The 57,671-nt window shown below is 69.1% G+C and carries 37 protein-coding genes and 1 pseudogene (1 of these 38 running past the window's edge); 23 read left to right on the forward strand and 15 right to left on the reverse strand.

Annotated features, from left to right (window positions below; all coding sequences use genetic code 11):
* The first annotated feature begins 251 nt into the window (after positions 1–251).
* The 7 genes from ACFHNC_RS21155 (at position 252) to ACFHNC_RS21185 (ending at position 10,521) form a co-directional block, all read left to right on the forward strand.
* Positions 252–452: a heavy-metal-associated domain-containing protein gene (locus tag ACFHNC_RS21155; protein WP_437171227.1), complete on the forward strand. Its 201-nt coding sequence runs from the start codon at positions 252–254 to the stop codon at positions 450–452.
* A 12-nt stretch (positions 453–464) separates the two neighbouring features.
* Entirely contained in the window at positions 465–2,999 is a 2,535-nt protein-coding gene (locus ACFHNC_RS21160; RefSeq protein ID WP_437171228.1) for a heavy metal translocating P-type ATPase, read from the forward strand.
* Positions 3,000–3,004: 5 nt separating this feature from the next.
* Complete coding sequence (gene cueR / locus ACFHNC_RS21165) at positions 3,005–3,481, forward strand: Cu(I)-responsive transcriptional regulator (RefSeq protein WP_437166800.1); 477 nt, start codon at positions 3,005–3,007, stop codon at positions 3,479–3,481.
* Between the two features lie 818 nt (positions 3,482–4,299).
* Positions 4,300–5,001 carry a hypothetical protein gene (locus ACFHNC_RS21170; RefSeq protein ID WP_437171229.1) on the forward strand — a complete coding sequence of 234 codons (702 nt, stop codon included), beginning with the start codon at positions 4,300–4,302 and terminating at the stop codon, positions 4,999–5,001.
* Between the two features lie 8 nt (positions 5,002–5,009).
* Positions 5,010–5,348: a hypothetical protein gene (locus ACFHNC_RS21175; RefSeq protein WP_437171230.1), complete on the forward strand. Its 339-nt coding sequence runs from the start codon at positions 5,010–5,012 to the stop codon at positions 5,346–5,348.
* Positions 5,349–5,554: 206 nt separating this feature from the next.
* Positions 5,555–9,994 carry an AAA domain-containing protein gene (locus ACFHNC_RS21180; protein ID WP_437171231.1) on the forward strand — a complete coding sequence of 1,480 codons (4,440 nt, stop codon included), beginning with the start codon at positions 5,555–5,557 and terminating at the stop codon, positions 9,992–9,994.
* Entirely contained in the window at positions 9,910–10,521 is a 612-nt protein-coding gene (locus tag ACFHNC_RS21185; protein WP_437171232.1) for a GreA/GreB family elongation factor, read from the forward strand. The genes ACFHNC_RS21180 and ACFHNC_RS21185 overlap by 85 nt, the downstream gene beginning before the upstream one ends.
* 66 nt (positions 10,522–10,587) lie before the next feature.
* Here ACFHNC_RS21185 and ACFHNC_RS21190 read toward each other — a convergent pair whose 3' ends face one another.
* The 5 genes from ACFHNC_RS21190 to ACFHNC_RS21210 all read right to left on the reverse strand — a co-directional run bounded on the left by ACFHNC_RS21190 (position 10,588) and on the right by ACFHNC_RS21210 (position 14,667).
* Entirely contained in the window at positions 10,588–11,076 is a 489-nt protein-coding gene (locus ACFHNC_RS21190) for a DUF4411 family protein (RefSeq protein ID WP_437171233.1), read from the reverse strand.
* Positions 11,073–12,287 carry an ImmA/IrrE family metallo-endopeptidase gene (locus tag ACFHNC_RS21195; RefSeq protein ID WP_437171234.1) on the reverse strand — a complete coding sequence of 405 codons (1,215 nt, stop codon included), beginning with the start codon at positions 12,285–12,287 and terminating at the stop codon, positions 11,073–11,075. The genes ACFHNC_RS21190 and ACFHNC_RS21195 overlap by 4 nt, the downstream gene beginning before the upstream one ends.
* A 120-nt stretch (positions 12,288–12,407) precedes the next feature.
* Positions 12,408–12,824, reverse strand: a complete 417-nt coding sequence (locus ACFHNC_RS21200) for a hypothetical protein (RefSeq protein ID WP_437171235.1) — start codon at positions 12,822–12,824, stop codon at positions 12,408–12,410.
* Positions 12,821–14,173, reverse strand: a complete 1,353-nt coding sequence (locus ACFHNC_RS21205) for a recombinase family protein (RefSeq protein WP_437171236.1) — start codon at positions 14,171–14,173, stop codon at positions 12,821–12,823. The genes ACFHNC_RS21200 and ACFHNC_RS21205 overlap by 4 nt, the downstream gene beginning before the upstream one ends.
* Positions 14,170–14,667 (reverse strand): DUF2924 domain-containing protein, encoded by a 498-nt coding sequence (locus tag ACFHNC_RS21210; RefSeq protein ID WP_437171237.1) that lies wholly within the window; start codon positions 14,665–14,667, stop codon positions 14,170–14,172. Before ACFHNC_RS21210 ends, ACFHNC_RS21205 begins: the two co-directional genes overlap by 4 nt.
* 1,085 nt (positions 14,668–15,752) lie before the next feature.
* Between ACFHNC_RS21210 and ACFHNC_RS21215 the strand changes: the two genes are divergently transcribed.
* Entirely contained in the window at positions 15,753–16,922 is a 1,170-nt protein-coding gene (locus ACFHNC_RS21215; RefSeq protein WP_437171238.1) for a toprim domain-containing protein, read from the forward strand.
* Between the two features lie 110 nt (positions 16,923–17,032).
* Here the strand turns inward: ACFHNC_RS21215 and ACFHNC_RS21220 are convergent, their stop codons facing one another.
* Positions 17,033–17,491, reverse strand: a complete 459-nt coding sequence (locus ACFHNC_RS21220) for a hypothetical protein (RefSeq protein ID WP_437171239.1) — start codon at positions 17,489–17,491, stop codon at positions 17,033–17,035.
* On the opposite strand from ACFHNC_RS21220, the gene ACFHNC_RS21225 reads away from it, so the two are divergent.
* From ACFHNC_RS21225 to ACFHNC_RS21280, 12 genes and pseudogenes are all read left to right on the forward strand, one after another.
* Positions 17,475–18,164: a hypothetical protein gene (locus tag ACFHNC_RS21225; RefSeq protein WP_437171240.1), complete on the forward strand. Its 690-nt coding sequence runs from the start codon at positions 17,475–17,477 to the stop codon at positions 18,162–18,164. The two genes, ACFHNC_RS21220 and ACFHNC_RS21225, sit on opposite strands and share 17 nt — an antisense overlap.
* A gap of 77 nt (positions 18,165–18,241) precedes the next feature.
* Positions 18,242–19,177 (forward strand): hypothetical protein, encoded by a 936-nt coding sequence (locus tag ACFHNC_RS21230; protein WP_437171241.1) that lies wholly within the window; start codon positions 18,242–18,244, stop codon positions 19,175–19,177.
* Between the two features lie 45 nt (positions 19,178–19,222).
* Entirely contained in the window at positions 19,223–19,741 is a 519-nt protein-coding gene (locus ACFHNC_RS21235; protein ID WP_437171242.1) for a hypothetical protein, read from the forward strand.
* Positions 19,738–20,253 (forward strand): hypothetical protein, encoded by a 516-nt coding sequence (locus tag ACFHNC_RS21240; RefSeq protein ID WP_437171243.1) that lies wholly within the window; start codon positions 19,738–19,740, stop codon positions 20,251–20,253. The genes ACFHNC_RS21235 and ACFHNC_RS21240 overlap by 4 nt, the downstream gene beginning before the upstream one ends.
* A 15-nt stretch (positions 20,254–20,268) precedes the next feature.
* The gene (locus tag ACFHNC_RS21245) at positions 20,269–20,820 is read left to right on the forward strand and encodes a DUF6456 domain-containing protein (RefSeq protein ID WP_437171244.1); all 552 of its coding nucleotides are present in this window, start codon (positions 20,269–20,271) and stop codon (positions 20,818–20,820) included.
* 307 nt (positions 20,821–21,127) lie between these two features.
* Positions 21,128–21,634 carry a hypothetical protein gene (locus ACFHNC_RS21250; RefSeq protein ID WP_437171245.1) on the forward strand — a complete coding sequence of 169 codons (507 nt, stop codon included), beginning with the start codon at positions 21,128–21,130 and terminating at the stop codon, positions 21,632–21,634.
* 216 nt (positions 21,635–21,850) lie between these two features.
* Positions 21,851–22,078: a hypothetical protein gene (locus tag ACFHNC_RS21255; protein ID WP_437171246.1), complete on the forward strand. Its 228-nt coding sequence runs from the start codon at positions 21,851–21,853 to the stop codon at positions 22,076–22,078.
* A gap of 95 nt (positions 22,079–22,173) precedes the next feature.
* Positions 22,174–22,983 (forward strand): DUF3489 domain-containing protein, encoded by an 810-nt coding sequence (locus tag ACFHNC_RS21260; RefSeq protein ID WP_437171247.1) that lies wholly within the window; start codon positions 22,174–22,176, stop codon positions 22,981–22,983.
* Positions 22,984–23,363: 380 nt separating this feature from the next.
* Entirely contained in the window at positions 23,364–30,869 is a 7,506-nt protein-coding gene (locus ACFHNC_RS21265) for a SpvB/TcaC N-terminal domain-containing protein (protein WP_437171248.1), read from the forward strand.
* Between the two features lie 16 nt (positions 30,870–30,885).
* Positions 30,886–40,788 carry a neuraminidase-like domain-containing protein gene (locus tag ACFHNC_RS21270; protein ID WP_437171249.1) on the forward strand — a complete coding sequence of 3,301 codons (9,903 nt, stop codon included), beginning with the start codon at positions 30,886–30,888 and terminating at the stop codon, positions 40,786–40,788.
* A gap of 628 nt (positions 40,789–41,416) precedes the next feature.
* Entirely contained in the window at positions 41,417–42,502 is a 1,086-nt protein-coding gene (locus ACFHNC_RS21275; RefSeq protein WP_437171250.1) for an IS5 family transposase, read from the forward strand.
* A 144-nt stretch (positions 42,503–42,646) separates the two neighbouring features.
* Positions 42,647–43,462 (forward strand): annotated as a pseudogene (locus ACFHNC_RS21280) (IS110 family transposase); the annotation flags it as partial.
* Here ACFHNC_RS21280 and ACFHNC_RS21285 read toward each other — a convergent pair.
* The gene (locus tag ACFHNC_RS21285; protein ID WP_437171251.1) at positions 43,438–44,010 is read right to left on the reverse strand and encodes a nuclear transport factor 2 family protein; all 573 of its coding nucleotides are present in this window, start codon (positions 44,008–44,010) and stop codon (positions 43,438–43,440) included. The pseudogene ACFHNC_RS21280 and the gene ACFHNC_RS21285 sit on opposite strands and share 25 nt — an antisense overlap.
* A 65-nt stretch (positions 44,011–44,075) precedes the next feature.
* Positions 44,076–45,011, reverse strand: a complete 936-nt coding sequence (locus tag ACFHNC_RS21290) for an alpha/beta hydrolase family protein (protein ID WP_437171252.1) — start codon at positions 45,009–45,011, stop codon at positions 44,076–44,078.
* Positions 45,012–45,463: 452 nt separating this feature from the next.
* On the opposite strand from ACFHNC_RS21290, the gene ACFHNC_RS21295 reads away from it, so the two are divergent.
* Both ACFHNC_RS21295 and ACFHNC_RS21300 read left to right on the forward strand, forming a co-directional pair.
* On the forward strand, positions 45,464–45,853 hold the full coding sequence (locus tag ACFHNC_RS21295) for a hypothetical protein (protein WP_437171253.1): 390 nt from the start codon (positions 45,464–45,466) through the stop codon (positions 45,851–45,853).
* Between the two features lie 14 nt (positions 45,854–45,867).
* Positions 45,868–47,709: a hypothetical protein gene (locus tag ACFHNC_RS21300; protein ID WP_437171254.1), complete on the forward strand. Its 1,842-nt coding sequence runs from the start codon at positions 45,868–45,870 to the stop codon at positions 47,707–47,709.
* Between the two features lie 55 nt (positions 47,710–47,764).
* Here ACFHNC_RS21300 and ACFHNC_RS21305 read toward each other — a convergent pair whose 3' ends face one another.
* Genes ACFHNC_RS21305 through ACFHNC_RS21325 form a run of 5 tightly spaced genes read right to left on the reverse strand, consistent with a single transcriptional unit; the run spans position 47,765 to position 55,561 of the window.
* Entirely contained in the window at positions 47,765–49,090 is a 1,326-nt protein-coding gene (locus tag ACFHNC_RS21305; RefSeq protein WP_437171255.1) for an MFS transporter, read from the reverse strand.
* Positions 49,091–49,147: 57 nt separating this feature from the next.
* Positions 49,148–50,473 carry a hemolysin family protein gene (locus ACFHNC_RS21310; protein ID WP_437171256.1) on the reverse strand — a complete coding sequence of 442 codons (1,326 nt, stop codon included), beginning with the start codon at positions 50,471–50,473 and terminating at the stop codon, positions 49,148–49,150.
* Positions 50,474–50,512: 39 nt separating this feature from the next.
* Positions 50,513–50,890: a hypothetical protein gene (locus ACFHNC_RS21315; protein WP_437171257.1), complete on the reverse strand. Its 378-nt coding sequence runs from the start codon at positions 50,888–50,890 to the stop codon at positions 50,513–50,515.
* 20 nt (positions 50,891–50,910) lie between these two features.
* Positions 50,911–54,039: an efflux RND transporter permease subunit gene (locus ACFHNC_RS21320; RefSeq protein ID WP_437171258.1), complete on the reverse strand. Its 3,129-nt coding sequence runs from the start codon at positions 54,037–54,039 to the stop codon at positions 50,911–50,913.
* Between the two features lie 10 nt (positions 54,040–54,049).
* Positions 54,050–55,561, reverse strand: coding sequence for an efflux RND transporter periplasmic adaptor subunit (locus ACFHNC_RS21325; RefSeq protein ID WP_437171259.1), 1,512 nt, complete (start codon positions 55,559–55,561; stop codon positions 54,050–54,052).
* Positions 55,562–55,817: 256 nt separating this feature from the next.
* Between ACFHNC_RS21325 and ACFHNC_RS21330 the strand changes: the two genes are divergently transcribed.
* Positions 55,818–56,174 carry a hypothetical protein gene (locus ACFHNC_RS21330; protein WP_437171260.1) on the forward strand — a complete coding sequence of 119 codons (357 nt, stop codon included), beginning with the start codon at positions 55,818–55,820 and terminating at the stop codon, positions 56,172–56,174.
* Positions 56,175–56,255: 81 nt separating this feature from the next.
* Here ACFHNC_RS21330 and ACFHNC_RS21335 read toward each other — a convergent pair whose 3' ends face one another.
* Together ACFHNC_RS21335 and chrA are read right to left on the reverse strand one after the other, a co-directional pair.
* On the reverse strand, positions 56,256–57,512 hold the full coding sequence (locus tag ACFHNC_RS21335; RefSeq protein WP_437171261.1) for an MFS transporter: 1,257 nt from the start codon (positions 57,510–57,512) through the stop codon (positions 56,256–56,258).
* On the reverse strand, positions 57,512–57,671 hold the 3' portion of the coding sequence (chrA, locus tag ACFHNC_RS21340) for a chromate efflux transporter (RefSeq protein WP_437171262.1). 1,214 nt of this gene lie beyond the right edge of the window; the window shows 160 of its 1,374 coding nt (coding positions 1,215–1,374); its start codon lies off the right edge, out of view; it ends in the stop codon at positions 57,512–57,514. The genes ACFHNC_RS21335 and chrA overlap by 1 nt, the downstream gene beginning before the upstream one ends.

Here is a 57,671-nt window from a genome sequence, read left to right on the forward strand (position 1 = left end):
AGGTGAACCGCCGTGTAGGTCCAGGTCGGCATCTCGTTAGGCACGTCGCAAAGGTCGGGCGAGAGGTTAGGTGTCGGGCCCCTCCACAGCGAGCAGCGCCGGCCGCCCCACACATGCGTTGCGCGTTTGCAGGCAGCCTTGCATTTGCGCAGTGGCAATCCGGCCCAATCCCGCTGAAAAGACCGCTTGACCCTCCCAACATGGGAGCTTTGACAAGGTGATCTCCCGCGACATTGCGACAGGAGACGACGATGCAGGACTTCGACATTCCCGACATGAGCTGCGGCCATTGCGTGCGCACCATCACGCAGGCGGTGCAGGCGCTCGATCCCACCGCTGAGGTCAAGGCCGACCTCGCAACGCGCCGCCTGCGCGTCGCGAGCACGACCGACGCGACGAGCCTCTCCGCGGCGATCACCGCGGCCGGCTACGCCAACACTACCCGCGGCTGAGGAGATCGCGCGATGCCTCCCGATAACAACGTCGCCGCCTGGATCCCAGCGGTGCCCACATCTTCTCATGCCGCGCCGGGCGGCACGGTGTCGCTGCCCATCGCGGGCATGACCTGCGCGTCCTGTGTGGGCCGCGTGGAGCGCGCGATCGCGGCCGTGCCCGGCGTCGCCTCGGCCTCGGTGAACCTGGCGACGGAGCGGGCCGAGATCCGCTTCGTGGGGACACCTGAACTCGCCAAAGTGCTCGGCGCGGTGGAGAGCGCCGGCTACGGCGTCGGCCGCGAGGTCACCGAATTCGCCATCACGGGCATGACCTGTGCCTCCTGCGTCGGCCGTGTGGAGCGTGCCCTGAAGGCGGTGCCCGGCGTGACCCAGGCTGCGGTGAACCTCGCCACGCACCGCGCGAACGTCACGCATCTGGCGACCGTCGGCGCCGACGACCTGGTCGAGGCCGTGCGGCTTGCCGGCTACGGCGCCGAGCGCCTGGGCGCGGAGCTGCCCGCGGCGCGTGACGACCGGGAGCGCGCGGCGCGTACGGCCGAGTTGCGGGGCCTGGCGCGTCGGCTCGGCCTGGCCGCCTTGCTGACGCTGCCGCTGGTCGTGCTGGAGATGGGTGCGCACCTCTCCGAGACGCTGCACCACGCCATCCGCGACAGTATCGGCTTCACGCTGAGCTGGCAGATCCAGTTTCTGCTCGCCGCGCTGGTGATGTTCGGTCCCGGCCTCGGCTTCCAGACCAAGGGCTGGCGCGCGCTTCTGCGCGGCGCGCCGGAGATGAACTCCCTCGTCGCGCTCGGCACCGGCGCGGCCTTCGCGTATTCCACCGTTGCGACCTTCGCGCCGACGCTGCTGCCGGCCGATGCACGGCATGTGTTCTTCGAGGCGGCGGCGGTGATCGTCACGCTGATCTTGCTTGGCCGCTGGCTTGAGGCGCGGAGCAGGGGCCGCACGTCGGAGGCGATCCGACGCCTGATGGGCCTGCAGCCACCCACTGCGCGCGTGCTGCGCGACGGAGAGGAGCAGGAGATCCCAGCCGCGCAACTGATCCCAGGGGACACCGTGCTGGTACGGCCGGGTGACCGCATCCCTGCCGATGGCGAAGTCACCCAGGGCGCTTCCTTCGTGGACGAGGCCATGATCACTGGCGAGCCCGTGCCGGTGGAAAAGGCGCCCGGCGCGCGGGTCACCGGTGGTACGGTGAACGGCACCGGCGCCTTTCGCTTCCGCGCCACTGCGGTGGGTGGTGAGACCGTGCTCTCGCAGATCGTACGCATGGTGGAGCAGGCGCAAGGATCGAAGCTGCCGATCCAGGCGTTGGTGGACCAAGTGACGATGTGGTTCGTCCCCGCTGTACTCGCCATCGCCGCGCTGACCTTCGGCGTGTGGCTCTTCTTCGGGCCGGAGCCGGCTCTCGCCTTTGCGCTGGTGAATGCCGTCGCCGTGCTGATCATTGCTTGCCCCTGCGCCATGGGCCTGGCGACGCCGACGTCGATCATGGTCGGCACCGGCCGGGCGGCTGAGCTCGGTGTGCTCTTCCGCAAGGGCGAGGCGCTGCAGGCACTGCGAGATGTCGAGGTTGTCGCCCTCGACAAGACCGGCACGCTGACGGAAGGCCGCCCGGTGCTGACCGACCTGGTCGTCGCGCCCGGCGAGGATGAGGCCACGATCCTAGCGCTGATCGCTGCGGTCGAGGCCCAATCGGAGCACCCGGTTGCACAGGCCATCGTCGCAGCGGCAAGGACGCGCGGCCTTGCTCTGGCCGAGGCGACGGCGTTCGAGGCCGTGCCCGGCTTCGGCGCCACGGCGCTGGTGGATGGGCGGCACGTCGCAGTCGGCGCCGATCGCTATATGGCGCGGCTCGGCCTCGACGTCGGGCGCTTCGCCACGGTGGTGGCGGCGCTCGGCGACCAGGGCCGCACGCCCCTCTATGCCGCGGTGGCCGGGCAGCTCGTGGCGGCGCTCGCGGTGGCCGACCCGGTCAAGCCGGGAACGCCCGCAGCCCTCGCCGCGCTGCGGGCGCAGGGGCTGCGCATCGCAATGGTGACCGGCGACAATAGGCGCACTGCGGAGGCGATCGCCCGCGGCCTCGGCATCAAGGAGGTGGTCGCCGAGGTCCTGCCGGACGGCAAGGTCGCGGCCGTAGAGCGCCTGCGCGAGGGCGGGCGGAAGGTCGCCTTCGTGGGCGACGGCATCAACGACGCGCCGGCGCTCGCCGCTGCCGACGTCGGCCTTGCGGTAGGCACCGGCACTGATGTCGCGATCGAGAGCGCCGATGTCGTGCTGATGTCAGGTGACCTCGGGGCGGTGGCGACCGCCTTCGCGATCAGCCGCGCGACGATGACAAATATCCGGCAGAACCTGTTCTGGGCCTTCGCCTACAACGTCGCGCTGATCCCGGTCGCGGCGGGTGTATTGTGGCCCTTCGGCGGCACCCTGCTGTCGCCTATGCTGGCGGCGGCGGCAATGGGGCTCAGTAGCGTCTTCGTGCTGGCGAATGCGCTCCGGCTGCGGCGGTTCAGACCCGCCGCGGTCGCTATCGGGGAGTGATGGCGATGAACATCGGTGAAGCCTCGAAGGCCTCCGGCGTCTCAGTGAAGATGATCCGCCACTACGAGGCGATCGGCCTTTTGCCGGCGCCACTGCGGACTGAGAGCGGATATCGCGTCTACCGGGCGGAGGATGTGCATGCGCTCCGCTTCATCGGCAATGCCCGCGACCTCGGCTTTCCGCTCACCGAGATCGCCGATCTGCTCAGCCTCTGGCGCGACCGCGGCCGCGCCAGCGCCGAGGTCAAGCGGCTCGCGCAGGCGCATGTGACGGCGATCGACGAGAAAGTGAAGGCGCTTCAGGCGATGGGGGACACGCTGCGTCACTTGGCCGCGGCGTGCCACGGCGACCATCGGCCCGAATGCCCGATCTTGGAGGGCATTTCCGGACAGGCAGTCTCGCCCGGAGCGAAGGAAAGACGGCGCAGACGTGCTGTGGAGGACCTTCGCTATGCCGGAATTCCTGCGCCTCCGCAGGGGTAGCTGCGCAGCGCCTCCTCACTGACCCAGCCCACCCACCTGGGGCACCAGAAGGTGATGCAAATAGTGAGACGCGTCTCACAGACGCCAGAGCAGGTTGGAATCCGGTTCCCACCGCTGCTCCAGTCGGTTTTCCAACCTCATATTTTCCATGCGTCGACGGCGCCGTGAACCGTGGGTTTCCTGGGGTTTTGCCGCGACGGCTTGAGGGTTGGAGAACGCAACGACCGGCGTTTGCGTCGCTCCGGAGGCCATTCTCTCTCCGAAGCTCGGGACTTGGGCGATTTAGTCTACAAGCTTCAAGTCACTGAAATCGGGGCAAATATTCGCCGAGACAGACCGGCCGGTTGCGCATCGCGACCGGCTACCGGTCGAATCTGGGACCGCAAAACAGCGCTCTCCACCCACGGTATTGCGACGAGACGCGGGCCGGGGAAGCATAGCGGTGATCCCAAGCAAAAGGCCGCACCCTGCCCCCGCCGCATGACATCTCTGGACTGATCGCCTGGGCGCGGCGCGAGGAATGGCGCGGTGCACTGGCGACGCTGATCGAGCGCCATAGCGCCAAGGCCTGCGCTGGCGCCGGCATTGCGTCGGAGGACATTGGCGACACGCTCGGCGAGTATGCCGCCTCCAACCTCTTCGGCGCGGCCTTCGAGGATCTGCTCGCGACCGACCTGCCCGATGGCCGGAACATCGCCGATGACTACCTCCGCCGCCGTGGGTGGAAGGAAAGCGTCTCAACCCGCGAGTACATCGCTGGGCTGCGCCGTTCGGTCATCAGCCTTTACGAGGTGAGCGGGCTCGTGCCCGGCGAATCCATGCTGCTGCGCGACCTAGTCCGCGGCGGCGAGCCGGTCCGCGTCTGGGAGAAGAGCGGCTCTCAGGGACTGCGGCCCTGGGACCGCATCGCCACACGCATCATCCCCCTACGCGACCGCGCCGTGATCAGCGGCACGCTCCTGGCCCTCAACCGCGACACCAGTGAGGCGCTGCTGGCCTCGCTGGGCCGCGTCCGCAACCAGGCGCCCCGTGACGTGGCCGTGGTCGCGCGCGATCTCGGCATTGAGGCGGATGCGGAGCGGCTGGCCGGCATTCTCACGCCTGACATGCTGTTGGGCCTGGGCGCCTTTCTGGTGACCAACCTCTGGCTGGACGCAGCGCTGAAGGCGGCCCAGGGCACGGACCGGCCGGAATTGCTGAACACCGACGGCGACCCGCTGGAATTCACGACGCTGCACTTCCCCCTCCTTCCCGGCATCGCCGCGCAGAAGCTGCGCGCGGCGCTGGCCACCATCCCCGCGCTGCGTCAGGAAAACGCCGGCTTCTGGAACTGGCTGGCCGAGCCGGGGGCGAAGACGCAGACCGTGCCGCGCCGGGCGACAGGGCAGACATTCATCACGACCATGGAGGATGGGTCGCTCGTGCTTGGCACCGTGGAGCTCAAGGGGCGTCGCCTGTCACTTGCCGCCAATTCGCCGGCACGCGCCGAGCGCGGCGAGCCTTACTGGAGCCGTTGCTGACGGGCCTGGTGCGGGCGCCGCTCACAGAGCGCACCGATCTGGACCAGATGCTGGCGACCGAGCGCCCGCCGCCTGCGCCCACGGGGCTGTCACCGGAACAGGAGCGCACCCTGGTTCAGCAGATGCTGGACGACCACTATCGCCGCGTGCTGGATGAACCGATCCCAGCACTCGGCGGCAAGACTCCGCGGGCTGCGACCAAGACCGCGAAGGGACGCGCGGCGGTGGTGGCCTGGCTCAAGACGCTGGAGAACCATTCGGGGCGGCAGAAGCCTGGGGACCCGATGGCCAGCTATGATTTCGGCTGTCTGTGGCGGGAGCTTGGGGTTGAGGGGCTGCGGCGTTGAATCTCGCCTTCACGCCCAGTGCGCCTGCCCCCAAAACACGCGCCCGCTGGAGCGCCGTTCAGGGCCTGATGCAAAGGGACGGCGCTTTACTTGAATGCTGGCGCGCCGATCGCTGACCGTGCAATCTCTGAACCTTCACGAAATGATGCCGAGAGTGCGCTCTTGCAATCGCGGCCATAGCAGAGAGATTTGGGTCAGAACTCGACATGCGCGACGATAGCCTTGCCGGCGATGACCAACAGGTTCGGGAAGATCTCCAAAATCTTCTCCGGTTCACCGAGCAAATGCTGGCGACGAGAGAGAAGACCGTCTTCGACATCGCCGAGTATCCGATTCGTCTGACCGAGCGCGATCTCATGGATGTCGCGGGAGACCCTTTACCAGGAGTCGGTTTTGGCCCGTCCGAGGATGTGTGGCTGTCCTTTGCCCGAATGCGGGAGCGGCCGCCGCCGAAGCCGCCAGCGGATCTCGAGCCCTGGCTTCGCTCGGAAGCGCGCCCAACGCCCGCCAAGCCGCCCGGGCTGCTGTCCGAACGGGTCCTTTTCGTCACGGCGGACGAGGCGACGGACCTGATCGAGGCGTCCTTCATCCACGAGGACGCAGTTGGGCAAATAGCGACGAACCCTGGTGAGCCGGAGCGCTGGTCGGTACCGCTGCGACCCGCGGAGCTTCCGTCGGTACTAGAGGCCCTGGAGCGCCATATTGCGGGGCCATGGCGCGCCTGGGCGGAAGAAGAGGCGCCGCGGCGCAAGGCGATCGAACTCTACAGCGCGCTCTACAAGACACATGCCCAGATCGCTGCCGCTGGTGGCGAAGGCGGTTTGGAGTTGGTGGTCGGCATCGGCCTGGCGCGCTGGCAGCATGGCGGGCGACGCATCAATCTGCCGCTGATCGAACAGCGGGCCGAGTTCGAGCTGGACGAGACCAGCGGCAACCTCTCGATCCTTGCCCGTGGCGTGCCCCCTACGCCCGCGCTTCGCGCATTTCTGGACCTCAGCATTCCAGGCGCAGCAGATTTGCAGCGCGAAATGACGGCGCGGCTGGATCGCATTTCCAAGGATCCAGACCTCGCGTTCGGCCCATTTCAGCCAGCCAGCTTCCTCGGTGTCCTCGAAACCTGCGCAGCGCGCCTCGATGCCAGCGGAACCGTTTTGCCGACCAATGAAGAACTCGGTCCGGCCGGGGAGGCTCTTCGGATCGGGCAGGGGTTTTGTATCATTGTACGGACACGCCGCGAGGACATCCTGCGCGACGACATCCGGCGGCAGATCGACGCCCTCTCGACGGAAGGCAAGGAGCTGCCGGAGACGGCTCGCCGCTTCGTTCTGCCGCCACCTGACGTGGCGCCTGAAGATGTCGGGCCGATCGATCTGAGCGGACTGGATGGGCTCGCGGGAGGTTCCGGCACCGGGACCTGGTCAGGCGGTGGCGGCGGCGACGGTGCAGCCCCGAAAGCGAAGGACTGGCTGTTCTTCCCTCTGCCCGCCAATGAGGAGCAGGAGGAGATCGCGCGGCGACTACAGGACAAGGATGTTTTCGGCGTCGTCGTGCAGGGTCCACCGGGCACCGGCAAGACCCATACCATCGCGAACATTATCGGCCACGCCATGGCGACCGGGCAGCGCGTGCTCGTGTCAGCCCATACGGCGGAGGCATTGAGCGCCATCCGGGATAAGCTACCGCCAGCCTTGCGTGACCTCACCATCGCCGTGACGCACAGCGACCGGGAGGGTGCTCGTCAACTGGAAGAAGCCGTGTCGGCCTTGGCCGAGCGGGCGCAGTCGATCAATCCTCGCGAGGCCAGGCAGCGTGCTGAGGATTTGCTGCGGGTGATCCGCCGCGAGGACGGCCGCGTCGCCGAAATTGACATGGAGCTCGAGCAGATTGCACGGGCGAACCTTGACCGAGTGCCGTGGCGTGGCACGGAGGCGCTGCCTCAGGACATCGCGGCCTGGGTGGCCCAACAGGGGGATAAGCACGCCTGGTTCCCCGATGGCCTCGATCTCGCGGCCAATCATGCGTCGAAGTTCGGCGAAGCGGAGATTTCCGAAGCCCGATCGCTACGTCGGCGTCTCGGAGCTGATATTGCCTATGGGGCCGCCCAGCTTCCATCGGGATCAGATGCCCTTCCGCCACTCGGCGCTTTGGTCGCGGCCCACCGGACGCTCCGAGAAGCGGGAGAACGCCGGCAGCGCGAACGCGACGGAAGTCTTCCGCGGCCTGATCTAACTGCCGCCCACGCGGGTGAGCCAGCGGAGTTGCTCGCATGGCTGGAACGCCTTGCCGCTTGGCACGAATCCACGGGCGGCTACGAATGGATGCGCGAGGCATGGGGCGCCCTCGCCGGCGGTCGGCATCAGCACCGATTCTCGGCAGACGCTCTCCGGCCAATGCTCGACGAGGCGGCACGCCTTGCGCAGCGGGGAGAGGCGCTGGCGCTGCATGCCCTGGAACTGCCGGAAATCCTCGAAGCGGACCGGTTGGGCGAGGCCTTGGCGAATCTGGCGGCAGGCAGGCCGCCCTTTGGCTTCTTCAAGGGATTTGGCCGCAATCCGATCAAGGACGCAGTTCAGGCCTCGCGGATTGCCGCTGAGCCGCCTCGGGATGCAGCGGCATGGGCGAAGCTTGCTGATCTGCACGGTTGGCGCCGCGAGGTCCGCGGTTTCGTCGCGCGCTGGAATGCGCTTGCAGCCCAACACAGCCTTACTCGGCTGCCTGAAGAGCACACGACATCGCGGGATGCTCTGGGACAACTTGGCAAGCGCCTGACGGAAATGCTCGCGTTGGCCGCCGATGCGCATGCGCGATCCGCGCGGCTCCAGGCGCTTTTTCCCTACGGACTCGACATTGATGCGGTCATCATTCGCATCGACATATCAGTTGCCATTCCCGCGCTGCGGGCGAATCTCGGTGACGCCGATCTTTTGGCAGCCGAGCGGCTGCGCGATCGCCTTCGTGAGGATGGGGTTCGCATCGGGGGCCAGATCGGTGAGGCGCTCCAGCAAGTCGCTGACGGGCTGGGCGCGGTTGGCTTGGCTGACGCCGAGGCTGCTGACATTTGGCGAGATGTCCAGCGCGAAGCGGACCGGCTGGGCAAGCTGCGCGATGACCTCCAGCGGCTTGCCGCCCTGGCAGGCCCCGTCCGCGCCAGCGGCGCGGCCCTTTGGGCAGACCAAATCCAGCGACAAGTTCCCGGCGACCTAGACGAGGTGTTGCCGTTTGATTGGCAGGATGCATGGGATCATGCGCGTGCAAAGGGCTTCCTCGCCCGGGTTGCCAACCGGGAGAAAGTGCAAGCACTGACGGCTGCACGCGCTGAGCTGGTAGCAAGCCGGGAGCGGCGCTTCCTGGATGCCATCGAACTGATGACCTATCTTGGGCTGCGCAACCGATTGACTGAAAATGTCCAGGCTGCGCTTCGGAATTTCTTGTCTGCATTGACCAGACTGCCGAAGACAGCAGGCGCGAAAACGGCCGGGCGCCAGCGGCGCATTCTACGCGACAGCCTTCAGCAGGCCGTCAAGGCGATCCCCTGCTGGATCATGCCGGAGTGGCGGGTCGCGGAGCAACTGCCGCCTGACCTCGGCAGCTTCGACCTTGTCATCATCGACGAGGCAAGCCAGTCGAACATCTCGGCCCTTCCTGTGGTGCTTCGCGGCAAGAAGCTGCTCATCGTCGGCGATGATCGCCAGGTGAGCCCCGTCTCGGTTGGGGTCGAAGAAGCTGTCGTGAACCGGCTGCGCACAACCTACCTCACCGGACAACCACTCGCTGAGCAGATCGATCCAGCAACTTCGCTCTACGAGCTTGGGGGGATGATGTACCCGGGGAAGGTGATCGTCCTTCGGGAGCATTTCCGGTGTGTCGAGCCGATCATCCGCTTCTCGTCCCGCTTCTATGGTGGTCATCTCGTCCCGCTCCGACTGCCAAAGCCGAGCGAGCGTCTGGATCCGCCACTCATCGATGTTCTTGTCGAGGATGGGAAGCGACGCGGCGATGTGAACGATGCTGAGGCCACATACATCGTCGAAGAGATCAAGCGCGCCATTGCCGATCCCCTCCTGAACGCCGCGGGGAAGCGGAGCATTGGCGTGATTTCGCTACACGCCGATAAGCAGGCCAAGCTCATCTACGACCGGCTCATTCATGCGGTCGGGCCGGAAACCATGAGCGACCATCACATCATGTGCGGTGATGCTGCTACTTTTCAGGGGCAGGAACGCGACATCATCTTCCTCTCGATGGTGCATGATGGCGACACGGCCTCCAAGCAATCCAGCCGTCTCTACGAGCAGCGTTACAATGTTGCACTCTCCCGCGCCCGTGACCGGATGGTGCTCGTTCGCTCGGTGACACCGTCGATGCTCAAGGAAGGCGACATTAAGCTGGAAGTTCTACGCCACTTCCAGGATCCGATGGCCGGCGGGCGGATTGGCCAGTCTGACGATGTCCTCGCAGCCTGTGAATCGAAGTTCGAGAGAGACGTTGGACAACGCCTATTGCAGGCCGATATCGCGTTCGCGCCCAGGTGCCCGCCGGTGGCTATCGCATCGACTTCGTTGTGGAAGGTGAGAATGATCGTCGCCTTGCGATCGAGCTCGACGGTGATTCGTTTCATGGGCCGGAGCGCTGGGCACAGGACGTGAAGCGGCAAAAGGCACTGGAGCGAGTCGGTTGGACATTCTGGCGCTGTTGGGCTTCGGAGTGGGAAAGCGCCAAGGACGCGGTTTTCAGCGACTTGGTCACGGCACTCCAGGAGAGGAGTATCTCGCCCATCGGAGCGGCAACCGCGGGTGACGCGCTGCCTGTCGAATTCCGGACGGTCAGGCATCGCCCGAAGCTGGACGAGCCAATCGAGCCAGCGAGCAACAACATCGCACCAGAGACGCCTGTCGAAACCGCGGACGAAGTTGTTCCCGAGGTTGCAGAAGCCGATGGTGATATTCGGGTCAGCACAGGCGATTCCGTTTCTGTGCGCTATGTCGACGGGAAAGCTCGGGCGCTCAGGGTCCACATTGTGGCGGATGGAACGGCCAATGGGCGTGATCGCATCTCACCGACTTCGCCTCTTGGTGCGGCTATCATGGGCCTACGAGCTGAAGATGAAACCGAGGTGGTCATTGAGGGGCGCACGAGGATGGTCATCGTGGAGAGCATCGACGGCGCGGCGTGATGATGAAGGTTCCTCCTCAACGGACCAATGCCAACCGATCCCGGCGCCGTGCATCGACGAACGTAGCTACCCTATTGAGAAATTCAGTTTCCGCCACAATGCAAAGTCGTTGATGCAGGGCACGCCGAAGGTCTGGCACACGTCCGGAATCTTGCGGTTCGCTCTCTGCTTGCTTGGCTTCGAAACCTCTCGAGTCACCACGATCCGATCCGGTGCGCGAAGAGCTGCGGCGATGAGGAAGGGATCGCGCCCGATTTTCTCCAGATCAACATCCGTCAGGTCAGGCGCATAGCCATGCGTCAGAACGCGTTGCACCACGGCTACGTCAGTCTGCTCATCAAGCACAATCGTTCCCTTGACGTCCGCTCGGTTGAGCCACTCCGCCAAAAGTCCTCGGGAGTCAGCGATCTCGCTGTAGTTCTGCCGGGCCATCTTGACCGAGCCAGCCACAGCTTGCTGCAGCAGCCACGCCCAGAACGGGGCCACGCGGTCGACGGGGTAGTAGTCTTCATGCGCCCGGATCAGCACATCGGCGTCCAGCAGGTGAAGCGTCATTCCACCATCGCCTGGCCGCGGAGCAGCGGTTCAACGGAGGCCGGCTTCACGCCCAGGATCTTCGCGGCGCGGGTGTGTGTCAGCACGTCGCCTTGCAGACCGCGCCGGACGACATGCATGAGCGCCTCGCCCAGCCGGCTGCGCTTCACCACATAGTAGCTGGGTCCTCCGGCATCAGATTGCGCATCCCGGCTCCGCTCACGCTCATTCCGCCAACGTTCGGCGAGCAGCCTGAATATCTCACCGGCAACAGCCGCGCTGATCCACTGCTCGCGGGTCAGGCGATAGGTCACGAGGGCCTGACTTACGTTCCAGGCCTGCGAGACGCGCTCGGTTGCGCGAAGCACGACCGGCACAGTCATGCTTCGAAGCTGTGAAAGGTCATTCAATGGAAAAAATGACGGCAGCAGGAATTCGCCGGCTACATCATTGCAAAAGCGCTCGATGGCATTTGCAGGCGTATCGCGGACCGGACCGCTCACCCCGGTTTGTCCGAGCCAGATATGCGTGAGCTCATGGACAAGGGTGAAGGAGCGCGCCGTCCGCGCATCGCGATCATTGATGACAATGAAGGGCGCGACCTCATCGGCAATCGCGAATCCGCGAAACACCTCTTCACTGATCGCCGAGTGATGGGACCCGGTATCGCTCAGCAGCAGAACGAAAACGCCGATTTTCTCCGCGGCCGATCGCAGGAGCGAGAACAGCCCATCCGGGCCCTTCGCGGCCTTCTGCTGCTCCGTGGCGATGCCCAGGGCAGTCCGGATAGAACCGGCCACCGTCGCAGGCCCCTGTTCCATGCTTGCCGACCCGACATATGCGAGCCGGGGGGCCTCATCCTCATCTTCGAGGAGGTTCCGCACCATCTGCTGACGCGCTTTCACGTCGCGAAGCAGAGCGTCGAGCAGGCCGTTCGCGCGCTTTGACACCTCGCCAGGGGCAGTCCTGAAATCTTCGCCCCGATCGCCGCGCTGCGGCGGCTCCGGCATGTAGAAGGTGATGAGGGGGCGCTTGTAGAGGGCGGCTGCCTTCTGCAGCTGAGCAGACGTCGGGGAGCGATCCCCGGACTCAAGGGCAGAGAGCTTAGACGCGGCAGTTGCGCGCTCGGAACTGCCGAGGGCGAGCTTATCCGCCGCCTCTTCGACGGTCAGCCCCGCGGTTTCCCGGGCCCACGCCAGGATGCGCGGGTTGATGTCCTCAGTCTGGCGCATGTCTCATACGGCGATACAAGTTGTCCGGCAGCGATTCTAGGGCCTAACGGCCGCCGCCGCGAGCATGTCGTGCCTCTGGACGGGCGCGAGGGCACTGGGGGGCGATATCGACGCGGGCCGTCAGGTGTCTTCTGCCTTTGGCCCCGCCTTGGGGTGTCGACGGCGCGAGTGCGCCTGACATTCCCATATCGGGTCAAACCCTACCATCAGCGATGGTAGCGTCAGGTCACCGTCCTGGGTCCCATCGAGGATCGCCGCGATGGTGTCGGGCGCCAGCAGAGTGAGTTGCAGCAGACGCCCGAGGTAGCCGCGGTCGATCTTCTCCGCAGCCGCCATTTCGGTCATCGATCCGTAGCGCCCCTGATCGAGCATGCGCTGATATCTGAACGCCCGCGCAAGAGCCTTCACCAGCGCGGGGTCGGCCCGCGTTGTGATTGGCGCCACCCCATCGGCCATCGGCGTCACAACAGTCTTCCTGCCCGGCCGATGGCGGATTGCCAGCGGCACCCGGACCGTGATGCTGGTCGCCGTGGTCATGCTGCCGCCATCAGGGCGCTGGGCGAGATGGCGGTGAGGTCGCGGACCAGGCCATTGAGCCCCTCGACCCGCAGCCGAATATCCGCGCCGGCCGGGCCGACCACCACCCGCTCCACCAGCGACCGCACAATCCGCGCCTGCTCCGCCGGAAACAGGTGCTCCCAGAGCGGGTCGAGCCGATGGAGCGCGTCCTGGACCTCGCCCTCAGTCAGGTCCGGTGCCTCCCTGCGCGCCGCCCGCCAGGTCCCAACCACGATCTCCGGCTGCCGCAACAGCGCCCGCACCTGGTCCACCACGGCCGCCTCGACCTCTGCCGCCGACACCCGGCGCAGGATCGTGTCGTCGCCGGCGGCGTCGCCCTTCAGCACCCGCTGCGCGACATAGTAGCGGTAGAGCCGACCGTTCTTCCTGGCGTGGGTCGGCGACAGCGCCCGGCCATCCACCCCAAAGATCAGCCCCTTCAGCAGCGCCGGCGTCTGCGCCCGGTTCTGGTTGGCCCGCACCCGCGGGCTGATCTGCAGCACGGCGTGCGCCTGGTCCCAAAGCTCCCGCGGCACGATCCCCTGGTGCTCGCCGGGATAGATGTTTCCCTTGTGCGCGGCCTCGCCGACATAGGTCCGGTTGTTAAGCAGCTTGTAGACATCCCCCTTGTCCAGCGGCCGGCCCGCCTTGCTGGTGGCGCCCTCCGCCCGGAGGCGAGCCACCGTCTCGATGCCCGACCCAGTCTCGGCGAAGATTTCGAACACGCGGCGCACTCGCGGCGCCTCCTCCTCGTTCACCACCAGCTTCCTGGCGACGACGTCGTAGCCGAGCGGAACCTTGCCCCCCATCCACATGCCGCGGGCGCGGGAGGCGGCGAACTTGTCGCGGATGCGCTCGCCGATGACCTCACGTTCGAACTGGGCAAAGCTGAGCAGGATGTTCAGCGTGAGGCGGCCCATGCTCGTGGTCGTGTTGAAGGACTGCGTGACGGAGACGAAGGTCACGCCATGCGCGTCCATCACCTCCACCAGCTTGGCGAAGTCCATCAGCGAGCGGGACAGGCGGTCGATCTTGTAGACGACGATCACGTCCACCAGGTCGGCCTGGATATCGCGCAGCAGGCGTTGCAGCGCCGGCCGCTCCAGTGTGCCGCCGGAGAAGCCACCATCGTCGTAGCGGTCGCGGACCAGCACCCATCCCTCGGCCCGCTGGCTGGTGATGTACGCCTCGCAGGCGTCGCGCTGCGCGTCGAGGGTGTTGAATTCCTTCTCCAGGCCCTCGTCCGTGGACTTCCGCGTGTAGACCGCGCAGCGGAGCTTCTTCGTGGTGGCCGGCATGGCCGGCTCGATGCGGACGCGGCGGGTCATGCGTCACCTCGGGTGCGCAGCCCGAAGAACGTCCAGCCGTTCCAGCGCGTGCCGGTGATGTGTCGGGCTATGGCGGACAGGGACTGGTAGGGCCTCCCCTCGAATTCGAAGTCGTCGACGCGCACGGTGACCACGTGCTGCACGCCCTGCCATTCCCGGATGAGACGCGTGCCGGCCAGCGGGCGGCTGTCGGCGCGGATTCGGCGCAGAACGACGTTGCCGCCATCCAGTTGCTCACCCAGCGCCACGAGCCGGTCGACGGTCTCGGGCTTCAGCCCGCCATACGCGAGCTCCTGGATCCGATATGCCAGCCGGCTCTGGATATAGGCGCGGTTCCAGGGCGGCGGCTCCTTGCCGAACAATTCCCGCCATTGGTCCTTCAGCATGGCCGTGGGCGCCGCCTGCAGCGCGGCGAGGCGGCTCAGCACCTGCGTCGGCGGGATCTTCGGGATGGTGGGCGCCGGCGCGGGCGCGGTGGTGGATCGTCTGGTCATGCGAGTCCCTTCCTGTTGGGGTTCGCATGCAGGCGCTGCTTGCCGGTGGAGTGTAGGCGAACGTCTCCGGCCCCCCGAGCCTTCAGGCGGGCGTGGCTGCTGAGCCGCCACAGCAGTCGCGACATGCCCAGCGCTGGGAACGTCGCATGGGCGCTTCTCGCGGGGATGGAGCTTCGCAGGGTTCGACCGGGCATCGAGATCCAGCACACATGGTTGTGCCTCTCATATACGGATCGGCCCTCCTGAATTTCCCACGCTCTGCCGATGGACATGGCGGCTCTCATGTTCGGTGCTGCGCTCATTGCCGCCGTCAAGCACATCGCGATGGGCCTTCGGGAGCGCGTTTTTGTAGCGCGCGTAGCGCTGCGCAAACAAAGGAAGCGCTGCGCAGACGCCGTGGCGCGCGGGGGCGAAAAGACGGCTGACTGCGGAAATGTCGGCGACGCATCTGCCGCGAATCCGTCCTGCGCGCATCGTCGCCGCTGTGCCGGCATTGGTCTCGAGGCGATGGTGGTGATTGGCATGCGAAGCCCTCCACCCATCCAGTACCCAGCAAGGCGGGAATCCGTCTCAGCCGCTTTGTGGCAAGCGCGCAGCTCCACCGCTGGATGGCTGCCGCCTTCCAGGGTGTGCCTGCTTCCCGCCCGCAGGAACCAAGCCACCCTTGGGACCAGATCCAAGCTTGGGGGTTTCAATGCGCGGTTTGCAGTATCAACCGCCTACCAAACGCAATTACAACTGCTCTCCACCAGTCATGAGGTCCGCTTGAAGGCGTAGTGATTTACGGAACGTGCTCCTGCGTAGCAGAGCGCATTCATTTGTAGCCGTCCTATGCTTAGAACGACTGGACCGGAAATCAATCTCGTGGTTCTATGGGCATGGGTAAAACTGCGGACGCCAACCACCGCGGCACCTTCCCGCACCACGACCTGCCGACCCGCTGAGACGTTTTCGCGGGTCCCTCGGTAATCAATAAGTAGGGGGCCTCGCGCTCCCCACCGACAGCAACCCGCCAAGCCGGCGCGCCTCGACTTCCCATCGCTGGGACGTCGAACCGCCGCCTGTGGCCAGCACGAGGAAACCCCATGGGCCGCGAGCTCGAGGAACTGCGCCACGCGCTGATCGCCAGCTGGCCCTCGCTCGTGGAGGAACTTCTCGGCAAGCCATCCCGCCGCACAGCGCGCCAGTGGCGCTGGAACCGCCGTGGCAGCCTCTCCGCGGTGATGAGCGGTGCCAAGGTCGGCACCTGGTTCGATCATGCCGCAGGCAGCGGTGGCGGTCCCTTCGAGCTCATCGCGCGCGAACGCGGCGGCGATTGGCGCGACGCGGCCGATTGGGCACGGGCTTGGCTGGGTCTGCCGGCCTGGGCACCTGCGGAGCGCACTCCCACACCTGTCCCGGAGATCGTGCTGGCGCCGCCTGCAAACGACGTGGATCCCGATGAGCAGCACCGCATCGCGCGCCGGGCCGCGCAGGCACAATGGGAGCATGCAGGCCCCGCCGATCCAGACCAGGCCTATCTCCGCCGCAAAGGCGTGCAGCCCTTCGGCATCCGCATGGACATGGGCGCCACGCTGATCATCCCGCTGATCGATCTGGACGGCACCATCCACAGCATCCAGCGCATCTACGAGGACGGTACCAAGCGCTACCTGTCCGGCGGCGCCAAGGCGGACCACTTCGCGCTGATCGGCGAGCCGCTGGAGAGTGCACCCGCCATCCTGCTCTGCGAGGGCTGGGCCACCGGCGCCACCGCCCATGCCGCCACCGATCTGCCGGTGGTCGCCGCGATGGACGCGGGCAACCTGGTGCGCGTCGCGCCACTGGTCCAGGCGCGCTGCCCGGAAGCCACCCTGGTGATCCTGGCCGACAACGACCTCAAGCCGGGGCGCGACAGCAATCCGGGCGTGGCGGCCGCCACCGCCGCGGCCCGTGCCACCCAGTCCCTGATCGCCATTCCTCCCATCCCCGGCGACTTCAACGACCTCGCCGCGGCCTGCGGGATCGACGCGGTGCGCGACGCGATCTGGGCCGCTGCACCGCTCGCCCCTTTGAGGCCGACCTATCCGCTGGCCATCCTCGATCTCACCAGCATCCGCGCCACGCTGGATGACCAGGTCGCCGAGTTCATGGCGGATGTCGCGGCGCACTGGATGGCCGACCCGCTCGATGCCGATTGGGAGCCAGTCGCACCGCCCTGGGCCAGCGCAACGCCCGAAGGCGGGGCCGAGCAGCGGGAGGCGGCATGCTCCTAGACTTCAACGCCGAGCCCCGCCCGCCGCGTCTCGCCCTGCCGGTCGGCGTGGGCATCGGCAAGACCAGGGCGATGCAGCGCAGCGTCGCCGGGCTGCTGCGCAGCGAGGCACTACGCGGCCGCAAGGTCGTCATCGGCGTGCCGCGCCACGATCTGGCCGAGGAGCAGCGAGAGGCCTTCCAGGCCCTGGGCGTGGACGCGATGGTCTGGAAGGGCCGAACCGCGCCGGACCCGTCGCCCGAAAACCCCGAGCGCCTGATGTGCCTCGATCCCTCCGCGCCCTTTGACGCGATGGAGGTCGAGCGCATCGTCGAGACCACCAGCTGCAAGGTCACGCGGCGTGGGACCACGCATATCTGCCCGCTCTACAATTCTTGCGGCTACCAGGCGCAAAAGCCACGGCTGGAGGCGGCGCAGGTCGTGCTGACGGCGCATGACACGCTGTTCCACCAGGCGCCCAATGAACTCGGTGCTGTTGGCCTGCTGGTGCTGGATGAGGGGTTTTGGGCCGCCGGGCTGCGCGGCACCGATGGCAAGGCGCTGCTCACGCTGGATGGGCTGCGGCCGCATCTCGGCACGGTGCAGTGCTACACCTCACAACCAGGAGGATTGGGAGGCCACGGCCGATCTCGCAGCCCAGCGCGAGCGGCTGTGGAAGGTCCTGGCCACCGCCACCAAGGGCCCGCTCTCTGTCAGCGCCCTGCGGGCTGCAGGGCTGACGCCGGAGCGCTGCCGCCAGGCCGCAGGCCTCGAGCACCGCCGCATGCGCAACCCGGGCCTCACCCCTGGCATGGATCCGGGCGAGCGGCGGCGCCGCATCGCTGCCGTGCTGCCGAAGGAGGGCGAGCCCTGGGCGCCGCCCAACCGCGCGGCGGCCATGTGGCTGCTCAACGCCGAGGCGCTGGAGAATGACCACGATGTCGCCGGCGCGGTGCTGATCGATACCATGTCGGAGAATGGCACGGTCCGCTGCCTGCGGCTCACCTGGCGGGCCAATCTGCGCAACGGCTGGGGCGCCCAGGGGCCGATCCTGCATCTCGACGCCACGCTGCGGCCCGAGCTCGTCACCCCGTTCATTCCCGAAGTCACCATCGCCGAGCCGCTGATGGCCACGGAGCCGCATGTGCGCGTCCGCCAGATCCTCCGTGCGCCGGTGAGCGCCAAGGCCCTGACACCGGGCGAGTTGCCAAGCCCCGCGATCGCGGGGCGGCGGAAAACCATCGGCGCCAGGTCTCGGCGCTGATTGCCCTGCGCGCGGCCAGCCTGCGGGGTCGCAGCGCGTCACCGCCCGACCTGCTGATCATTGCCCAGAAGGCCGCGGTGGATGCGCTGCGGGCGGCGGGACTGCCGCGCAACGTCCAGGCGGTGCATTTCAGCGCCCTCAGCGGCATCGACCGCTGGCGCGGCGTCGTCGGGTTGATGGTGCTGGGCCGGACCCTGCCGGCGCCACTGACGGTGGAGGCTTTGGCCGCCGCGGTGACCAACCGCCCCCCGCTCGCCAGCCGCGGCGACGTGACCTGGTGGTACGAGCAGGAGGACCGGCGCATCGCGCTGGCCGATGGCGGTGTGCACGCGCTGCCGGGCGCGACCCATGCCGATCCGACGGTCGAGGCGATCCGCTGGACGATCTGCGAGGGCGAGCTGATCCAGGCCATTGGGCGCGGCCGCGGGGTGAACCGCACGGCGTCAACGCCGCTGGAGGTGGATCTGTTCACCGACGTCGTGCTGCCGATCGCGGTGCACGAAGTGCTGGACTGGGACGATGTGTGCCCCACCCGCCAGGACATGATGGCGGCATCTGGCGTGGTGTTGGAGAACGCCGCGGACATGGCGCGGACGTTTCCCGACCTGTGGCAAAGCCACGACGCCGCCCGCCAGCAGAAGGCGAGGAGTGTGACATCCTGCTATTATAGGGATCTCTCTAATAGCAGAACGTCACACTCCTCCTCGGTTGTCGCCTACCGCCCTGCCGGGCCGGGGCAGAAGGATCGGACGGCGCGGTTCGACCTGGTCCTGATCGCTGATCCCCGTGCCTGGCTGGAAGCGAAGCTCGGGCCGCTCGCCCATTTCGAGATCATCGGCGGCGCGGCCCCGCAGCCCGCGACACCCCCCATTGCCGACGCCCGTGCGCGCCTCGCGGCGCTCAGCGCCCGGCTCGACGCTGCCTTGGCGCAGCCCATCACTCATGACCGCGCCCGCCTCACGGCGCTGTCCCACCGCATGGAAGCCGCTCAGCCCAACACGGCCGCGGCATGACCGGCACCGCATCCGCGGAGCCGCAACTCGAGCTCGGAGAGCTTCATGGATCAGGACAATAGCATCACCGTCTATCGTGCCGGTGCATTCACCGAGGAACCCGAACCGTCGTGGCATGTCATGGCGCGGGAGTACGCGCGGCCATTCGACCGCGACTGGGCTGAGGCAGTCTCCGCAGAACTCGACTGCGAGGCCAACCGGGTCTCTCTCCACGGCGGGACCATACCCGAAGCGTCGGTCGCTTGGTGGGCGCTGCCCAAGGGCGGGCACTACGTCGAGTTCGAGTGTCGTTACCAGCATGTCGCCGCCGTCCTGGTCCCGGACCAGCGCGACTGGCTGGTCTTTTACGTCACGATCGTGCTGCCCTTTTTGCACGGCCACGCAGCCATCACGCTTGCTCACAGCCAGCACCGCGTCGGCGACGTGCTCATCGCGAGGGCGCGCTACGGCGAGGGCGAGCACGTCGACCCCATCACGGGCACATCGGAGTTCGACACGCACCCGCGTTGGAAGCCCGCCCTGCGAAATCAGCACCAGACCATTGGACGAGGGAGGCCGGCATGACCGCGGAGCGCATCACGGTGTTCCGCGCCGGCACCTTCACCGCCGAGCCGGAGCCCCCCTGGATGAAGTCCGTCCGCGCTGCGGCGAACAAGATGGAGGATTGGGACAAGGCCCTTGAGCGCGTCCTGGGCGAACGTGTCGCGCGCACCGCCGTCGAGAGTCCCACCTGGGCGGAGGCCGAGGTCGCCGTGCGGCGCACGCCAGGCGGTGGCTACTTCGTCGACATGATGGCGGTGGAGTTCACGCACGCCGAAATCTGGATCCCCGATCCGGCTGACTGGCTGCCGTTCAATGCGAGCTACGTCGATCCGTTCCTGCTAACGCGGGCGACCATTCGGCAGAATGAATGTCTCGATCGCCTCACCAATGCGCTCATCGCTTTCGCACGGCACGGCGAGGGCATGCACATCAATCGCATGACCGGCGAATCCCGTATCGACGAGCGCGAGGATCTGGAACGCCGGAAGCGCCACGAGGCACGCATGCGCGCCACCACTGCCCAGAACGCCTGAAGGGAAACACACATCATGGCCAAACGCAGCAAGCGCCGCGTCCCGACCCTGGAAGAGCTGTCCACGCCCTCGCGCTGGCGTCTCCAGCATGGCGGGTTCAGCGAGCCCGTCCGTGACGCCGATCCCGAGACGGGGACACCCGTGCAGCATCGTCGCGCGGTGGACTCCATTGCCGCCATGCTCTGCCACGGCACCATCACCCCGGAGATGCACGAGGCTGGCGCTAGGTTCCGCACGCAATTTCGTGCCGCGGCGCTGGATGGCATGCGCACCACGCAGCTGCTCCGCATCCCTGGCGCCTCTGCCGACACCATGACCGAGCGCCAGGTCTCGGCACGGCAGCGGGTACTGTCCGCGATGGATGCTCTGGGCGGACTGCACAGCCCGGGTGGCTCTGCCGTCTGGCACGTGCTCGGGTTGGAATGCTCGATCCGCGAATGGGGATCGCAGCAGGGCTGGCAGGGACGCCCCATCGCGCCAGCTCAGGCGCAGGGCATGTTCACCGCCGCGCTGGCGGTGCTGGCCATGCACTACGGGCTGGTGCCGCGACCGCGCTTGGCGGCGTGATGGGAGGCGGCGCGATGCGCTCATGCGAAAGATCGGAAGGCTGCGCATGAGTGTATTGCGCCGTGGAATCCGCGGCGTGTAGACTCGCGGCACGTCGGAAGTCGCGCCCCTCCCGATGCCGAGGCCATGGTTCCTTCCGGGCGCTGTCGTATGCGGGGGGCCATCGCGCGCAAGGTCGCTAGCGGTAGGCTATAATCGAGGTTGCCAAGCCATGAGGAGCGTCGCGTAAGTGATTCATGCGACTCAATTTTGATCCGTTGCCAGGCACAAACCGATTGCCAGGCCGCGGCCGTGACAGGAGATGCACTTGCCAGAGCGCATCACCTCCGCCCGAGAGGTCGCCCGTCGCCTCGGACTCTCGCACACCGCTATCCAGAAGGCCGAACAGGTTGGGCGCATCCGTCGTGAGCCGGATGGGTCCTGGGACGTCGAGCGTGTTCGCCGCGATCTGACCGCATCGGCCGTGCCGGGGCGCTCGCCTCTTGCGCCGGCTGGTCAAGACACGCCGCTGGGGCGGCTGACGCTGGCGCGGCTGGCCCTCGGCGTCGAGGCGCAGCGCCTGGCCATGGATGAGAAGAAGGGCCGCCTCATGGACATCACCGCCGCCAACCACCGCGTCGATGAAGTCGCCGCCGGCATGCGCGATGCCGTGCTGAACTGGCCGGCGCGGGTGTCGGGTCAAATCGCCGCGGAGATCGGCCGCGATCCGCATCTCGTGCAGACAATCCTGCAGGAGCAGATGAACGCGCTGCTGCTGGAGGTCGCCCAGCGGCTGGATCCGCCTGCCCCATCGGAGCCCGAGCCGCACGCGTGACGCGCGGCCCGCATCGACTTCCCAGCGGCGGGAGGTGATCGGAGCAAAGACGCGCCCATATCGCCGCGGCGCGTGGCGTCGTCGATCATGATGTGATCCAGAGCGCCAGCTCATAGCAATTACAAAAAATCGCATCTTGCTTGGCTCGTGCGCGGCACAGCGCGAATGGTCCGTCACACGCAGAGCACCCCGCCCTGCACCACGAGGGAGACCAGCATGACCGACCGCGAAGCCCGCAACCAGGAACGCAGCCTGGCCGCCTTTCTCGTGAAGAAGGCCGAGTTTGATGCCCTCCTCGCCGAACTCACCCAGGCCAGCGAGGACCATTTCGGCGCGGATCCCAAGACGGTGCTCTGGGGCGAAGCTGCCTGGCTTTCGGATGCGACGGCGAAGCTGAAGGACATCGCGGACCAGCATTTCCGCCGCGGCGAATACGAAGCCTGACGCGGGCCGCTCCCGCACCGCCCCGACCGGCAGCGCCGGCGGGGCTCCCGGCAGTAGGGGCCGATGACCGGCACCCGGAACCGGAGACCACCACGATGACTAAGCTTTCCGACACCCAACGCGTGATCCTCGGCGCCGCCGCGCAGCACGAGATGGGCCTCGCCCGCGCCCCCAAGACCCTGCCTGCCGCGGCCCGCAACGCGGTCTTCCGCAGCCTGATCAAGAACAGCCTGCTCATCGAGATCAACGCCCCGCGGGAGCATGTCGGCTTGGGCTGGCGGCAGGACGAGGACGACACCTGGATCGTGGCGCGCATCACGGACGAAGGGCTGCGCGCCATCGGCATTGACCCGAACGAGGGCGACGGGCTGGCCGGCGAGCCCGACTGCTCGGGCATCGAGGGCAGCGTGCCCGACACGGCGCCCTCGGGCGCGGACGACGCCGCCGGGGGGGATGCCCCTGCGGAGGAAGCCGAACCCGCCCAGGGCGCGCCCACACAACCGCGCGCCAGTCTGCGCGACGCCGCCGCTGCGGTGCTGGCCGCCTGGGACGGCAGCCCTGCGCAGGACGCGACCGACAACCCGATCAGCCGCGCCATCGAGGCCCTCCGCGCCGCCCTCGCCGGCAAGTTCGCCCGCGTCGCGCGCGAGCCCGGCGCCCCGCGGAAGCCGCGCGAGGGCACGAAGCAGGAGCAGGTGCTGGCGCTGCTGCGCCGGCCTGAGGGGGCGACGGTGGCGCAGATCGCCGAGGCCACGGGCTGGGCACAGCACACGGTCCGCGGCTTCTTCGCGGGGCTGAAGAAGAAGAAGGGCCACACGGTCGAGGTGAAGTCGCGGGAGCGGATGGTCGGCCCGAACAAGACGGGTGCGAAGGGTTCCTTCACCATCTACGCACTCGCCGATTAACGCCGCGAGGGACGCGTCAGGGCTCGCTGCTGGAAGGCGGCGGGGCCTGACGCGGTTCCCCGGGCTTCAATTTCGGCTTCGGGGGATCAAGGGCAAGGACCATTTCCTCTGCTGGCCATCCTTGACGCTTCGCAGCGTTGGTCAAGGGCGGCGACACGAGTGCAGATGTCGAGAACGAATCCGTCGAGTAGCTGCAAGTGCTGCCGGATTGCGTGCGGCGCTGCCGAGTCGTTCCGTCAGCAACGGAAGGTCGAAAGGGCTATCGGTAAGGGAATTTCGGTGTGGACCTGTCGTAGCACTCATCGTTAAGCTTGAGGCTGAGAACCTTGGAATGAATGGGTTCGAGGTGGTTGTCATCCAGCGAGACGAGGTCGCTCACAATGAGCAGCGCCAGTTTGCCCGGCGGGCGAGAGCAGGAGCAGAAAGCCTCGGTTACATCGCCGGCAACGAAGGTCGCCAGCGCAACGCCGCCCGAGCGCATCGACCGAGTCATCGACGCCGCGCCGCAGATTGCTCTGCCCAAGGGCGGAGGCGCGATCCGACCCATTGGCGAAAAGATCCAGATAAACGCCGCGACCGGGACGGCCGGCTTCACGATCCCGCTGCCGCTGTCGCCGGGGCGTCCCGGCGAGACCCCGGCGTTGGCAGTCGCGTATGACAGCGGCGCCGGCCTCGGGCCGTTCGGGATCGGCTGGCGCCTCGATCTCCCGGCCATTGCGCGACGCACTGACCGCGGCCTGCCGCTTTATCGCGACCAGCAAGACAGCGACACCTTCATTCTGTCGGGGCACGAGGACCTCGTTGCGCTCGAGGGCGCCGACATGCCGCGCGATGGCTTCCAGGTTCGCCGCTACGCGCCGCGCATCGAGGGGGCCTTCGCGCGCATCGAGCGCTGGACGCCCGTCGGCGGCCCGGCGCACTGGCGTAGCATCAGCGCCGACAACGTCGTAACGCTCTATGGCGCGCGGCCGGAGAGCCGCATCACCGATCCGGCCGACGCCTCGAGGGTGTTCAGCTGGCTGGCGGACGAGATCCTGCTGCCGACCGGCGGGCGCACGCTGATCGACTACATGCGCGACGCCGGGGGCGACCGTCCGGGCTTCGTCAACCCGCAGCGCCTGCCCAAGCGCGTCCGCTATGGCGCAGCTGCCCCGAAAGGCCGCGACGGCGGCGACCGCTTCCTTTTCGAGCTCGCATTCGACTATGGCGACCATGCGGGCGGCCCCGCCGGGGCGCAGCCGGGCAGGGAGCCAACGGGTGCGCCGGCGCTGCGGCCCGACGCCTTCTCGGTCCGCCGCGCCGGCTTCGAGATTCGTACCACGGCGCTGTGCGAGCGGGCGCTGCTGTTCCACCGCCTTCCGGACGGACGCGACCAGCACGCAGTGCTCACCCGGTCGCTAGCTTTCGACTATGTACGCGATCCCGCGGCGTCGCGGCTCGTCGGCGCGGTGCTCACCGGCCACGCGGCCACGTCGGTGGGAGTCGCGGTGGCGCAGAGCGGGCCGCCGGCGAGCTTTGCCTATCAGGGCCTGCCGGACCGGCCCGAGCCGCAGATCTTCGCGCCCAGCGTGCTGACGCCGGACGAGGCCGGCTTCGCCGAGCTGCCGGCCGGCTTCGCGGCCGACGACGTCGCATGGGTCGACCTGGCGGGCGACGGCGCGGCCGGGGCGCTGATCGAGACCGGGACCGGCTGGCTGTTCAAGCCAAACCTGTCACCGCTCGCCGCCGCGGACGCGTCCGCAGCCCGACTGGGCGGGGCCGCGCCGGTAGCCGAGCACCCGGCCGGCTGGCGCCGCGACGGCCTGCGACTGGAGGACGTGGACGGCGACGGCCTGATCGAGGCGGTGCGGATGACGGGGCCGGACCCCGGCTGCTGGGGCCGGCGCGAGGACGGCGGCTGGGCGCCGTTCCGGCCCTTCGCGGCGCTGCCGCAGATCGACTGGGGGAGCCCGGACTTGCGCCTGCTCGACCTCACGGGCGACGGCCGGGCGGACCTCGCGACGGTCGAGGACGAGCGCCTTGCCTGGAGCGCCTCGCGCGGGCAGGACGGCTTCGGCGCGCTCGCCTGGGCGCGGCTGGCGGACGGCGACGCGGCGGGCCCGCGCGAGGCGCTGCGCGACGCGACCGGCTCGGTGTTCGTGGCCGACATGACGGGCGACGGCCTCGCCGACATCGTCCGCGTCGAGGCACGGGCGGTGTACTACTGGCCCAATCTCGGCTATGGCCGCTTCGGCGAGCGCATTGTCATGGCGGCGTCGCCGCGGCTGGACGAGGACGGCCCGTTCGACCCGGAGCGCGTGCGGCTGGCCGATACCGACGGCTCGGGCGTCGCCGACATCGTGTATCTGGGCGAGACCGCCTGGACGGCGCATCGCAACTGCGCCGGAAACGGCTTCGCGCCGCCCCAACGCTGGACCGCGCCGCCGCCGCTCGACGCCTTGTCGCGCGTCGAGGCCTTCGACCTGCTCGGCAGCGGCACGGCCTGCCTCGTCTGGTCGAGCCGGGATCCGGCCCGGGCGGGCGCGCAGCTGCGCTATCTGCCGCTCGCGGGCGGCCGCAAGCCGTATCTGCTGAGGCAGGTCGACAACGGCCTCGGCCTCGTCACCCGCCTCAGCTACGCGCCGTCCACCGCCTTCGCGATCCGCGACAGGCTGGCCGGGCGGCCTTGGGCCACGCGGCTGCCCTTCCCCGTGCAGGTGGTGGAGCGCATCGAGACGGAGGACCGCATCGCCGGCCGCGTCCTAGTGTCGCGCTACGCCTACCACCACGGCTCATACGACGGCCGCGAGCGCGAATATCGCGGCTTCGGCTTCGTGGAGCAGTTCGACTCCGAGAGCTTCGGCGCGCCGCTGGCGCCGGCCGCCAATGCGGACGAGGCCTATCGCCGGCCGCCCGTGCGCGTTCGGCGTTGGTTCCACACCGGCCGCTCATCGCCCGATGGAAGCCAATCGGGACTTTATGCAGCGGACTTCTTCGGCGCGGGCGCGGGACCGGGGCCGAGGCGCGACCTCGCGGCGCGCCTCTCCGTCGCGGACGCCGTGTTGCCGCCGGACCTGTCGGCCGCCGACTGCCGCGATGCCTGCCGAGCCCTAAAAGGCGTGCTGTTGCGCGAGGAGGTCGCCGACGATCCAGGTGACGCCGGCCTCGAGCCGATCCCCTATTCGATCACGGTGCATGGCCACGAGGTGGCGCTGCGCCAGCCCGGCCGCGGCGACCGGCCGGCCATCGCTCAATCGCTCCAGCGCGAGAGCCTCAGCATCGCGCTGGAGCGCAGCCTCGACGCGCCCCGCGTCAGCCAGAGCTTCGTGCTGCATCGCGGCCCGCAGGGCCAGCCGGTCGCAATGCTGGCGGTCGCGCATGGCGGCCCGGCGCCACCTTTCCCGGGCGAGGCCGCCCAGGCGGTGACGCGGACACACGCGGCGCTTGAGCGCGTCGACCTCACCAACGCGGTCGACCGGCCGGACGCCTGGCGCCTGCCGGTCACGGCCGAGACCCGTCGCTACGCGCTGGCGGGCGCTGCCCTGCAGGCGCCCTGGCCGTTGCGCCTCGCGGACGCCCGCATCATCGTCGCGCAGGCCCGCGACGCCGAGACGCTCGACCCGGCGGCGGAGCCCTGCGGGCGGGTGCTAACCGCCCGCTCGCGCAACCTCTATCGCCGCGACGACCTTGCGGGGCCCCTGCCTTTCGCGGTGCAGGAGCCGCTCGGGCTGCCCTTCGAGAGTTTGCAGCTGGCCTTCACGCCGGCGTTGCGCGCCGCCTGTCTGGGCGCGGACGGTCCAGACGCCGCCGTGATCGCGCAGGCCGGGTATCGCGACCTCGATGGCGATGGCGGGCTCTGGGTCCCAGGGGGCCGCAGCTTCTTTCTGCGCGGCGGGCTCGATCCAGACCAGGCCGCGGACGGCGCTGAGCGCGCTGCCCGCGCTCAGGCGGAACGGGACGAAGCCCAGGCGCATTTCTATCTGCCCCGCACGCTGCGCGATCCCTTCGGGGGCGCGGCGCATATCGACTATCGCTTCGATCTGCTGCCCGCGGCCAGCGAGGATCGGGTCGCCAACGTCTCAACCGCTGAGCATGACGGGCGGACGCTGCAGCCCGTTGTGATCATCGATCCCAATCTCAACCGCAGCTTTGCAGCCTATGACGCGATGGGCGGGCTCGCGGCCATGTCGCTGGCGGGCAAGGCAGATGCCGGCGCGCCGGAGGGCGACCTGCCGCCGGACGCCGACGCTGCGCTTATCCCGACCGACATCGACGCGCTGCTGGATGCCCTGGCGGACCCCGCGCTAGGTCCGCAGGCCGCCGCCGCCGCGCTGGGGAGCGCTACTACCCGGACGCTGGGCGACCAGTCTCGTTTTCACCGCACGGGACGGCCCTGCGCGGCCGTCATATTGGCGCGCGAAACGCATGCGGCCGATCTTGCCCCCGGCGCCAGTTCGCGCATCGGAGTGTCTGTCGCTTATCTGGACGGCGCCGGACAGCCGCTGCAGACCAAGACGCTGGTCGACCCCGGCCCGCTGCAGCAGGGAGGGCCCGACCATCCGGCGCGCTGGATCACGAGCGGCTGGACCATCCATGACCACAAAGGCAACCCGGTCCGGGTCTTCGAGCCGTTCTTCTCGGCCTCACCGGCTTTCGAGCCTGACGTGCGGGCGGGCGTCAGCACGATCACGTTCTACGACCCCGTGTCGCGGCCGGTCGGCGCGCTGCACCCGGACGGCGCAATCGAGAAGACCCGTTTCACGCCTTGGATGAGCACGGTCTGGGACGCCAACGATACGTCCCTCATCACCGATCATGCGGCCGATTTCGATCTCGGGCCGTTCATCAGACGCCTGCCGGCCGCCGACCGCCCGCTCGCATGGTCGACGCAGCGCGCCGCCGGCTTCAAGGGCGAGGCGGGTCGACGCGCCGCCGCGGCGTCCGCCATTCACGCCGAGACGCCGGGCCGCACCTACACAGACTCACTCGGACGGCCCGCCCTGGCGGTTGCGGATGGCGGCGGCGAACTCGCCATCACGGCGACGCTCTATGACGATCGCGGCCACGCCGCAGTCGTGATCGATGCGCTGGGTCGCGCCTGCGCGCGCAACCACCACGACCTGCTCGGCCGCCCCATCCGACGCCACAGCATGGAGGCGGGATTGCGGATCGGCCTGCCGGCCATCGACGACGCCCCGGCCTGGGCGCGCGATCCGCGCGGGCATGTGACGCGGCATCGCCACGACCCGGCCCGGCGCCTCGTCGAGATCATTGTCGAGGACGCGATCGGCGCGCATCTGCGCCAGAAGACCATCTATGGCGAGGCGCTGGGCGCGGCGCTCAATCACCGCGGCCGCGTGCACCAGACCTTCGACGGCGCCGGGGTGGCGACCGTCGAGGCCTACGACTTCAAAGGCGCGCCCCAGTTGTCGACACGCCGCTTCGTTGTCGAGGCGCAGGGGCAGCCGGACTGGAACGACGCGCCGGCGCTCTTGGACGAAGCGTTCTCCAGCCGAGTTTGGGCCGATGCGCTGGGCCGACCCGTGCAGACCACCACGCCGCTGTCCAGCCGCCCCGGCGCGCCCGCCGGCGCCATCCGGCCGCATTATGACCGGGCCGGCCGTGTCGCCGCCGTGGATGTCTGGCTCGATCTTCCGGCCGAGCCGCCTGCGCCGTTGGACCCCGCCACCGCGACGCAACGCGTCGTGCGCGCCGTGGAGCATGACGCCACGGGGCGGCGCACCCGGGTGCTCTACGGCAACGGCGTGGAGACCCGCCACAGCTTCGACCCCGTGGATCAGCGCCTGACGGCGATCCGCACCACGCGCGCGGCCGGGTTCCCGGCCGATGCGCCGGGCGACGTACAGAACTTCGCCTACACGTATGACGCGGTTGGGAACATCATCGAAATCACGGATGCTGCGCAGCAGCTTGTGTTCTTCCGCAACCAAGTGTGCCGGGCCGAGCGGCGCTATCTCTACGACCCGTTTTCCCGGCTGATCGAGGCGCGCGGGCGCGAGCATCGCGGCCAGGGCGGCGCGGCGCCGCCTACTTGGGACGACACCGAGCGGCGGGCCGAGCACCCCGAAGATGGGACCGCGATGCGGACCTATGTAGAATCCTACGTCTACGACCTCGTCGGCAACCTGAAGCAGATGCGCCATGTGGCGGACGGCGGCGACTGGACGCGCCTCTATGCGTATGAGGAGCCGAGTCTTTTGGGTGGAGGCGTCTCCAACCGGCTGAGCCATGTCGAGATCGGGGGCCTGCGCGAGAGCTTCGACTACGACCCCCACGGCAACGTGACCCGCACCGGCCGGCTTGCCGCGCTCGTGTGGGACGACGCCGACCGGCTCAGCTCGGTCGATCTCGGCGGCGGCGGCAGGGCTGACTACCAGTATGACGCCGCCGGCCAGCGTGTGCGCAAGCGCATCACCCGCACGGGCGCGGGCGGCGTCGCGGCCGGCTCCGAGGAGCGCTTCTATCTGGGCGGCTTCGAGATTTGCCGCGAGATCGACGCCGGCGGCGTGCTGACGCGCGAGCGCGAATACCTGCAGGTGGCGGACGGCCAGAAGGTGTTTCTCGACGTCGAGACCCGCACCCGCGGTGCCGGCGGCCCGGCGCGCCTGTGGCGCCACCGCTTCGACGACCATCTCGGCTCATCCGCGCTGGAGCTCGACGAGGCGGGCGCCATCCTGTCCTACGAGGAATACTACCCCTACGGCTCCACGGCCTACCAGGGCGTGCAGGCCAATCTGGACACATCCAAGCGATATCGTTTCACCGGCAAGGAACGCGACGGCGAAACGGGCTTCACCTACCACGGCGCCCGGTATTACGCGCCTTGGCTCGGGCGGTGGACGGCCTGCGATCCGGCGGGGCTGGAGCCGGGGATCAACCCGTACGAGTACTGTCATGGCAGGCCCACGGGTTTCGTGGACCCCGATGGGCGAACCCCGCAGGCTTCGCCCCACACACCTTCCCTGCCGCAGCCGCCGCCCGTCGGAGGACGGCCGCCCGTCAGTCTGCCACCGACCGGCCCACCCCCGGCGCCTCCTGTCGCGCCGGCACCGCCGGGGCCGGTCGCGCAGCCGCCGCCCTACATCCCGCCGCCGGCGGCACGGCTCCCGACGCCGACGGCGCCCGCGCCCGTGTGGGGACCCGTGCTGGCCGGCCTGGGCGCCTTCCTGACGGTCTTCTTCTGGGATGCGAGCCCTTTTTCCGACGACCAGCGCAACTACGAGTACCAGGATGCCGATACGATGCAGATGCGGCGTGGCAGTTTCCACGACGCCGAGTTGCACAAGGGCCGCGCGGAGGCACGCAAGCGGGCGGAGGAGACGCGCAAGGCGCCCGGGGCTTCAGGGAGGGACGGGCCGGCCTCCGCGCCGCCCCCGCCCGGTCCAGGCGAGCCGCTGCGCGATCCCTTCACGGGGCAACCGGCGACATTCCCCGGCCAGAGCGGCGGGTCCGTCCAGGCACCTGCCGCACCCGGCACGGCCGACGAGATTGAGGCGAGCGGCGTCGCGCGGCCGCTCACCAAGGAGGAGAAAGCCAACATCATGCACACGCTGGGCGCCGGCAAGAAGCTCTCCACCGCGCAGAAGGATCTGCTGCGCACGGAGGCGCGGCACCTGTGGCGCACGAACATGCCGCCGAACGGCCCCAATCCAGGCCATGAGTGGAGGCTGCATCACATCATCCCTCTGGAACACGCGCACCTGGTTCCATTCATGGACCCCAGTTCGCCGAGCAACCTGGTGCTTATGAAGGACGCGGACCACCAGAGGCTTCATGTCCTTCTCAATGAAGGCTTCAAGGCGGGAAAGACGACGCAGAAGGACCTGATGGACGTCTATATCAATACGCAAACGCACTGGAAACAGCATTACGTCCCCCTGAAATGAGCGAGAGCCGCGCGGCATGAACCCCATACTCCTCTTCGCCCTCGTGGCCCTGCCCTACAAGGCGGAGGGGGCGGAGGTGATGAACCTCCACGCCTTTCTGGACCGGATGCGCTTCGGCGAGGGCATCGCGCCTAGCGAGCGCGACCGGCAGGCCTATGGAGACACCACAGCGGCGGCAGTGAAGGCCTTCCAGCAGGAGTTCGAAATCCGTGCCCACGCGCCGGGCGAGATCGACCCCGAAGCAGCCGTCGCGATGAACGAGGCCGCGCTGCGCCGCGAGGTGTTCTTCGTCTGCGTGGGCGCGATCCTGCAGGATGACGACGAGCCCGCCGCGGACGTCGCGCTCGAGCTCGGGGACGCCGACAATCCGGGCGTTTGCGCCCGCGTCCGCAGCGACGCGGCTGGGCTCTACCGCGCGTATTTCGATCCGCTCTTCTATGCCCGCGAGGGCGGCGACGTGCGGCGGCGCAAGGACAGGCCCGACCTCGTGCTGCGGGCGCTCGCGCCGGACGGGGCCGAACGCGCCCGCTCCGAGCCTGCTCCCGTGGCCGAGCTCGAGACCACGATCGACCTGCGGCTGCCCGCGCGGGCGCAGCCCAAGCCGCCCGCGAACGAACCCTTCAGCGTGAGCGGCGTGGTGGTGGACGTGGACGGGCAGCCTGTCTCGGGCGTGACCGTGCGCGCCTGGGACCGCGACGTCGGACCCGCCCGCGAGCCCCTGGGCCCGCGCGAGCCTCCGACTGTGACCGACCCCGAGGGCGCCTTTGCGATCGCGTACGGCCCGTCCGCGTTCCGCGAGGGCGAGGGCCAGGGCGAGCGCGCGCAGCGCGCGGACATGCTGTTCACGCTCGCCTACGAGGAGCGAGCGGTAGAGCGCTTCGCCATCATACGCTTGCCCGTGGACGGCGACCCCACGATCGCGGACGCGCTGCCGGCTGGCGTGGACGAGCTCACGCTCGGGCTCGTGGCGCGTCCGGTCGAGCGTGTGCGCATCGTGCTCGACGACGTGCGCGCGCCGCGCGGTCCCTCACTGTACGAGCGCCTGGCAGAGGCCCTCGCGCCCGTGACGACGCGCGTTACGCTCGCGGACTTCGACGAAGGCGCGAACGCGGACGTGCGCTTCGCGGCGCGCGAGTGTGGGCTTGCAATCGAGGACGTGGGCGATATGGCGGGCGCGCACCGGCTGGCGCGCGAGCTCAATTGCGCGCCCGAGCACGCCTTTGCGCTGGCCCGCGTACTGGGGGCGCGGGACGCGCGCGCCATCGCGGCGCAGGCGCCGGCCGCTCTCGCGGGTGCGCTCACACGTGCGGGCGCGGACGGGCTCATCCCCGCGCCGCCCGAGGACGGGCTCGACGATGCGGCGGCGCGGCTGCGCGACGCGGCGGCCCGGCGCGCCATGGCGCAGCCGCTCGCAGAGGGCGCGAGCTTCGACGCGAGCCTGCGCGAGGCAATCCCGGACGCGCAGGCGCGCGCCGCCCTTTACGCCCGCGCGGCCGCGAGCGGGGGCCTGGACGACGAGGCGTGGGCGAGCTTCGCGGCCGAGCGCCCCGGCGTGGACGTGGCGCGGGCGCGCTTCGCGCTGCAGACGGCCGCGCTGGCGGGCGGGACGCCTGGGCTCGCCGAGCGGCTGCGCGCCGCCGCGCCGGACGCCGCGTCCCTTCGCGTGCTGGCGCTCGAGCTCGGCCCGGATGCGATAGCGGACGCGGCCGCGCAGGCCCGCCCGGCCCCGCGCGACGGCGAGGACGCGGAAGCGGCCGCCCGGCGCGTCGCGTCCGAGATCGCGGGCGTGCTCGCGGCCACGCAGACCACCGCCGTGGTGGCGCGCGATGTCGCGGCCGTTGCGCGCCAGGCGCCCGGGCTCGTGCCGCAGCTGACCGCGGACGCCCTGGCCCGGGCGGTGCGCGCCACCGCGTTCGACCTCGCCCGCGACCGCGTCTCGGACCTCGTGGCCGCGCATGCGGACACGCTGTTTGCGGGTGAGAATGACCCCGCGGCGCGCGCCGGGGCAACCGCTGGCCTACACCGCGTGCAGCGCATGTTTCGCGTCAGCCCGGACCCAGTCACACTCAAGACAGCACTCAGCGTGCGGGCCGCGGATGGTAGCTCGTTCCGTGGTGCGCTCGACATCGCGCGGCTGAGTGAGGACGCCTTCATAGCCCGCGCAAATGCGACGCCCGAGCAGGCCATGGGCCTGCGCACGCTGCACCGACGCGCCGCTGGGCAGGCCGAAACCGTCTCCACCCTGCTGGTCGGCTACCACCAGGAGCAAAATGAGGCCGGGCTGGCGCTGGCCGGCGTAGGGCAGGCGCTTGGGGCAAATGCGCCGGATGCGGCCGGCGACGGTCCCCCGGCGGCGGACGGGCCGGCGGCGGACATGGTGGCCTCGCTGAGGGACTTCTTCGGCGGGGCCGAGACCTGCGATTGCGAAGACTGTCGTTCCGTAATGGGGCCTGCGGCCTATCTGGTCGACCTGTTCGAGTTTCTCGACAAGCGCTGTGCCGACAAGAACGGCGTCACGCTGCTCGACGTGCTGATCGGCAACCCCGACAAGGGCGTCCCGGGTCGTCGGCCCGATCTCGCGCGCGTGAAGCTGAGCTGCGAAAACACCAACACGACCATCCCGACCATCGACCTGATCAACGAGATCCTCGAAAGCCTGGTCGCGCAGGGCGACCCGCCGAGCGGCCTGGATTCGGCCGGCAAGCCGCTGGAATCGTCGTTCGGAGTCACGGGTGCGGAGCTTTCGGCCGCCCCCGAGAACGTGCAGGAGAAGGCCTACGAGGCCGTCGCGGCGGCCGTGTTTCCGCTTTCGCTGCCGTTCGACCGGCTGGTGGCGACGGCCCGCGCCACGATGGCGCTGGCCAACATGGAGCGCGCCGACCTTCTCGCGCTGTTCGATCCGCGCCTCGCGGAGGCTCCCGGCGACGCTGGCGGGCCGGCGGCGGCGCGGACGGCCGCGCAGGTCGAACGGCTCGGCCTTTTCGCGCGCGACGTCGAGATACTCACCGGGATGCGCATCGACGGGGCGCCGGCGGCCGCGCCGGTCGAAACCGCCGCGTTGTTCGGCCTCGACGGCGCGGACTGGATGACGGACCTGCCCAAGGTTCGCACCGCGCTGGCGACGCTCGGGGTCTCGTTCGAACAGCTCGTGGCGCTGCTGCGCACCCGCTTCGTCGGCGGCGAGGTCCCGGACGGGGACGCGCGCGACATCCGCGCCCGGGTCTATCTCGATGTCGACGAGCTTCAGATCCTGCGCCAGCCCGGCTACACCGGCGCGCCTATCGCCGAGATCGAGGAGGCGCTGGCGCTCGGTCGAATTACCCGCGCGGACGTGCTGGCGCTCCTGGACTCGCCAGCGCGGAAGGACCGCCTCGACCGGATCTGGGTGCTCGACCCGCCGATCGGCTGCGACCTGGACGGCATGCGCCTGCGCACGCTCGATGGCGGCGTCCTCGACGGGACCGACGCCGCGCGCAAACCGCGCAACGCGGCAGACTGGCGGCGCCTCAACGGATTCGTGCGGCTGGCCAAGCGCATGGGAGTGAATTTTTCCGATCTCGACTCAGCCATCGAGGCGGTGGGTCCCAAGGCCGACGAGGCCTTCACGCTCGACCACCTGAGGGCGCTCGGAGCCGTCGCGGAGCTGCGCCGGCTCTGCGACGTCAGCTGGCCAAGCGCGGCGGCGCTGGTGGGCGGCGTGGGAGCCCATGGCGACGCCTCGCTCTATGCGCAGCTGTTCCTGACAAGCGGCGTCGCGCGTCTGCACCCGGCATTCCGGCTGGATGCTAATGGCGTTCCGCTCTCGGCCGGAGCGCCGCTGGAGGATGGCGTCCCTGGGATTGCGGCCGCGCTACGGGTGAGCCCCACCGAGATCAGGGAACTCGCGACGACGCTGAACCTCGCCACCCTTTCGCTGGACACCGTGTCAGCGCTGCACCGCGCGACCGCGCTGGCGGGCGTGCTTGGCATTCCGGCGCGGGACGTCGTCGCGTTGGCCGGCGATCTTGCGGGACCGTCCCTCGGCGCGCCGGCGGACGCTGAGGCCCTGCTGGCCTTCGTCCGGCGCGCCCGGCTGCTGCTCGATGGCGGACTCGGCGCGACGGCGGCGCACGCCTTCGTGAGCGACGCACCGGCCGACTGGAAGCCCGCCGCCGTGACGGCCGCCGTCGCGCTGGCGCTGGCTGCTCCGGCAGAGGATGACTCGGCCGAACAAAAAGACAACGCCACGGCCGAGGCCGGAGCTCCGGACAGCACCGGAGTGGCCGCGGACACGCTAAAGGCGCGGCAAGAGGCGCGCGACGAGCAGACCCTGTTCCGCGAGGAGCGGCGACTGCGCCGCCGCCGCGGGGTTGCGCTGGCCGCCGCCGCGAAGGCGCTCGGCGGGTCGCCCGTCATTGTGGCGAAGCTGCTGGGCGCGGCCGACGATCCCAAGGCGGCCCTGTTGCGAGTCGGAGCCAGACCGGCGCTCGACGTCCTGACCGAAGGTGGCGACGCCAGCGCGGCGCTTCTCGCAGCATGGCGGTTCATCACCCTCGCGGGCGCGCTAGGCTGGGATGACGCCGCGACGGCGCGCGCTCTGGGCGACGCCAAGCTGCTCACGCAGGCCCGGTTGACCGGAGCCCCGGCCGATCGCGCCGAGGCGCTCGGCGAGATCGCGGCGGCGCAGCTCTGCAACAAGGACACCAACCGCCCGGCCGCGCTGGCCGCCGCTGCGGCGTTGCTGATCCAGGCGGGAGGCGCCGTGACGGGCGCCGTGGCGGCCGCGGTGGGTCGCTGGCTCTCGACGCCGGACCCGGCCGTGGCGGACGCCGCCGGGTCGCCCTTCGGAGCGCTTGCGCCCGATGCGGCGGCGATCCGGCCGTTTGCGGCCCTGCGCATGCTGAAGGAGCGCGTCGAGACCTTGCGCAAGCTCGGCCTGACAGCGGCGCAAGCCGCGGCCTGCGTGGCCGAGCCGCTGTCGGCCGCCTCCCTGGAGGCGCTGCTGCGAGGGGTGCAGTCGCGCTTTGGCGCCTCGGGGTGGCTCGAGGCCTCGCGGCGCCTGTTCGATCCTATTCGGGAGGCGAGCCGTGACGCCCTGGTGCCCTATTTGGTGCGCAAGAAGGGCCTAAGTGACGCCGATCAGCTCTTCGGCCTTTACTTCATCGACGTGCAGACCAACTCCTTCGTGCTCACGTCGCGCATCCGCCAGGCGATCTTCGCCGTGCAGATCTTCGTGCAGCGCTGCCTGATGGGCCAAGAGATAAAGAACGGCGTCGACCCCGGCCAGGTCAATACCAAGGAGTGGCGCATCACCGGGCGCTATCCCACCTGGGCGTCGCTCGTGCAGGCGCTGCTGTATCCGGAGAACCTCCTGGAGCCGGGCTGGCGCGACGACAAAACGCCCGCCTTCGTGTCCTTCGAGAACGCGCTGCGGCAGTCCGACGCCACGCCGGCGACTGCCGAGCGGGCCTATTCGGACTATCTCGACAGCTTGTGCGCGGTGGCGTCGCTGGAAGTCTGCGGCACCTTCATGCAGACCGTGTTCGAGGGCGACGAGGCGGGCGTCTACACCTCGGTGCTGCATGTGGTGGGACGCAGCCGCAGCGGCCTGCCGCGCAAATATTTCTACCGGCGGCTGAACCGCTATGACCACCATCAGGAATGGACCGCCTGGTCGCCGATCGGCTCCGAGATCCAGGGGATCGAGAAAGACCGCCTGAGCCCGCGGGCCAGTGACGGCTCCAACAGCGCGCTGTTCGACGCCGGCGTCCACGTGCTGCCGATGGTGCATGAGGGCAAGCTGCACCTGTTCTGGCCGACGCTGGTGCGCAAGGTCGACCAGCCCGAACCCCCACCGATCGATCCGCAAAAGAAGATCAACCCGAGCTTCTCGTCGCCCTATTGGGAGGTGAAGCTGTGCTGGTCGAAGCTCGAAGGCGAGGCCTGGACGCCCAAGCAGCAGTCCTCGGCGCTGTTCGAGAGCTGGTGGTTCGATGAACCTATCAAGGCGAGGGGCAACTCGATCGGGGTGACTATCCTGCGCCCCAAGCCGCAGTTTCCCAAACCGGCCGACCTAATACTGAAGGCGACGGGAATCGGCAACGACGCCGCCATCGTGCTCGGCCTGCGCGGAACCGCGTCGGGCGGCAGCGCGCCGCGGGCCGGCGCCATCGCGCGGTTCTCGCTGCCGGTGCGGTCCCGCGAGATGGTAGCGTCTGCCCTGGGCGGCTTCGTCGACGGCGATCATGTCGGCCTGTCTGGTTCCCTCAAGGGCTCCTATATGGGCTTCGCAGCCAGCGGCGCCGTGAAGGCGACGCCGCCTGGCCAGAACCGTGACGGCGATCGGCTGTTCAACGCCCCGGCGGAGACCCGCCTCGTCACGCTGAACCAGGGTTTCGGCTCGCCCATGCAGGCGCCCCTGTTCATCGGCGCGCTCGGCCGCAGCTACGTCGCGACCCCGTCCTCGGGCGTCACCACGATCGCGGTCGAAACCCCGAAAGGCACCAAGGATCACCTGCCCTGGCTGGTCGAGGAAGCCAAGACCCTGGACCTGACGCGTGGGGTCACGGCGCCGGTCGCGGTCGCCCCGTCGCATCCCTGGCTGGCCACCGCCACTACGGAGTTTCGGCTCTCGTCCGCCTCGCTGGTGCAGTCCGCCTTTGTTCCGCAGGAGCTCGCGGTCGCGCGTATCGCCGCGCCCGTCGGGCAGAGCTTCGGGGCGAGCCGCACGGCCGCCATGGGCGCCGCCTTCCTGTACGGCGTCGGCCAGGTCAGCCGCCGCAACCAGGATGTCGAGGCCGTGGACCTCAAGGTCGAGCCGTTCTGGCACGCGCATGCGGAGGATTTCGCCATGACGCTGCGCAGCGGCGGGCTCGACGCGCTGCTGTCACCCGAGACGCAGCTGCAGAGCCTCGGCGCGGCCAGGAGCTTCATGGCGGTGTTCGGGGCCGATCCGGCCCGCGTCACGGGGCCGGCGGACGAAGGGGTCGCGTTCGACGCCAGCGCGCCCTATGGCGGCTACAACTGGGAGATCTTCTTTCACGCCCCGATGCTGCTGACGAAGCGGCTGTGGGAAAACGGTCGGCTTGACGAAGCGCTGGAGTGGATGCACCGAGTCCTGAACCCGCTCGACTATGGCAACGACGTCGCCCATGCGTGGCGGTTCACGCCGCTGCGCCAGGTCGACACGACTCCGATCGACCAACTATTGGCGGCGCTGTCGCGCCTGGACGGCGACCCGCAAAAGACCGCCATGCTGGCGCAGATCGAGGTGCTGCGGCTGTTTCCCTTCCGGGCGCATCGTATCGCGCGACTTCGGCCGGCGGCCTATCGGCGCTGGGCCGCGATGCAGTACATCCTGCTGCGCGTGGCGATCGGCGACCGCTTCTTCCGACAGTTCACGCCCGAGGACGTCAACGCCTCGATCCAGCACTACGTGATCGCGCGCGCCTGCGCCGGGCCCCGGCCGGAGACGACCGTGTCGCGCACGACGCTGCCGGCGATGTCCTATGCGGAGCTGCGGCCTCGCCTGAACGCCTTCGGCAACGTGGCCTACGAGGCCGAGACGCTGCTGGGACCGACCGCAGGCGCGACCCCGGCGGCCTCGACGGCGGCGGCGCTCGGCGTGGTGCGGCGGGCCTCGATCCAGTATTTCGGCGTGCCCAAGAACAAGAAGCTGCTCGCCTTGTGGGATCTAGTCGAGGATCGTCTATACAAGGTCCGCAACGGCATGAACATCGACGGGCAGCAGATCCAGCTGCCGCTGTTCTCTCCGCCGATCGATCCGGCACTGCTGGCCGAGGCGGCGGCGGCCGGGCTCGACATCGCCGACGTGGCGGCCGCGCTGAGCGCGCCGCCGCCGCGGCGCAGGTTCAGGGCCGTGCATCGCGAGGCGGCGGCCCTGGCCGAGGCCGTGGCGCGGCTGGGGGCAGCCCTGAGCGAGACGCGCGACCGGCGGGACTCCGAGGAGCTGGCTTACAAACGCACCGAAAACGAGAAGGAGCTTGCCGATCTGATCCTGGACACGCGGCGCGAACAGGCCGCGGAGGCCGCCAAGGCGGTCGAGAGCGCCGAGGCGGAACGGCAGGCTCCGCTGGAGCGCTGGACGCATTATCGGCATCTGCTGGGCGCCAATGATCTCGTTGAGCCGACCGCCACGCCGCGGCCGGAGGACGCCGGCAAGGACCGCTACACGATGCAGCGCCAACTGAAGCTGGTCGACTCCAGCTCCGTACAGGTCGGCACGCTGTCAGTGCTGAACCTCGCGCCCCTGCTGCTGGGGGCGGCGTTCGGCGGCGCGGGTGGGGCGGCCGCCATGGGCCTGACGGGCGCGGGCGGATCGTCCACAGTAAGCGGCCCCGGCTTCATAGCGGGCGGAACCATCCTGGCCGAGGAGGCTGGCGAGATCAACGAGAGCTTCATCGCGGCCGACATGGCCGCGGAGGCGTCTAACATAGAGATACTGGGGTCGGTGCTGCAGATCATCCCGAGTATCGAGGCCGCGGTGAAGCCACTCGGCGGCGGCGTCGCGGTGCATTTCGGCGGGCAGCAGCTAGCGGGCGTGCAGGCCGCCTTTTCGCGCCAGAAGCAGGCGCTCGGCGCGGCCCACAGCTTTTTCGCCGGGCTGCTCAGCAAGCAAGCGGGCTTTGTGCTGCGCGAGCACGAATGGGCGACACAGCTGCATCAGGCGGCGGCCGACATCAAGCGGGCCGAAAAGGCCGCCGCGGTGGCAAGGCTGCGCAAGAGCGCGGCCGACAAGGAGGTCCTGAGCCAGGAGGCAGCGGCGCGCCACGCCGAGCAGGTGAAGACTTATTTGGAGCAGAAGTTCACCCGAATGGAGCTCTACGACTACCGCATCGAGCGGCAGATGGAGCTGTTCCGGCGCTGCTTCGACGTGGCGCTGGAGCGCGCCTTGATGGCGCAGGCGTCCTATGGCTACGAGCGGGAGCCGCGCACCTTCATGCGGGTGTCAAAGCCCGCCGATGCGCGCGGCGAGCTGATGGCTGGGCACGAGCTGCTGGCCTGCCTGGCCGACATGGATCGCGCCTATATCGACACGCCCGACCTCGCCGAGATCACCCGGCAGGTGTCGCTGCGCCACATCGCCCCGCTAGCGCTGTGGGATCTGCGCGAGACCGGTGAGGCGCGTTTCACCATCCCTGAGGAGATGCTCGACATCGACCATCCGGGCCACTACGACCGGCGGCTCCGCAGCGTGCAGGTGACCATCCCCTATCTCCAGACGCCCGGCGCGCCGCTGACGGGCGAGCTCGTGCTGGAAAGCGCGAAGCTTCGCAAGACGGCGCCGACCATGGGGATGGCGGAGATCCAGTCGGACGGCATCACGCAGGCGCAGTGGATCGCGCTCAGCACCGTTCGGGAGGACGGCGGGCGGTTCGAGCTGTCGTCTCAGGGCGACGACTATATGCCTTTCGAGGGCCGCGGGGCGGTGTCGACCTGGACGCTGCGGCTGCCCTGGACTTACCGCCGCCTCAACTACCGGGCGATCAGCGACGTGGTGCTGACGCTGCGCTACGTCGCCAAGCCTGGCGGGGCGCCCGCCCGCTTGGCCGCGGAGGACCGCATTGGCAAGATTTACAAGATGGTGGAATCGCTGGCAAAGGCGCCGCCCGGCGGGCCGACCGTGCTGCTAAGCCTAGCGCATGATTTTCCGGACGCCTGGTCGGCGTTCCAGCAGCGGCCCGACCAGCCGATCCGGCTGGATAAGCCCGAGCAGACGCTGCCGTGGCTGTTCCGCCAGCGGATGAAGGCCGAGGTCGCGGCGGCGGAGTTCGCCCTGATGCCGAAGGGCGCGCCGGCGGGCGGGTGGACCGCGATCGCCAAGGATCAGCAGGAGCTAGCGTTTCCGCCGGGTGCGACGCCCGACCAGCTGGACGACATCGCCGTACGGGTGGCGTTTTCGGCGCGGCCGCGAGACTGAAGAGTGCCGCGCGCGCCCGTTCTGTTGACCCACGCCAAAGCTCACAGGTTTGTCACCCCTACCGGCCTCTTTGTCCTTCGCATTGAAGACCGGGCCGGCCAGCCTCCGAACTTCCGCTGGAGCCGCCTTCCTGTCCTGGTTGACGTCCAATGCCTCCGCCTTGTCGCCGGCCGTGCTTTGCCCGCGCATACGCCCGAACGGCCCGCCTGCCGATGCAGGGCTGCGGCAGCAGAGTCTTGCTGGGATCGCTCTAGCCTCTCAGCAGTTGGAGCCTCCTGTCTGTCGCGAATCGCATACCCTCGGCGTGCGGGCGGCATCTTGCGAGCCTCCTGGGTCCTTGAGCCCGATTGTCGGACAGGGAGCCGCCCGCGCCACTGATCGTCAGCCTGAACAGTTGACCGGGGATGCTCCCGCATACCCCGCAGAACAGGAGCAGAGATCGTGACGCAACAGATTTTCGTCGGCGTCGATGTGGCCAAGGATTGGCTCGACACCCATCATCCCAGCCGCGGGGCAACGCGGATCGACAACTCGCCCGCTGCAGCACGTGGACACCTCCGGAAACTCAGTGACGGCGGGCTTTGGATCGTGATTCCCTGGGCGTCTGGCGAGGCGGAGCGCGGCGGGGATGTCATCAGGGCAGTCCGGTTTTTGGGAGGTGCAGGATCGACTGCGAGAACTGACGGCGCAGGGCGACCCGCTTGAGAAGCTCGCCACCACCGTCGATTTCGAGTTGTTCCGTGCCGAGTTGACCGCAGCCCTGGGCACGCGCGACCTGCGCAAAGGCGGGCGCCCTGCCTTCGATCCGGTGCTGAAGTTCCGCATGCTGGTGCTGCAGGCGCTGCACGGCCTGTCGCTGGCGCAGACGGAATACCTGGTGGCCGACCGGCTGAGTTGGATGCGCTTTTGCCGGCTCGGCCCCGGCGATGCGGTGCCGGACGCCAACACGCTGTGGGATTTCCGCGAGGCGCTGATCGCCAGCGGCGCGATGGAGCGGCTGTTCACCCGGCTGGATGAGGCCATCACCGCGGCAGGCTACCTGCCGATGGCCGGGCAGATCGTGGACGCGACCCTGGTGGCGGCGCCGCGCCAGCGCAATACCGAAGCTGAGAAGGCACGCATCAAGACCGGCGAGAAGGCGGCGCAGATCTGGCCCGACCAGCCGGCCAAGGCGCGGCAGAAGGACACCGATGCGCGCTGGACGGTGAAGTTCAGCAAGGCCAAACCCGGCCCCGACGGCAAGCCGCAGATCGACATTGCGATCCCGACCTATGGCTACAAGTCGCACATCTCGATCGACCGCCGGCATGGCGTGATCCGGCGCGGCAAAACCACGGATGCGGCCGCCCATGACGGGGCGCGGCTGCGCGAGGGGCTGATCGACCCGAACAACACCGCCTCGGCCGTCTGGGCCGACACGGCGTATCGGTCGGCGGAGAATGATCGGTATCTGGAGGGGATCGGCCGCGTCAGCCGCATCCATCGGCGCAAGCCGGCCGGGCGGACCATGGCCAGGCACACGGCGCGCGCCAACGCCGCGAAGTCGGCGGTGCGGGCGCATGTGGAGCATCCCTTCGCCTACCAGAAGGGGGTGATGGGGCTGGTGATCCGCACCATCGGCCTGGCGCGGGCACATGCCGCGATCACGCTCGCCAACATGGCCTACAACATGAAGCGATGGTGCTGGCTCGATAGGAGAGGTCTGTCCGCCTGAGCCGCTGGTCGCACGGAGCAGGTCCCGAAAGCCTCCCCCCTACCGACCCAGCGCCACAATTCCAGCCGTTCCGCGCCGATCAACGGCACCAACCCGCGCAATGCAGGCGGTTAGCGGAAGTGTCCACGTGCCTTCGCTGCTCGCTGCGCCAAGGAAGGTGCATGGGTCGTTTTCGAGGCGAGCGGCGGCTACGATCACCAACTGCGGGACGCGCTCGAAGCGGCCGGAGTCTGCTTTAGCCGCATCAATCCCCGCCAGGCGCGCGACTTCGCCAGGGCCATGGGCGTCATCGGCAAAACCGATCGCGTCGACGCGCGCATGCTGTCTGAGCTCGGCGTCCGCCTCACGCCCGCCCCAACCCCACCTCTGCCGCCGGCACGTCGCGCACTCCAGGCCCAGGCGACCCGCCGCCGCCAGCTCGTCGAGATGCGCAAGCAGGAGGCAACACGTCTGCAGCAGACCGCTGACCCGGACGCGCGTGCCGACATCCGCGGTGTCGTCGCCTTATTCGATCGCCGCATCGCGAAGATCGAGGCGCGGATGACCGACCTGGTGGCGGCTGACGCCGAACTCGCCGCCATCGACCGGCGGTTGCGCACTGCGCCAGGCGTCGGGCCGATCGTCGCAGCCACCCTTATTGCCGAGTTGCCCGAGCTCGGGCAACTCGATCGCCGTAGTATCGCCGCGCTTGCCGGCCTCGCCCCTGTCGCGCGCGACAGCGGACGCCGGTCAGGACCACGGTCCATCGGCGGCGGCCGTCCTATCGTGAGGACCATTCTCTACCTCGCAGCCCTTCAGGCGTCGCGGCGGTCAACAGCGTTCATCCGCTTCCGCGACCGCCTCCAGGGCAAGGGCAAATCCGGCAAGGCAGCCATCATCGCCACCGCCCGCAAGCTCCTCGTCACCCTCAACGCCATGCTCGCTTCCCGCACAGACTACCGTCCCGTGCCAGCAGACTGATTACAGTTGCCGACAAACCCAGGGCGGTTCAGACGCAACAGCCAGCACTTCTCTGCCTGGTTCAGCCTGCGGAGCCGGCAGGCCCGAACCTCAAGAATGCTGCGCCTTTTGCGCGGCGAATTCTCGAGCCTTTGGCGCGCAACACGCCGCCGTACCGAGGGAAACATCCAAGAAAGGACGCCCAAAAGGGGGCCCATTGCCTGCAATGCCCAGCGCAGGGCGTCGCAGTGGTCCACCTGCCGTGCGATCAAGCCGTCCCTGAAGGTGAAGGTCGAGCGGACCTTGTTTTGTATCGGGCGCCCTTTGGCGTCGGGATTTTTGCGGAATGTGTAGTCGGCGGTCCAGCGCGCTTCTCCCTGCCGCTCAGCGGCACTCACTATGTTGTAGTCTACCCGCATGTCGGATCCCGCGATCATGCGCCACATGGTGTGTATCGAGCGGCGACCCTCGAGCCTGAAGGCGATGTCCTCGAAGGTCGCGTCCTCACAGTAGCAGGCGGCGATCGCCGCGTGGTCGCGTGTCTGAATGGCGGCAAAGAAGCGTTCCATCAGCGCCGCCTGCACAATGTGGCCTCTGCCTGGGTTCGCGACTTCGCCAGGCGTCGCATGACTGCTCATCTGCACACCGGTTGCTGCGCGTCCCGCGAAGCAAGCGAAGCGTCACTCGGGCGGCGCGCCGCGAACACGTCCTCCAGGAACGCCACCGCGGCGGCAGCGGTCGCCTGATGGAGCTTCGCGTCGAGGGAGGTCCAGGCGAAATGGTTCGCGCCCTGATACATTACCAGGCAGGCCGGCGACGCAGAGCGGAGGGCGCGATACGCCTCGCCTTCCAGCATCGAAGCGGGGATGGCCTCGTCCGAAGTGCCGCCCTGGACGAGCACGGGCACGGAGATGGCGCCAAGCATGCCTCCGCCCATCAGGAAGGGCTGGACGAAGGGCGCAAGGGCCACCACCGCCGCGATGCGGTCGCTGCCCCGCCAACTCGGCCAGCCGCCGGCTAGGCCGAGGACCGTGTATCCGCCGAGCGAATGGCCGATCAGCACCACGCGGGCCGGATCGACTTGGCCCGCGGGCGTGCCGCCCTGTTCAATCGCGGCACGGAGGCGGCGAAGGTCGTCGCGCCGGTCCTGGTAGAGGCTCGGGTTCCAGTTCGCATCGTTGGTCAGGCTTGACGGAAGGGTGTCGAGGGAGGCGGGCGGGCGGCTAGCGATGGCGCACGGGGACCGGGCATCGCGGTGATCCGGCGCGGCCACCACCATTCCGTGGTCGGCCAATGCGCGCATCAGGTATCCCGACTGCGTCTTGCAGCCTTCGTAAGCGTGGGAGAACAGGACGAGTGGCCTGGGCTGCGCTCCCCCGCCAGCACCCCCGGGCAGCCAGAGGGCGACGTTCAGCCCCGCGATCTGCACGGTTTGGCTTGGATCGGCGGCGCCGGCCTCCCGCGCTGGCGCAGCGAGGAGGAGCGCTGCGACGAGCGAGAGCAAGGCGATGCGGACCCGGCTGGATGTCTCTGCCACGCATTTCGCCCGTTTGGTCAAGATGCCGAACATGGTTGGCGGCTCCGCAAACGAAGACGACGCCCTTGCCTCGCTTTGGCTGGTCGCAGCGAGTACCAGTCGCCGTTCGTAGTATTTTTTAGCGCAACGCCTGCTCCAACTCCACACAAGTTTTGAAACATATCGGTCTTTATGTCCCGCCTTCCCAGAGCGGGTCACGGGGTGGCGGCTTTCGGCCGAGGGGGGAATGGACCTGACTTTGGCCGCGGAGGATCCTGCCGTCTGGGCATGGAGCCCGGCGACGGATGAGCGCGCCACCGGCCAGAACCCGTCCGTGGTGCTGCCGAACCCGGGCGTCATTGCCGCACCCGCCGCGATCCTGGTCGAGACGCCCCCGGCGGTGAGCTTCACCTCGATCGCGGTGTCCTGGTCCACGGTCGGCTCGGCGTATCTCGCCGGCTACGAGATCGAGTTCCGGCCTGCCTCGGTCGCCGTCTGGCAGGGCTATGCCGGCGGTTTCGGCGCCACCCGCGGTCGCCATCCCCACCGCGGAGCCCACGGCATTCCGGGTGCGGGCGCAGGCGCGCAGCGGGGCGGTGTCGGGCTGGCGCGAGGCGCTGGTGCCGGCCGCCGCCTCGGGGCTGGCCGCGACAGGCATCGCCGGCGGCGTGCCCCGAGGCGGCGGCTTTCCCCCAGACGGGGTACGGCTGCGGGTGTTCGAGGCCAGCAGCGCCAGCCTCGCCGCCGCGACCAAGCTCGCCAGCGAGCCCACCGCACTCCCCTGGGACCGCACCGGTCTCACTACGGGCCAGACCCGCTGGTACTGGCTGCGCAGCGTCTCGGCCGAGGGCAGCGTCTCCGCCTTCGCCGGCCCGGTCACCGCCACAGCTCTGTAGGAGACTCGGGAAAAATGCCGGCACGCATCGACGACCTGCTGGTCCTCAACGCCAACCTCAACAAGAGCGACTTCGCCAAGTACCTGCGCGATTGCGAGGCGGTGCTGCCGAACGACTTCGGTGGGTTGGGCGATGGCGTGGCGGATGATCGCACTGCCATCCAGGCCGCCTTCGATCGCGCCGCCGCGGACCAGAAATTCGCGATGATCCCGCCCGGCACCTGGAACGTCTCCGGAACCGTGACCCTGCCGGGCGGGGCGCGCGGCCTGATCATGCAGGGCACCATCCGCTACACCGGCACCGCACCCACCTCCGTGCTGGTGCTCGGCGACGGTGGCACCCTCCGCAATGCCGAGAAGCTCTACACGGGGCTGAACGTCATCCGCGCCACTCAGTCGGACTGGTCGTCCGAGGCGGACATCGGCATCACCGTGCGCAACGTCGATGCCTCGCAGATCGAGCTGCGGCGGGTGGAAGGCTTCACCATCGGCATGCGCACGCTGGGCGACGGCCGCGGCGTGGAGGACAGCACCTTCACGCTGGGCCGCATCGTCAACAACCGCATCGGTCTGGACATCTGGTGCGCCACCGCCACGGCCTGGAACACCTCCGTGCGGTACTATGGCGGGCACTTCGCGCATGCGACGGGGGTCAATGCGGCGCAGGACCGCTTCGGGATCCGACTCGGCAACGAGCCTGGCGCCTACACCAACCACAACCGCCACGTCTTTGACGCGCCGAACTTCGAACTGCGCCAGGCCGGCAGCAACATCGCCATTCCCTTCCTGAACCAGACCTCGGGCTCTGCCATCATCGCGCGCAACATGCGCATGGAAGCCTGCTCGCCCCTGGCGGCGCGGCACACGGCCGGGGCGCAGGATTGCGAGTACTATGTAGCCTGGACCAACACCTACCTGGTGGGGATCGACTACACGGCGACGGCCAACCGCTGCGGCAACGCTGTCATCAACCGGCATCGTGCGCCGGCGTCGCGATTCCAGCGCTTCCTGGCCGGGGTGCCGAACACGCGGGCGGCGGCGTTCCGACAGTCGGCGACGGAAGTGGGCGTGGAGGGGCTGATCACCATCGCGACCTCGACCACCACGGCGACCTTCATGGCGGATTTCTGCTTCAACGGGCTGGCGGATGTGACGCCGACCGATCGTGCGGTGACGCTCGCGGCGAACCGCGGGCTGGGGTGGATGCTGGATACCTCCCAGGCGAAGGAGTTCGCCCTGGCGCATTGGCTGACGGGCGGCGCCTCGGGCGGCCGGCTCTTCGTGCGGGTGTTCGACGGGGCAGGGAATGTGCGCGAGGACATTGCGGGCGACGTGCTGGCGTCGATCACCACGATGCAGTGGAACGGGCCGGCCAAGGGCTGGAACGCCGGTGCGCCGATGGATGATGCCAACTTCAACCGGCGGCAGACCATCCGCGTCGGCGCGTCTGTGGCCTATGCGCAGGTGGGGGTGATCGGCTTCGATGGGCCGATCGATCTACAGTCCCTGCGGCTCTACGGGCTGCCGGAGGCTGCGCCTGCGGTGTTAAATGGCACGCCGTTGCTGACGGGCGCGCTGTTCGGCTCGGGCCGGCTGGAGCTTGCCGCGGAGGTATCCTGGGACCTGCCGAGCCTGGCGCCGGGGGCGACCGCGCTGATCGACGTCACGGTGAATGGGGCGCGGGTCGGCGACCTGTCGCAAGCGTCGCTGGTGTCATCCACGCGCTTCATCAAGTTGGATGCAGCGGCTTGGTCGAACAACACGGTGCGGGTGATGGCGCGGAACATTTCGGAGGTCACGTTCGATCTGGCAGCGGCGACGCTGTCGGTGGCAGTGGCGAAGCGGCGGGTACCGTGACCATCGTCGTCACTCTGACCGAACGCCTCCAACCCTTCAGGGCCTCGCGCCCAAGTTAGCGTGGCCAGCGTTGGTGAAGTTCATCGATCACGAATGCATGCCTGTGCCGGACTGAGCCTGTCGGATCGGGCCGAGCATCACCCAGATGAGCATGCCCCAGCGGAAGCCGATCGTGGACGTGCTCGATCGCCTCCGCATCATGCCTCGGCCACAGCACAAGGGCCGCGACCAACCCCCCAGCGCCGAGCGCCCCAAGCACCAGGAAGGTGGCTTCCATCCCTGCCGCCGCGCCGAGCCGTCCCGCCACCGGATAGGCGACGAGCCAGCAGGCGTGGCTGAGCGCGAACTGCGCTGCAAACAAGGCCGGCCGATCGCCAGCATGAGCGGAGCGCCGCAGCAGGCGCCCGCTCGGCGTCAGCACCAGGCCATTACCCAACCCCAGCAACATCCACAGCGGCAGCAGCATCGACCAACTCGGCACCAGCAGCCCGAGCAGCAAGCCTGCAACAAGCAGCCCGGCACCGGCCATCATGGCCGTGCGATCGGTCATCACGCCATCAAGCAGCCGCGGCACAGCGAGTGCGGCCACCATCGAGCCCGCGCCGTAGGCTGCCAGCGTCCAGCCCAACTCCACCGCACCCAGGCCGAAACCCGCGCGCACCAGCACCACGGTGTTCACAATCACCATCGCGCCGGCCATGGCGACCGTGACGTTCAGCGCCAGCAGCCCGCGCAGGCGCGGCGTGGCGAGGTAGATGCGCGCACCGCGCGTGATGCGGCCCCAGGCGCCTTCCTGCGTCGCCGGCGGCCTGGGCGAAGGCAGGAGCACGGTCAGCACGAGAGCGGCCGAGGCGAGGAAGCCCAGCGCATTGCCGGCGAACAGCCAGTGGAAGCCGACCAGGCCAAGCAGGGCCGCGGCGATCGCCGGGCTCGCGAGCGCCTCTAGGTCATAGGCGAGGCGCGAGAGGGAGAGCGCCTTGGTGTAATCGGCCTCATCCGGAAGAATGTCGGGAATGGTCGCCTGGAAGGTCGGCGTGAAGGCCGCGGAGCCCGACTGCATCACGAAGATCAGGGCGTAGACCTGCCAGATCTCCGTGACGAAGGGCAGGCACAGCGCGACGGCGGCACGCAGCACATCGAGCGCCACCAGCAGGCTGCGCCGCCGCACGAGATGAACGAAGGCGCCGGCGACCGGGGCGATGCCGACATAGGCGATCATCTTGATGGCCAGCGCCGTGCCCAGCACCGCGCCGGCATCGGCACCCGCCAGCTCGTAGGCGAGCAGGCCGAGCGCCACCGTGGCGAGCCCGGTGCCGAGCAGTGACAGCACCTGGGCCAGGAACAGGTGGCGGTAGGTTCGATTGGCGAGTGGGCTCAACATCTCGTCACCTCCTCCATCTGTTGGGCAAAGGCGCCCCCGGGTTCGCAGCCCAATGGGTTATGTTTCCAGAGCGCCGCCACCGGGCCGCCGCATGGCGGCAACACTGGGTGTGCTCGGATAGACCAGGACCTTGTCGATACGGCGACCATCCATATCGACGACCTCCCACTGCCAGCCGAGCCCGTCCACGCGGGCACCAGCCTCCGGAATGCGGCCCATCAGGTAGAGCACCAGGCCCCCCACGGTCTGATAGCTTCGCGCTCCGGGCAGTTTGATGCCAAGGATCTCTGCCGCCTCGTCCAGCGGCGTGGCGCTGTCCAGCAGCCAGGATCCGTCGTCGCGCTGCACGGCAGGCTCATGCGCCTCGTCCGCCGCAGAGCCGAAATCTCCAACAATGATTCCGGTGAGGTCGGTTGGCGTAACCACACCCTCCATGTGTCCGTATTCATCGTGGACGAGCGCAAGCGGTACCATCGCCCCACGCAGTACGCCGAGAAGCGAGAGCGCCTCCGCGGTATCCGGGACCACTGGCGGGATCCGCATCATGGCACGTGGATCGAGTGCTTCGTCGCGGGCCATCGCCGCCAGCAGGTCCCGCACCCGAACCACCCCCACCAGGGCGTCAATGGATCCCTCACCGACCGGCAGGAGGCTGTGTCGGGCGGTCAGGATCATTTCACGCCAGGCGGCATCTCCTGCGCGCAGGTCGAGCCAATCCACTTCACCGCGCGGCGTCATGACGGCGCGTACCGGGCGGGTGCCAAGGCGAAGCACACCCTGGATCATGCGCTGCTCACTGTTCTCGATGCTGCCTTGGCGCTCGGCTTCGGCGATCAGCGTGCGCAGATCGTCCTGCGTCACCTTCTCCTCCGGGTCGTCCGCCTGACCGAGCAGCCGGAAGATGGCGTTGGTGGAGACATTCAGCAGCCATACCGCCGGCGCTCCGACCTTCGCGACCACGGTCATCGGCGGCCCGACGAGGCAAGCGATGGCTTCCGGTCGCCGCAGCGCAAACCGCTTCGGCACCAACTCGCCAACCACAATCGAGAGATAGGTCACCAGGGCAATGACAACACCGAAGCCCAGGGGCTCGGCCGCCGCCAGCGGCATGCCAAGGTCGACAAACCAGCGAGCGAGGGCTCCGCCCAGCGTCGCGCCCGAGAAGGCACCCGCCACGATCCCCACCAGCGTGATCCCGATTTGCACGGTCGAGAGGAACTTGCCCGGATCCTCGGCCAGGGCCAGAGCCGCCCGCGCCCCGGCCCGCCCTTCCTCTGCCATGGCGCGCAGGCGGGGCCGGCGCGCCGAAACGATGGCCAGTTCTGACATGGCGAAGCAGCCATTCACCAGCACCAGCGCGAAGACAATGGCGAGGTCAAGCATGAGTCGAGGGCGGTCCTTGTTCGGTTGAGCAGGGCGGCCTTATGGCATGACGTAGCGCGCCTGTACCGTGTGGCCGTCCGGCATGCGGCCAGTGACCACGACGCGGGCGCCGCGGGCGATCGGCGTCTCCAGCGTGGTGGAGAAGCCGTCACCACTGGCGGCCAAATTTGCCGTGCGGTTCACCTGGCCTTCCTGAATCACCATCCGCGCCGTGGCACCGGCTCGCGGCGGCGCCACGCGGCCATGATTGACCAGGTAAACGCGGATCGCCGTGCCATTGGCGACCAGCTCCACCTCGTGGCCGTCGCTGCCGGTGAGCAGCCCGCCATTCGGACCCCGTCGCTCGCGCTGCTGCGCGAGGACTGGCGTGGTGGCAAGGGCCAGCGGCAGGCTGGCCAGGATCATGCGTCGGTTCATCAAAGTCTCTCCTTCTGGGGTCAGTAGGTTGTGGCCGGGCGCAGCGCGCCGGCCTCGGCCGCGGCGTCGCGCGCGGCCATCAGGCGTTCGAGCGGACGCCGCCCGAACAGCAGGAACAGCACCGGCGTCAGCACCGCGTCGAACAGGGTCGCGGTGACCAGCCCACCGAAGATCGTCACCGCGACGGGGTGCAGGATTTCCCGCCCCGCTTCCCCGGCCCCGATCATCAGCGGCACCAGCGCGAGCCCGGCCGAGAGCGCGGTCATCAGTACCGGCCCCAGCCGTTCCAGCGTCCCGCGGAGGACGAGGCCTCGCCCGAAGACCTCGCCCTCATGCAGCGCGAGGTTGATCCAGTGCGACACCTTCAGGATGCCGTTGCGTGCGGCGATGCCGGCCAGCGTCACGAAGCCGATCATCGAGGCCACCGAAAGCGGCTGCTCCGCGATCCACAGCGCCGCGACCGCACCCACGAGGCCCATCGGGATCACCGCCAGCACGATCAGCGCCAGCACGAGGGAACGGTACCGTTGCCACAGTACCAGTAGCACCAGCAGCGCCGAGACGGCGCCGAGGATCGCGATGGCGCGGCTCGCCGCCTCCTGCGCGCGGAAGGTGCCGTCCAGCACGATGCGAATGCCGGATGGCGGCGCAGCCTCGGCCACCAGCCGCGCGAGGTCGGCAGCAAGTGCCGCCATGTCGCGCGAGCCGTCGGCATTTGCATAGACCACGATGCGCCGCGCGCCATCCTCGCGCAGGATCTGGTTCGTCACCGAGGTCTCGACGACCTCGGCGAGGCGTTCCAGCGGCACCGCGCCATGCGGCGTCGGCAGCAGCAGCCCGCGCAGCGCCTCTGCGCCGCGTTGTTCGTCGGGCAGGCGCAGCACGATTTCGGTCCGCCGCGCTCCCTCACCAAGCGCGCCAAGAACGCGACCGCCGGCCAGCGCCTCGACCGAAGCGGTGACGGCCTGTGGCGTCAGCCCGTGCAGCGCAGCCGCGGCGGGATCGACGCGGATTTCCACCTGCGGCACCAGCGTCTGCGTCTCGACATTGATGTCCACAAGGCCGGGAATGCCCAGCATGCGCGCACGCAGCCCCTCGGCCACGATCCGCGTCGCCTCCTGATCCTGACCGAAAACCTTGAGCGAGAGCGCCGCCCGCACGCCCGAGAGCATGTGGTCGATGCGGTGGCTGATCGGCTGGCCCATCACCACCGAGGCCGGCAGCACCGAAAGCCGCTCGCGGATCTCGGCGAACACCGTCTCGCGCGGGCGGCCAGATGGGCGAAGCGTTACGTCGATCTCGGCCGCGTGCACGCCCTCGGCATGCGGATCGAGTTCGGCGCGGCCGGTGCGGCGGCCCACACTCACCACCTCCGGCACCTGCATCACCAGGCGTTCGGCAATCAGGCCAAGGCGCTGGCTTTGCTCGAGGCCGATGCCCGGCTCGAAGCGCATACCGACCAGGGCTGTGCCCTCGTTGAAGGGCGGCAGGAAGGCCCGCGGCAGCAGTGCGGCGCCGACGGCCGCCAGCGCCACGGCGCCCAGCACGCCGGCGATAACCAGGCGTGGCATGCGGAAGGCGCCCTCCAGCACGCGCGCTTGCGCACGCTTCAGCGCGCGCAGCATGGGCGTATCGCCATGCGCGCGCTTTGGCACCTTCACCAGCAGGAAGCTCGCCAGCGCCGGTGTGACAGTGATGGAGACAAGCAGGGAGGCGAGGATCGAGACGATGTAGGCGGCACCGAGCGGCACGAAGAGCCGCCCCTCCAGCCCCGACAGCGCGAACAGCGGCAGCAGGACCAGGACGATGATGAAGGTCGCGTAGAGGATGCCCGAGCGCACCTCCTGGCTCGCGCGCGCGATCACCACCATCGAAGGAAGCGGGTCGGGCCGCTCCGCGTTCTGGCGCATGCGACGGAGGATGTTCTCCACATCCACCACCGCGTCATCCACCAGTTCGCCGATCGCGATGGCGAGGCCGCCCAGCGTCATGGTGTTCAGCGTCAGCCCGAAGGCGTGGAAGACCAAGACCGTGACCAGGATCGAGATGGGGATCGCCGTCAGCGAAATCGCCGTCGCCCGCCCATTCAGCAGGAACAGCGCCAGCACCAGCGCCACCACGATCGCCGCCTTGAGCAACACGAAGCCCAGATTGGTGATCGAGGTCTCGATGAAGTCGGCCTGGCGGAACTGGATCTGGTTCGCGGTCACGCCCGTGGGCAGAGTGACCTGGATTTCGGCCAGCCGCGCCACGACGGCTCGGGTCACCGGCAGGGTGTCGGCGGCTGGCGCCTTCTGCACGCTGAGGATGACGGCGGGCTGGCCGTTGAATCCGGCATCGCCGCGCCGCGTGCGGGTGGCGAAGTCCACCTCCGCCAGCGTCCCGAGTGGCATTGCGCCGCGCGGGGTTGCCACTGGCAGCGCGCGCAGCGCGTCGAGGTCGGGCGCCGGTGCGCTGGCACGCAGCACGAATTCCACGCCGCGGTTCTCGACGAAGCCGCCGCCGGCGGAGGTACCGACACGGGCGATGGCCTGCGCGATGGCATCGATGCCGATCCCGGCCCCCGCCAGTGCCGCCGTGTCGGGGCTGATACGGACCTGCCGCACGGCGCCGCCGATCGGGTTCACCTGCACCACGCCCGGGACTTCGAGCAGGCGCGGGCGCACCTGTCCTTCCACCACGTCGCGCAGCGCGGCCGGATCAAGCCCGGGCGCGGTCACCGCGAGCAGCAGGATCTCGCCCATCACCGTGCCGATGCCGCCCATCTGCGCCGTCAGCCCCGGCGGCAAGCGGCCCTGCAGGCGGGCCAGGCGCTCGGCCGTGTCGGCGCGCGCCGCCGTCAGGTCGGCGGACCATTCGAACTCGGCGAGCACGATCGACAGGCCCGGCGCCGAGGTGGAGCGGATGCGCGCCAACCCCGGCGCACCGCGAAGTGCCGCCTCGACAGGGGCGGTGACCAGTCGCTCGACCTCGGGTGGGGCGAGGCCCTCGGCCTCGGTCATGATGGTGACGGAGGGCCGCGTCAGGTCGGGGAAGACATCCACCGGCACGCGCGGCAGGACATAGAGGCCGTAGGCGACAAGCAGCGCCGCCGCCGCCAGCACCGCGACGCGGTGCCGGAGGCTGGCCGAGACCAGGAAGTTGAACATGCCGGCCCCCTCAGCGGATCTGGTTCACGAGGAGGGCGCCCTGGACGAGCACCTGCTCGCCGGGTTCGATGCCGGTGAGGATGGCGACGCGCGTCGCATCCAGCGGCTCGAAGCGCACAACGCGCGGCTCGAACAGCTCGGGCTCGGCGTGGCGGAACACCACGGGCAGGCCGTTCGGCGCCTGCACCACGGCGTCCCGCGGCAGGATGATGGCGGTGCGACGCTCGGGCAGTTCGACCACCACCTGCACGCGGCGGCCGATCTCAAGGCCGTGGTCGGCGCCGCGGGGCCCGAAGTCGAGCAGCGCAGCCTGGCCGCGGAGCGCGGGCGCCCGGCCGAGCAGGGCGGCCGGAACCGGCGCCATGCCGCGGGCTTCGATGCTGGCGGCGGCACCGGGCGCGAGCGGCAGCGGCGCGAAGGCCTCGGCCTCAATCCGCACGCGGCCGGGGTCGAGGATTTCCACCAACGTCTGGCCCGGCGAGACCGCCTGGCCCTGCGAGAGGGCGACGGTCGCGATCACGCCATCGACCGGGGCGCGCAGCGTCTCGGCCCCGGCGATCTCGCCGGGAGCGGCGGCGAAGGGCACCACCAGCGCGAGCGCATCGCCCGCGCGCACTGGCTGGCCGCGCCGCGGCAGGGTGCCGTCGATCGCAACAATTCGGCCGGCGGTCGCGGGCTGGACGACGGCCTGCGCGTCCGGGCTCGGCAGCACGCGGCCGAGGAGAGTGACGTGCCGCGCGGCCTCCTCCGGCGTGACGCGACGGGTCCGCAGTTCCAGCAGGCGCTGTGTGGGCTTTGGCACGAAGACCAGCCCGTCGGCGCGGCGGCGCGGCGCGTCACCATCCTCGGCGGTGGCGGTCTCGGGGCCATGCTGGTGGTCCGGGCCACCCGGCCCCGCCGCGACCGGCGATGCGGCCAGCAGCGCGACCGCCAGCGCGGCGACACCGGCGCGGCGACGGCCGAACAGGAAGCCGACAGCAAGGGCGCCGATGCCGGTGCCGGCGAGGGCGATGAGCACCGTCTCGACCGAGACGCGGCGGTGCAGGAAATTACTGAGGGCGTGGGAGTGACCATGCGCCGCAGCGGGTGCGGCCGCCCCGCCAGGGACGCGGATGGTGCCGACCAGCAGGTCGGGCGCGGCGCCGCCGATGGTGGCGAGCACCTCGATCTCCCCCGTGCCGAGCGCCTCGGCCGGGATGCGGAAGGTGCCGTCCGGCTGCGGCTCGGCCCGCACGGTCCGGCCGGCAATATCGAGGTCGAGCGTGGCGCCCGAGGCCGGCGCGTTGTCGTCCTGGCGGTCGAGGTAGAGCGTCAGCGCGCCGCCCTTGAGGATGCCGACGAGCTGCCAGGCCTCGGAGACGGCGACGAGCCTTGGGCTCTGCGGCAGGGCCGTGGCGGTGGGTTCCGGACCATGCTTGTGGTCAGGGCCGCCAGGGCCAGCAAACGCAGGTGCGGCAAGCAGGAGTGAACAGAGGATAAGGCAGCGCAGCCCAGAACGGGCGCGCGAAAACAGATGTGGCATTGAAGCTCCACGGAACAGGGACACGGGCGGGCGCGGTGGCACCCGTCACGATGGCTCGGCACGCCAACCCGACATCGACCGCCGGCCCGAAGGCCCGGCGATCACCGGATTATATGCGCGTCGTGTTCACGCGGGGCGGGCGGTCAGGATTGTCGGGCTGCGCCCCGGAAAGACCACTGGACAGCGCCCAGCATGAGGCGGCCTCGAGCATTCGCGGCCCCATGCTCGCCGGGGCAGGTGCCAGGAAAGCGACACCATGCGCGTGGTCGGCCGAGAGACCGTCCGGCCCATCGTGCTGATGAACCGGAGCGTCGCCATGGCTATGCCGTTCGGCCGCCCCGAAGACCTGAAGCGAGGGCTGAGCCTCCAAGCCCGTTGCATCCGCGGCAAGCCAGGCGCGCTCCGCCTGAAGTGCAGCCAGCCAAGCGGCGGCTGGGTCTTCCCCGCCACCATGCGCGGCGGCGTGCCCAACCTGCCCCAAGAGCCCGGTGAAGAGCATCAAGGCAGCCAGCAGTATCCGGACGCGACGGGCAATACCATGGGGCACGATCGAGGAATTACCACTGCGGGGCGGTCTCTGTCCACGCTGCAACTGGAGGTCGCAAGCCACTGAGCGGAAACGGTGTCTCACCCGATCGGGATTAAACTGGGCTCGGTAGCTGGACCATGGCGCACCTGGCACGGACGCGGCCGGTTAGCGCTCCTCCGACGGCTTGACGTGGCGGAAGGCCCAGAGAAGCGCCAGGTCATAGGCGATCTTGAGCACGCCGCAGAGGATAAAGGGAGCCGTCGTGTATCCGGCGGCGATGATGGCGCCCGCAATCGCAGGGCCGGCCGCGGCCGCGAGGCTCCTGGGCACCGCGGTGAAGCTCGCCGCCGCCGTCCGCTCGGGCGGGGTGACCACAGCCATCACGTAGGAGGTCCGCGTCGGCACGTCCATTTGCGACAGCGCCGCCCGCACCAGCAGCAGGCCGAGCGCCCACTCCACGGTCGGCGCGAGGACCGCCGCGATGAGGCAGAGGCTGGACGGGATGTGCGTGTAGACCATGGTGTTGATCAGCCCGATCCGTCCCGCTAGCCAGGCGGCGACCGGGAAGGAGAAGGCCGACAGCACCCCCGACCAGAAGAAGAATAGCCCGGCTTGCGCCAGCGAGAGGTCGAAGCGCTCGAACAGCCAGAGCGCGAGCAGCGCCTGCACCGCAAGCCCGCCCGCGAAGCTGTCCACGCTGAACAGCGCCGCGAGCTTCACCACGATCCCACGCGAAGGACCGAGGGGTGCATGCCGTTCCCGGCGTTCCGCGGCCGGCGACGCCGGGATTGCGCGATAGGTCAGCAGGCAGGCGACACCGAGCCCCGCATAAAGCAGAAATGCCGAGCGCAGCGCCTCCATTTCCGCCAGGCCGGCTCGCGCGAGAAGCTGGGGCGCGCCTGCGGCAAGCGCGCCCATGGCTGCCGCCAGCGCGCCGACCAGGCTATAGCGCGCGAACACGGCGGTCCGGCCCACATCCGGCGACGCTGAGGTGAGCAGCGCCTGCTCCAGCGGCGCGAAAATGCTCACGCTGCCGGCCGACGGATTGATGGTGCCCAGCAGCGCGACGAGCGCGATCGCCGCGAAGCCGGCCGCCACGGCAAAGCCCAACCCGGTCGCCGTCATCAGCCCCGCGGCGAACAGGAGCAGGAGGCGTGGGTCCAGACGGGCGCCCGCGACACCCACGCCCAACGTCATCAACGCCGAGCCGAGCAGCGCCAGCGTGGCGACAGCCCCGACCTCGGCGGCACCGAAGCCGAGAGCGAGGAGATAGGCAGGCAGCAGCACCGCCACGAGGCCATCACCGAAGTCGCGGATCCCCCTCGCAATAAGAACCCGTCGGATCACGCTTGCGACCACCCGCGTAGGCTCATTGCTGGACGGGACGGTCGTGCCGCCCGTTACCGGTGCCCTGCGCCGCATCAGCCCAGGACGAGCTTCAGTGCCAGGCCAACCGCCGCCGTCACGCCCAGCGTCCGGATGAGGCCCAGCTTCAGCCAGAACACGCACACCGCGGCCAGCGAGGCCAAGGCGAGCGCCAGCACGTCAAGGCTGCCCGGCACCGGCAGGTCCAGTGCCAGG

Source organism: Falsiroseomonas sp. E2-1-a4 (assembly GCF_051433165.1).
GTDB lineage: Bacteria > Pseudomonadota > Alphaproteobacteria > Acetobacterales > Acetobacteraceae > Falsiroseomonas.

Excerpts from the sequence above, each read along its gene's own strand:
- ACFHNC_RS21335 (WP_437171261.1), bottom strand. The coding sequence starts at position 57,512 with ATGCGGCGCAGGGCACCGGTAACGGGCGGCACGACCGTCCCGTCCAGC.
- ACFHNC_RS21265 (WP_437171248.1), top strand. The coding sequence starts at position 23,364 with ATGAGCAGCGCCAGTTTGCCCGGCGGGCGAGAGCAGGAGCAGAAAGCC.
- ACFHNC_RS21210 (WP_437171237.1), bottom strand. The coding sequence starts at position 14,667 with ATGACCAGACGATCCACCACCGCGCCCGCGCCGGCGCCCACCATCCCG.
- ACFHNC_RS21195 (WP_437171234.1), bottom strand. The coding sequence starts at position 12,287 with ATGCGCCAGACTGAGGACATCAACCCGCGCATCCTGGCGTGGGCCCGG.
- ACFHNC_RS21285 (WP_437171251.1), bottom strand. The coding sequence starts at position 44,010 with ATGGAACGCTTCTTTGCCGCCATTCAGACACGCGACCACGCGGCGATC.
- ACFHNC_RS21330 (WP_437171260.1), top strand. The coding sequence starts at position 55,818 with ATGCGCGTGGTCGGCCGAGAGACCGTCCGGCCCATCGTGCTGATGAAC.
- ACFHNC_RS21295 (WP_437171253.1), top strand. The coding sequence starts at position 45,464 with ATGCCGGCGGTTTCGGCGCCACCCGCGGTCGCCATCCCCACCGCGGAG.
- ACFHNC_RS21305 (WP_437171255.1), bottom strand. The coding sequence starts at position 49,090 with ATGTTGAGCCCACTCGCCAATCGAACCTACCGCCACCTGTTCCTGGCC.
- ACFHNC_RS21170 (WP_437171229.1), top strand. The coding sequence starts at position 4,300 with ATGCTGCTGCGCGACCTAGTCCGCGGCGGCGAGCCGGTCCGCGTCTGG.
- ACFHNC_RS21310 (WP_437171256.1), bottom strand. The coding sequence starts at position 50,473 with ATGCTTGACCTCGCCATTGTCTTCGCGCTGGTGCTGGTGAATGGCTGC.
- ACFHNC_RS21300 (WP_437171254.1), top strand. The coding sequence starts at position 45,868 with ATGCCGGCACGCATCGACGACCTGCTGGTCCTCAACGCCAACCTCAAC.
- ACFHNC_RS21315 (WP_437171257.1), bottom strand. The coding sequence starts at position 50,890 with ATGAACCGACGCATGATCCTGGCCAGCCTGCCGCTGGCCCTTGCCACC.
- ACFHNC_RS21155 (WP_437171227.1), top strand. The coding sequence starts at position 252 with ATGCAGGACTTCGACATTCCCGACATGAGCTGCGGCCATTGCGTGCGC.
- ACFHNC_RS21160 (WP_437171228.1), top strand. The coding sequence starts at position 465 with ATGCCTCCCGATAACAACGTCGCCGCCTGGATCCCAGCGGTGCCCACA.
- ACFHNC_RS21215 (WP_437171238.1), top strand. The coding sequence starts at position 15,753 with ATGGGCCGCGAGCTCGAGGAACTGCGCCACGCGCTGATCGCCAGCTGG.
- ACFHNC_RS21270 (WP_437171249.1), top strand. The coding sequence starts at position 30,886 with ATGAACCCCATACTCCTCTTCGCCCTCGTGGCCCTGCCCTACAAGGCG.
- ACFHNC_RS21325 (WP_437171259.1), bottom strand. The coding sequence starts at position 55,561 with ATGCCACATCTGTTTTCGCGCGCCCGTTCTGGGCTGCGCTGCCTTATC.
- ACFHNC_RS21275 (WP_437171250.1), top strand. The coding sequence starts at position 41,417 with ATGTCATCAGGGCAGTCCGGTTTTTGGGAGGTGCAGGATCGACTGCGA.
- ACFHNC_RS21290 (WP_437171252.1), bottom strand. The coding sequence starts at position 45,011 with ATGTTCGGCATCTTGACCAAACGGGCGAAATGCGTGGCAGAGACATCC.
- ACFHNC_RS21190 (WP_437171233.1), bottom strand. The coding sequence starts at position 11,076 with ATGACGCTTCACCTGCTGGACGCCGATGTGCTGATCCGGGCGCATGAA.
- ACFHNC_RS21205 (WP_437171236.1), bottom strand. The coding sequence starts at position 14,173 with ATGACCCGCCGCGTCCGCATCGAGCCGGCCATGCCGGCCACCACGAAG.
- cueR (WP_437166800.1), top strand. The coding sequence starts at position 3,005 with ATGAACATCGGTGAAGCCTCGAAGGCCTCCGGCGTCTCAGTGAAGATG.
- ACFHNC_RS21260 (WP_437171247.1), top strand. The coding sequence starts at position 22,174 with ATGACTAAGCTTTCCGACACCCAACGCGTGATCCTCGGCGCCGCCGCG.
- ACFHNC_RS21225 (WP_437171240.1), top strand. The coding sequence starts at position 17,475 with ATGGGCTGCGGCCGCATCTCGGCACGGTGCAGTGCTACACCTCACAAC.
- ACFHNC_RS21320 (WP_437171258.1), bottom strand. The coding sequence starts at position 54,039 with ATGTTCAACTTCCTGGTCTCGGCCAGCCTCCGGCACCGCGTCGCGGTG.
- ACFHNC_RS21200 (WP_437171235.1), bottom strand. The coding sequence starts at position 12,824 with ATGACCACGGCGACCAGCATCACGGTCCGGGTGCCGCTGGCAATCCGC.
- ACFHNC_RS21245 (WP_437171244.1), top strand. The coding sequence starts at position 20,269 with ATGGCCAAACGCAGCAAGCGCCGCGTCCCGACCCTGGAAGAGCTGTCC.
- ACFHNC_RS21220 (WP_437171239.1), bottom strand. The coding sequence starts at position 17,491 with ATGCGGCCGCAGCCCATCCAGCGTGAGCAGCGCCTTGCCATCGGTGCC.
- ACFHNC_RS21180 (WP_437171231.1), top strand. The coding sequence starts at position 5,555 with ATGCGCGACGATAGCCTTGCCGGCGATGACCAACAGGTTCGGGAAGAT.
- ACFHNC_RS21235 (WP_437171242.1), top strand. The coding sequence starts at position 19,223 with ATGGATCAGGACAATAGCATCACCGTCTATCGTGCCGGTGCATTCACC.
- ACFHNC_RS21240 (WP_437171243.1), top strand. The coding sequence starts at position 19,738 with ATGACCGCGGAGCGCATCACGGTGTTCCGCGCCGGCACCTTCACCGCC.
- ACFHNC_RS21255 (WP_437171246.1), top strand. The coding sequence starts at position 21,851 with ATGACCGACCGCGAAGCCCGCAACCAGGAACGCAGCCTGGCCGCCTTT.